The sequence below is a fragment of the Pararhodobacter sp. genome (assembly GCF_034676545.1).
Taxonomy (GTDB): domain Bacteria; phylum Pseudomonadota; class Alphaproteobacteria; order Rhodobacterales; family Rhodobacteraceae; genus Pararhodobacter.
Map to the genome: position 1 here is coordinate 1,310,633 of NZ_JAUCBZ010000015.1, position 55,527 is coordinate 1,366,159.

Below are 55,527 nucleotides of genomic sequence, written 5' to 3' on the forward strand. Positions count from 1 at the left end.
CGGCCGTTGATTACCTTGTTCCCAAGGGCAAGCACATCCCCGTGCAAGAGGGTGATTTCGTCCAACGTGGCGATTACATCATGGACGGCAACCCGGCGCCGCATGACATCCTGCGCATCCTGGGTATCGAGGCTTTGGCCAATTACCTGATCGACGAAGTGCAGGACGTCTATCGCTTGCAGGGCGTGAAGATCAACGACAAGCATATCGAAGTGATCGTGCGTCAGATGCTGCAAAAGTGGGAGATCCTGGATTCAGGGGAAACCACGCTGCTCAAGGGTGAGAACGTCGACAAGTTCGAGTTCGACGAGACCAACGAGAAAGCGATGGCGATGGGTCTGCGCCCTGCCAAAGGCGAGCCGATCCTGTTGGGCATCACCAAGGCGTCGCTGCAAACCCGCAGCTTCATCTCGGCGGCGTCGTTCCAGGAAACCACGCGCGTGCTGACCGAGGCTTCGGTCATCGGCAAGCGCGACAAGCTGGTTGGCCTGAAAGAGAACGTCATCGTGGGTCGTCTGATCCCGGCGGGTACGGGTGGCGTTGCCACGGCGATCAAGAAAATCGCCGCTGACCGCGATCTGGTTGTTATCGAACAGCGCCGCGCCGAGGCCGAGGCCGCCCTGGCCACGCAGCTTGAAGCGCCGGCTGAATCGGCAGATCATGGCTTTACCGACGCCTCCGACGGTGACGAGCGTTAAGTCAACGCCGCAGCAAAAAAAAAGCCCTTGCCCCCCGCAGCCCAGCGCTGCGGGGGGTTTTTAATGTCTGCCCTTATGGCGGGTCATGCCTTGGGTCAGATGGCAAAACGCAGCCGAGGGTATCCAAAGCGGTGGCATTGATCGTCGGGCGGCAAAAGCCACTTGGCCTTTGCGCGAAAGACTGCTCGAATGCGCCGAAGATTCGGAAGGCAAGCGCCACACGTCCAACCCCTCAACCCCTGAAGCGTCCAATGCCGGTTTTTCACGCATTGATTGCCAACTTGATATGCAGGATTTCGCAATCCCGTTGAGCAGGAATGCCAGGACTGACCGGATTAGCCGTGAGGCCTATTTTGTCCAGAACAGATTTCTACGAACGGCTTTCTCAGAGCGTCCATGCCTTGGGAGGCTACCACAACGCGCACCTTCATCTTGATCGTTCGCATACTTTGTCGATGTTCTCGGACCGCACGTCATTTCGTGCCTCCCATTTGACCCTCAGCCAGAAACACGGGCTTATTTCCGAAATTCATCAGGGCGAATACTATTCCAACAGCAGCCTTGAAGGGCGCATTAACAAAAGCCTCGATACCATGATCGCGTGCAATACCCGCCGCGCCGACAGTGTCATCGACGTCACGGCCGATGGTTTGGGTTTGCGTGCTCTGGAAGTTGCACGCGAAATCTCACGGGCGCGCGCCCATGAAATCGACTTTCGTCCTGCCGTGTATTCGCCGCTCGGCTTTCGCGATACCGAGCCAGAACGCTGGGCGCTTATGGAAGCGGGCGCGCCGATTGCAAGCTTTGTCGGGTGCCTACCGGAACGCGACGACACGGCTGACTATCCGGATCATATCGGTTACGAGGCATGTTGTAGCCGTATGCTTGACCTCGCCCGACGACACAACAAGATGCTTCAGGTTCACACGGATCAGGTCAATCACCCAAATGAATGCGGGACGGAACGCCTGCTGAATGTGATTGAGGCAGACGGTATTTATCGGGGCGAGGGCGCGGATCCGATGGTCTGGGCCATCCATGTGATTTCGCCCTCGACGTATAGCGAGGGCCGCTGGAATGAGCTTGTCAGTCGACTGGTTGCCGCGAATGTCGGGGTGATTTGCTGTCCATCGGGCGCGCTTGGCATGCGGCAATTGCGTGGCATGAGCACCCCGACCGGGAACTCGATCGCCCGGGTTCTCGAGCTTCTCGCTGCAGGCGTTCAAGTTCGTCTTGGCAGCGACAACATTGCAGACATGTTATCCCCTTCAACAACGGCAGACCTGACCGACGAGGTATTCCTGCTGACGGCGGCCCTTCGATTCTATGATATCGAAATCCTGGCCAAACTGGCGTGTGGGATTCCCTTGAATGCCGACGACGTTCACACTGTCAAAGAGCATCTCGAGGCCAATACTGTTGAAGTGGACAAGGCCATTACGCGGTGGGACGCGCCTCCTGCGACGTGAAGATCCTGACGAGGCCATGTTTGCGGCAGGATCCGACGCAGCGGACGCCTCTGGGTCTATGGCCCGGCGCGCCGTTCTGCCTCTTTAATTGTCATGTGGCGAAAGGCCGCTTTTGGGGATGATTGCGCAATCTGGCGCATGGCGCATCCTTGTGATAATCACGGTTCTCAAGCCAAATGCCTCATGCTTGGGAGGATAAGCAGGCCCATCCGGAAAGGGCGGCATCAATGTTGCGTCAAAGCACGAGTCTTGAACACGCTGATGGGCAAGTTCACACCGCGCTGGTCGACGTGTTCATGCGCGCATGGCCGCGTCCTGTCATCGAATCGGCTGGCAAGGGAACGATCCTTGTCAATGAGGATGATTTCGCCGACCACTCGATGCTGTTGCTCGACGGTTGGGTGGCGTTTTCCAAAATGCTGCCTGAAGGCGAAACCCAGATTATCGACGTCATGTTGCCCGGGGATTTCGCCTTGATCGGGGCGGTCAATGCCGCCGTTGCGACGTGCTCGATTGAAGCCCTGAGCGACGTGCGGTTCATTCGCATTCGGCCGACGCAGGCCAACGGCCCCGAGCCCGAGATGGCCAGATTGCGCGATCTGATGTCCGCCGAGATTGTCCGCACGCAAGCGCGCACCTCGGAGCTTTTGTTGCGGCTGGGCAAGGGGCGCGCCGCAAGCCGCGTCGCCTATGCGCTGCTGGAATTCTATGTCCGTCTCGAGGCCGTCGGGCTGGTGACGGATAACGGCTTCGTTTTTCCGATGACGCAGCACAAGATTGGTGAATTCACCGGGCTGAGCAATGTCCATGTTTGCCGGACGATGCGACGGTTCGAGAGGGAAGGGATCATCTCATACCCGACGAGCGGCGATATTGTTCTGCGCGATATCGGCGCGCTTTGTGACGTGGCGGATATCGAGTTGAAAACCTTCAAGCAGTCTGTCCTTGCCCATCGCGGCCGGTAACCTTACCGCGTCTCGACGACCTCACCCAGTGTCTGACCTGCCAGTTCTTCGCTTGCGTCATTGGCAATATCGCCCAGCGTGATGATCCCGGCGATTATTCCGTCGCGGTCCACGACCACAAGCCGTCGGATCTGCATGTCTGACATGAGGTGCGCGGCGCATTCGATCGTCTGGTCGGCAAGGCATGTCACGATCTGCGGTGACATGATGCGCCCGATGTTGATGTCGCCAATCGCGTTGGGAACCCAGCGGATCACGATATCCCGGTCGGTGAGGATGCCGATGGGTCGGCCATTGTCGCAAACTGGCAAAGCGCCCAAGCCCAGTTCCGCCATCAGCGCGGCCGCGGCCCGAACCGAGGTGTCTGGTGTGATGGTTGTAACGGGTGTGCGCATCACGCGACGGATCAACATGCGGGACCTCCCTGTCGAAAACGCAAAGCGACCCAATCAGAAATCAAGTGGCTGGCGCGCCAGATACAGCCCGGGTCAAGATGGTCGGTATCGGGGCGTTCCGGTGTGATCGTGCCGCCCCCAAGGGCGGCACGGGGGGTCAAATCGCATAGCGCAGGATTGCGGCCAACGGCGCGCCACCGGGGATATCCTGCGCGCGCACCGCAAGAACGCGTGCGCCGGTGCGCAAGGCACGGCCAGCGATTTCATCGACCACACCATAGCTTGTGGCGCCGTCGCCTTCGGCAAACGTGACCGCGCCGCTGACGTCATCAACCGTGCCCGGTGTCACCGCGTCCATATCGACCAGCAACGTCTCGATGCCGCCAAACGTGGCCGCGCGTGCGGCGTCCGAGATATCGCTGGTCGCCCGGGCCTGTGCGAGATGCGACTCGAAATGCTCGGTGAATTCCGCCAGACGTTTCGCGTACCAGGCATCCAGAATGGGGCGCGCGGCCTTGGCCAGTTCGGCTTCGGTCATCTGGTCGGGCGACACTTCGATCATGTCGTCCAGCAGCTCGACACGGCTCAGCGCGCGGAACTGCGACGCAACAGGCAGTGTCGAGGCCAGGATCACCGGGATCTCGGACCCTTTCAACACCGGGCGCAGCGCCGCGTCGATCTTGCGGATATACTGCCCAAGGCGGATCTTCTGCCCCTCTTTGCCCTGAATGCGACGGCCAGTACCGCTGTCGTTGATCGTCGCTTTGCCCACCGCGCTGGCGGCGTCTTTGGGCATGTCCGGCACCCGGATTTCGGTCGCAGGCAGATCGCTGGACATCCGGACCAACCGCACGGCGTTTTCCGAGACCGCCAGAATATGGGCGGCATTCGGGAAGGTGTTGGCGCGCAGCAGCGGCTTCAAATGGAAGCGATCCGAGACCGCGACCATGTCGACCAACGCACTGGCCAGTTGAAACGTGACCAGCTTTTCCGGCGTCGCCAGAATGACCAGACCGTTGGCCTGATGTTCCCAGAAATCGTCATCCTCGAGGATCGTGTCGAACTGTTCCTGCAATGGCCAGATGCGGCGCTTTTCGAGGTTTGACGCCTCCAGCTGGTCGGTAGCATCCTTGACCAACTGGCGCAGGGTCGTGCGGCTTTTGCCGATTTTCTGGGTCAGGGGCGTGGTCGCCAGATAGATCGAGACACAGGCGTCCGAGCGCACCAGACCCAATTCACCAATTTCGCGGGACGTCGGCAGATCAACATAAAGCATGGAGGTTTTCTTTCTTGCACAACAGGGAATCCGTCTGGCCCGATGGCCGTCTGGACGTATTCCTTGCAGCATAGCCCCTCGCCGCAGCGCCGCATTGACCGGGGTTAACGAGGGTCAGAAATCCGGGGTCTGTTTGCGCTTGTCGCGGGCCTTGAGGGCCTCGAATCCGATGATGACATCCAGAAGTTCGGTGGTGATCTCGTCTTGACGGGCTGACCGCATTTCGGCGGTCAGGGCGTCTAGCTGGTCGTCGATGGATTGTTCGGCTTGCTGCATCCGGGCGAGCCGGGCGGCGTTCTCGGTGACCATGGCTTCGGCGGCCGAGCGGAACAGTCTGGCAAACAGATGGTTGCGGATCAAGGCGGCCAGCAGTTGCGGCGCCGGCATCCGGAACTGCGGCAGGCTGCGCGAGTCCCAAGGGGTTTGCGCAAGCTGCCCCGTCATCTTCGGGTCGAGCGGCAGAAGGCGCGTTGTGATCGGGTGTTGCTGCCCATGCGCGCCGCGCTGCATGTGTACCAGCGTCACCGTGACGCCCGCCGTCGCATCGGCGCTGTGCAGGGTGTCCAGTACGGTGATCAAACGACCCGAGAGCCGCCCCAATCCATCGGCGGTCGCGGGCGGCAAGAGGGTCATTTCCGGCGTGATCCCCTGTCCAATCAGGGCGTCCTCCATCTGGGCGCCAATGCACAGAACGCGCGTGTGGGCCAATGTCTGCATGACACGCAGGGCCTCTTCGGCGATGATCTCGTTGTAATTGCCGCAAAGCCCGTGGTCAGAGCCAAAGGCAATGACGATGGCCCTTGATCCCGGGTCGGTTGCAACCGGCAGCGGGCCATGGCAGCGCACGAATGCATGGAACCCCGTCAGAACCGTCTTGTGATAGGCCTCGATGGCCTGCGCGGCCTGCTCATAGGGCAGGGCGTTGATCGCCGACATGGTTTTCATCGTGCTGACGATGCCGCGAATGCTGCCCATCGTCTGAATGCGGTGATTGAGGCGTTCAAGCGTCTGGGCCATCGCCACCTGCAATCGCCGCTTTTGCGGTGTCGAGTATCTTTTGCCGCAGGTCGTCGGACAACTTTTCATTGTCGGCGATCAGTGCCGCCAGCCCGCTATCGTCGGCCTTGATCGCGCGGCGCATGGCCTGCATGGCGTTGCGGGCCTGGCCCTCGGTCATGCCGTCCAGCAGTCCCGCCATCGCCGCCACCAGCACCGCCAGTTGTTCATTGGCCGGGATCGGGTCTCGCTCGGCTTGGCGCAGGGCATTGCGCACGGCGGTGCCCCGCGCCAGACGGGCGCGGGTGGCGTCGTCGAGCCTTGTGCCGAAGCGCGCGAAATCCTCCAATTCCTCGAATTGCGACAGGGTGACGCGCAGGTTTCCGGCCACATCGCGGAAGGCGCGGGCCTGTGCCTTGCCACCGACTCGGCTGACCGACACGCCCAGATCAACGGCGGGAAACTGGTTGGTGCGCACCAGACGCGGCGACAGATAAATCTGCCCGTCGGTGATCGAGATCAGGTTGGTCGGGATATAGGCCGACAGGTTCTCGGCCTGCGTTTCCACCACCGGCAACACGGTGATCGAGCCCTTGCCCTCGCTGAACTGCCCGGCGCGTTCCAGCAGGCGGGCGTGGACGTAGAAGATATCGCCGGGAAAGGCCTCGCGCCCCGGTGGGCGGCGCAGCAGCAGCGACAGCTCGCGATAGGCTTGGGCGTGATGGGTCAGATCGTCCATGACCACCAGCACGTCACGGCCCTTGGCGGCGAAATCCTCGGCCATCGACATTGCCGCGTAGGGCGCGATATAGGCCAGCCCCGGCGTTTCCTCGTCGCCGACCGAGACGATCACCGATTGATCCATCATGCCCCCGTCGGTGATCGCGCCGATCACTTGCGCCACGGCATCGCCGCGCTGGCCGATGGCGCAATAAATGCAGATCACGCCGGTGGTCTTCTGGTTCAGAATCGTATCGACGGCAATCGAGGTTTTCCCGGTCTGCCGGTCGCCAATGATCAGCTCGCGCTGGCCAAGGCCGACGGGCACGGCGGCATCCACGGCCTTGATGCCGGTGGCCAAAGGGCGCGAGACGGCGCGGCGGATCAGGATTTCGGGCGCTTCGGCCTCGATCGGGGTATGGGTGGGCGTGTCCACCGGCCCCAGCCCGTCACGCGGGCGGCCCAACCCGTCAACGACGCGGCCCAGCAGCGCAGGCCCGACCGGCACCGAGACGACGCGGCCGGTGCGCCGCACATCCTCGCCCATCCTGACACGTTCGGACGGCCCCAGCAGCACGACACCCAGCCGCCCCGGTTCAAGGTCGAACACGATGCCCTGCACACCGCTGGCGAAATCGAGCATTTCATCCGACAAGGCGCGCGCCAGTCCGGTGACGATGGCGATGCCGTCGCCGACCTCGGCGACGCGGCCAACCTCGCTGACCTCGGGCGCAGGGGGTGGCGCGTCGAGCAGGGCATTGAGCAGGTCCTGCGTGGTTTTCAGGTCAAAGGCCATCGCTCAGACCCTTTGGCGCGCGGCGTCCGGCGTGGCTTTGCAACTGCGCCTCCAGACCGTTCAGATAGCTGTCGGTGGTCCAGCCCACCTGCGCCCCGCCCAACCGCAGGGTCAAACCCGGCGAGAGCGTGGCGTCGGTCTCGAACCGCAGCGCAAAGCCCGGCAGCACCGCCGCCAGATCGTCGCGCAGGGTGGTTTGCACCTCTTCGGGCAGGGGATCGCGGGTCAGGGCGACGGCCTCGCGGCTGTCGCCCGCCGCGTCGCGCAGGTCCTCGGTCATGCCGCGAAGCTGCGTCGCGGCGTGCAGCGCGATGCGCTGTTCCAGCGACTCATCGGCCAGATCGGCCAGCGCCTTGCGGGTCAGCGCCAGCAGCGCCTTGGCCCCGGTCAAATGCAGATCGGCGGAGTATTGACGGACCTCCTCGGCGCGCAGCGCCTCGCGCTCGGATTGCTCGGCCAGCAGGGTCTCACGGGTCTGCGCCAGCAGGGCATCACGCTCGGCCTCGGCGGCGCGGCGGGCTTTATCCAACATTTCGGCGCGACTGGCCGACAGGTCCGCGATCTGCGCCTTGAAATCCGCCGCCTTGGCATCGGCCTGCGCCCGAATGGCGGCGGCCTCGCCCATGCGGGCGGCGATTTCGGCCTCGCGCGCGTCGATCCCGTCCAGGATCGGCCGGTACAGAAACCGCTTGAGCAGCCAGACCAGCACCAGAAAATTGGCGATCTGCGCGCCGACCGTGATCCAGTCAATCGACATTTGTTCAGCCCCCGGCAGCTTGCGCCGCACTCAGGGCGGCATCCCAGAACGGGTTGGCAAACAGCAGGATCATCGCCACGACGAAGCAATAAATCGCGGTGGATTCGATCATCGCGAGGCTGACGAACAGGGTGCGCGACAGGGTTGCGGCGGCATCGGGTTGCTGCGCGATGGCGCTGAGTGCCGTCGAGGCGGCCTTCCCCTCGCCCAGGGCGGGGCCGATGGCGCCGAGGGATACGGTGAACCCGGCGGTAAAGATCGAGATCGCGGCGATGATGGCAAGGTCGGTCATGGGGTGGTGTCCTTTGCAGGTTCTGGGGCGTCAGCGGTGGCCGACGAGATGTAAACCGTGGCGAGGATGGCGAAGATATACGCCTGAATGACGCCGGTCAGCAGGCCAAGCATGTTCATCACCACGGGAAAGAAAAACGGTGCTACGGTCAGCAGGATCGCGGCAATCACCGCGCCGCTCATGACGTTGCCATACAGGCGGATCGCCAGCGAAATCCCGCGTGAAAACTCGCCGATGATGTTGAACGGCAGCATCACGACCGAGGGCTGGATATAGGTTTTCAGATAGCCGCCAACCCCGCGACTGCCGATGCCGAACAGCGGCACCGCGATCAGCACCGACAACGCCAGTGCCGCCGTCGTCGAAAGCGAGGCGGTGGGCGTATCAAAGCCGGGGATCACGGTCAGCACATTGGCGGTGACGATGAACAAGAACAGCGTGCCGACGAAATACAGGATGCGCGGGTCGCGGCGGTCGGTGACCTCGGCGATCTGGGTGACGATGCCGCCGACGATCACCTCGAGCATGGTGCGCCAGCGGTTCGGCGGCACATCGGGGCGCAGGTTGCGTGTCACCAGCATGGATACGCCAACCAGTGCGGCCATGATCAGCCAGGTGTTGAAAATCGTCGCGTTGATGGCGACAGGGCCGAGGGTAAAGACGATGGTGGCGTCGGGGGTCAGCTCCATCAGCGGGCCTCATTGGTCGTGGGGCGGCGAAAGATTGCGAGAATGGCAAAGCGCGCCGCCAGAAAGGCAAGGGCAAAGCCGGCCAGCGCCCACGGTCCTTGCGCGGCGATCAGCCAGCCAGCGCCCAGCAGCAGCGCGATGCGGATCGCGGCGCTCAACAGCAACACGGGCGTTGGCCGCGCCGTGCGCAGCGCCAGCCGCATCCCCCAGGCCAGCCCGGCAAAGAACAGCACACTGGCGACAGCCCCCGCCAGGGCGCCCAAGCCCAGCCATGTCCAGTCCAACGTGCTCATTTGCGGCCCCTTTCGCGGTCGATCCAGCGCCAGGCGATCATCGCGCCCAGCACCACGCCGCCCAGCAGCAAGGCGATGGTCCATGAGAAATTCTGCGGCGCGATGCGGTCCAGCCACAGGCCCAGAAACACGCCGCCAACGCTGGGCACGGCAATCGACCAGCCGATCACGCCGAACGCACCGACACCGCGCAGCGGGCTGGGGCCGGGGTTGTCGCGGGCGTCCTTGATGCGCTGTGCGCGTTGGCCGATGGAGTCGGCGGATTTGTCGTCTTGCCGTGTCATGGGTTGACCTCGCGCAGGCTGGCAAAGCGGCGTACCATGTCGGCCTCGAGCCGGGACAGGGCGGCGCGGGCCACACGTTCTTCGTCGTCGAGACTGGCGAACTGGCTACCGACCGTGTCGTGCAACCCATCGAGGCTGTCACTTTCGACGCCGCGCCGTACGGTGATTTCGACCTGTGCGCCTTTCTTGACCAACAGCCCCTCGTCGATGCCGAAAATGCGTTCCGCCCCGTCGGCTTGCGCGATCAACAGGACCGAGGGGACCAGAGCCGTGACGAAGTCGATATGATTGGGCAGGATGCCAAAGCCGCCATCCACCGCCTCGCCGCGCAGACGGGTGGCGGGGCCGTCGAACAGGATCCGGGACGGCAGACGCAGGCAGATGTGCATGTCTGTGTTCATGCCGCCGCCTTTTCCAACTCGTTCAGAGCGCCGATCATGTAATAGGCGCTTTCCGGGTGCTCGAAGGTGGTTTGCGACAGGATCGTCTCGCAACCGTCCAGCGTATCGGCAATCGGCACCGAACGCCCGACGGTGCCCGCCGCCGCGCCGACGGTGAAAAACGGTTGCGTCAGGAAGCGTTCGAGGCGGCGGGCGCGGGCGACCACGGCGCGGTCATGGGCCGAGAGTTCCTCGATGCCCAGCATAGCGATGATGTCGCGCAGCCCTTCGTATTCCGCCAGCGTGCGGCGCACGCCGCGGGCGATGTCATAGTGACGCTGGCCCACGACCGATGGCGTCAGCATCACCGAGGTCGAGGCCAGTGGATCGACCGCCGGATAGAGCCCCTCGCTGGCGCGTTTGCGCGACAAGACCACCGAGGCCGAGAGGTGCGAGAAGATATGCGCGGCCGCCGGGTCGGTGAAATCGTCGGCGGGGACATAGACCGCCTGTATCGACGTGATTGAGCCTTTGCGCGTCGAGGCAATGCGTTCTTCCAGCGTCGCCAGTTCGGTGGCCAGCGTCGGCTGGTAGCCCACCCGCGACGGCATCCGACCCAGCAGGCCCGAGACCTCGGACCCCGCCTGCACGAAGCGGAAGATATTGTCGATCAACAGCAGAACATCCTGCCCCCGGTCGTCGCGGAAATATTCGGCCATCGTCAGCGCGGATTTACCAACCAGAAACCGCACGCCGGGGGCTTCGTTCATCTGGCCAAACACCATCACCATCTTGTCGCGCACACCCGCGTCGCCCATCTCGCGCCACAGCTCCTCGGCCTCGCGTGAGCGTTCGCCGATGCCGCAAAACAGGCTGACGCCGTGGTAGTGTTCAACGGTGTTGTGGATGAGTTCACTGAGCAGCACGGTCTTGCCAACGCCTGCGCCGCCGAACAGGCCGGTTTTGCCACCGCGCTCGATGGGCGATAACAGGTCGATCGCCTTGATCCCGGTTTCCAGCACCTCGGCGCGCAGCACGCGGTCAGACAGTTTCGGCGGAGGCTGATGGATCGCCCGGCGCAAAGCGGCTTTTGGCGGCGGTAATCCGTCAAGCGGTTCGCCAAAGACGTTCAGCATCCGGCCCAGCACCGCGTCGCCCACTGGCACCATGATTCCGCCGCCGCTATCGGTCACGGCAGCCCCCAGACCGAGGCCGCGCACCGAGCCAAGCGCAATGCAGCGCACCACGCCGTCACCGACCAGCGATGCAACCTCCAGCACAACGCCGCCGACCTCAAGCTGCGTGTGAATGCGCGGCACATGGTCCTTGAACGCCACATCCACGACACCGCCACGAATGGCGACCACGGTGCCGTCTTGTTGGGTGGCTTCGGTCATGGGCTGCTCGCTCGTCCTGGCCTTGCGACCCATTGTTGGAAATGCGCCATCCTCAAAACCCTTCGCATTTCGTCAAAATCATCATGCCCTTGTACCGACATTCCCGACGGTGGTGCATTGATCTGGATTAACTGGCCGCCATCCTGTCGGACGTCAGAAGACAATGCGGCCAGCGGCGGATTCCGCAACCATAAGATGTGCGGCCTTCGCGGGTGTTGACCTGCGTTAATGCAGGCTCTGGCGACAGGGGCCATCATGTCTGCGACAGCAGGTTTCACACGAGAGGACAGCACCATGGCAACCCGCGAAAACACCACCTCGGAGCATCAGCAGGCCCTGAATGCGTCGCAAGTGCTCTTTACCGCAAACCCGGCCTTCCTTGCGCCTCAGGCAAAGCATGCCTTGCAAACGCAGGAGCGCTTTTTTGACGAGGCCGAGAAATTCGCAGCGGCTTGGTTCGAGCGCCGTCGGGAAGCGACCCAATCCCTGATCGACGCGGCGCGCCGGATTGCGTCTGCGGGTCAGGGGGATCCGTCGAACGCCCTGACGGAGATCATTGAATGGCGCACAAAATCAATGGAGCGCCTCGCGGAAGACATGAAGGATTACACCACCATGCTTGGCCGCTGCGCCGGAACGGTTGTCAAAGAAGAGGCCGAGGTGGTGGAGGAGTTGTCCGAAACCATGACGCGGGCGACCACAACCAGCAAATCCAAGCCGCTGTAAGCGAATCTTTTGGGAGGGAGTGCGATGGATCGCAAAGACGCCTATCAGGACAAGTTGCAGGCCCAGCTCGATGTCTGGAAAGCCGAAATTGCCAAGCTTCGGGCAAAGGCCGACTTGGCGCAGGCCGATGCAAGGCTGAAATATATGGAAGAAATCGACGGGCTTCGTGCGTATCAGAAAAAAGCCGAGGCGCGGCTGAAAGAGCTGCAAGACGCGCAGGGCGAGGCCTGGAAAGACGTGAAATCCGGTGTCGAGGCGGCGTGGGACGAGATGAGCGATGCCATGAAAAGCGCCTGGAAGCGACTTTCCTGATCACCACCTTTCGAAGGCGACACAAATGAAAAGGCTGCGATCGTATTGACCGCAGCCTGTTTTGTTGGGTCGGTGTGCTACGCCCCAGCACCCGGGCCCCGATGTCACCCCTCAGCGCTGGAACACATAGCTGCCGGGGGCATCCTCCATTGGCACGGCGCGAGTCTTGGCGCCACCCATGTGCGGCGGTGCCTGGGTTCCGGTGGATTGCGCGCGCAGCCAGGGCGCGAACGCCAACCACCATGAGCCATCCGTCACCGGCGTTTGCGCGCGCCAATCCTCTGGCGGGACGTAGTTATGCGCGTCCGGCGTTGTCTTGATCTGGTAGCTGCGCCGTGCCCGCCCCGGTTCGCTGACGATCCCGGCATTATGCCCGCCCGAGGTCAGGACAAAGGTGACGTCGGTGTCGGACAGGATGTGCAGTTTATAGACCGACTGCCACGGCGCCACATGGTCGCCCGTGGTCGAGACACAGAACACCGGCACCGAAATATCGGTGATCGCGATCGGCTTGCCGTTGACCTTGAACTGCCCCTTGGACATCTGGTTGTCCAGATACAACTGGCGCAGGTATTCGCTGTGCATCCGATAGGGCATCCGCGTCGGATCGGCGTTCCAGGCCATCAGATCGAACATGTCCTGCCGTTCGCCCATCAGATACTCGCGCACCAGACGCGACCAGACCAGATCGTTCGACCGCAGCATCTGGAATGCGCCCGCCATCTGTTTGGTGTCCAGATAGCCCTGATCCTTCATCATGTGCTCAAGGAACGACACTTGGCTTTCACTGGTGAACAGTTGCAATTCGCCGGGGTCCTCGAAATCGACCTGCGTGGCCAGCAGCGTCAAGGACTTCAGCCGATCATCGCCGTCGCGCGCCATTTGAGCCGCCTTGGCCGACATCAGCGTGCCACCCAGACAATAGCCGACGCCATGCACTTTGGTATCCGGCACAATCCCGCCAACCGCGTCCAACGCCTCGCTGACGGCGTTGATATAGTCATCCATGCCGATGTCGCGATCCTCGGCAGTGGGGTTGCGCCACGAGACCATGAACACGGTAAAACCCTGTTCGACCAGGAAATTCACCAGCGAGTTATGTGGCGACAGATCAAGGATGTAGTATTTCATGATCCACGCCGGCACGATCAGTATCGGCTCGGCGGTGACGGTTTCGGTTTGCGGCGCATACTGGATCAGTTCCATCAGGTGCGACCGGAAAACCACCTTGCCCGGCGTCACCGCCACATCGCGGCCCGGCAGATAGTTTTCGGTTCCGGCAGGGGGCCGTCCTGAGATCGTGCGCTCCCAGTCCTCGAACAGGTTCTGCGCCCCGCGCACAAGGTTGGCACCGCCTTCTTGCGTGGTCTTGGCCAGGACTTCGGGGTTGGTCCACAACCCGTTCGACGGCGACATCATGTCGAGCATCTGCCGCACGGCAAAGGACACCGCCTGTTCATCGCGGCGCGACATGCCGTCGATATCGTTGGTGGCATTGTACCACCATTGCTGATTCAACAGGAAACTCTGATAAGCCAGATTGAACGGCCATTTCTGCCATTCGGGCGCGGCAAAGCGCTTGTCATGGGGCAGGGGCAGGATGCAGGGATCAACCTGCTTGTTCTGCATCTGCTGGCCCGTGGTGGCGGCGAGGCGCAACGCCTTGCGCGCTGCCTTTTCAAGCAGTTGTGTCCGCTTTCCGGGTGAGCCCGCCAGATGGACCCCCCAGTTGAAAAACGTCGAGGATATCCCGAAGGGCGTCAGGCCCAAGGTCAGGCGGGCCAGATTGGCCTTGAACACATGATCCAGGCTTTCGGAGCGATGCGTGTCCGGCGTGATCTCGGCGCAGCGTAGGCCCAACTCGGGCGGGACCGGGTCTCGTGCCGGGGCTTTGACGGGTGCTGCCACATCCGGCGCAACGGTCGCGGGATTCGTGGCAAGTTGGGGCTGGATCGGCACAACCGTGCTGGATTTGGCGCTGTGCTTGTTTTTCGACCGTGACATGGCTTTCCAATCAAATTTCAAAAGCGGGTTGCCGCCCGCCTGGATTTGGCACGCGGCACAAGACGAATGATGCATCGGGACGTGACCGAGGGCTTCCGCGAGGAGCGTCCCTCGGTCGTCTGCTCAGTGTGGTGTCGCGGGCTCATTGGGGGATGCGCCCGCGATCAGGTCACAGCTTGCAGGTCTTGATGCCAAAAATCCGATACATCGGGCAGTTGCCGACGGCCGCCGTGCCCAGCATCACCAGCCCGATCACGACGCTGGCATAGACAACCCATGTCGTTGAAAACAGCGCCCAACTGGTCACAAAGGGCAACACGATCAACAGCAGCCCGACCACGGCGCGGATGCCGCGATCCACAGTTCCCATATTGATGCTCATGGCGTTCTCCTTTTCTGGGTGATCCCTGCGCGAAACGCATTGGGGTTTCGCATCAAGACGACGATAGCAAACAATCAGACCTGCGGCGTTAACGCCCGTTAACGGTCAGGCCTCTCTCTCAGTCTTGTCCTGACGCCCCGGCACGATAGGCGGCGGCAATTGCCTTGCGGATCTCGCTGGGTTGCGTGTCCACGGCCTGCGCCAAGCCGCGCAATTCGCGGCGCAACCCGTGGATCTGATCCAGCAGCGACAACACCACCGGCACCGCGTCGGTCGGCAAGGACATATCCTTGCGCAGATCGCAGACCAGCCGGATCCGGGCCACATCAAGGTCATCAAAAGCCGGGCCGTTGTCGCTGATCGCCGGTTTGATCCAGCCTTCGCGCACCCAAAGCCTGAGTTCCTTCAGTTGCACACGGCGCACCATCGCCACAACATCGCGTTCATCCAGCATCACACATCCCTCCAGAGTTTGGCACGGGGGTCGTCGGTCACATGGGCGCGCCAGCGCTGGGCAATGGCCTCCATCTCGGCATCGGGTTTGGCCGGGGTGACGACTTTCAGGCGCACATACTGATCGCCCGCAGCGCCTTTGGCCGGCGCAACGCCCTTGCCCTTGAGCCGCAACCGCTGGCCGGTCGTCGCGCCCTTGGGAATGCCCATCGAGACCTTGCCCGACAGGGTCGGCACCTCGATCTTGGCCCCCAGGATGGCCTCGTCAAAGCGGATCGGCACCTCGACCTCGATGTCGTTGCCGTCGCGGGTAAAGACCGGATGCGTGCCGACACTCAGTTCGACATAGGCATCCCCCGCCCGACCGCCGCCGAGCCCCGGCTGGCCCTTGCCCTTGAGCCGCAGCGTCTGGCCGTCGCGCACCCCCGCCGGGATCGTCAGGTCAATCGCAGTCCCATCGGGCAAGGGAACCGCCCGTTTCGCGCCTTGTACGGCATCCAGGAAATCCACCGCCAGATTATAGCGCACATCCGCGCCGCGCGCCGCGAAGCCCTGCGCGCGACCACCACGCGCCTGTGCGCGGCGCCCGAACAGATCCGAGAACACGCCGGACAGATCCTCGAAATCGCCATACCCCGCGCCGGAATCGTAGCGTCCGCGCGGGTCGGCGTTGGCGTGATCGCGGTAATATTGCCGCTGCGGGCGTTCCTGTCCGCTGGCGTCAATCTCGCCCGCGTCAAAGCGTTTGCGCTTGTCGGCGTCGCCCAGAATATCATTGGCGGCCGAGATCGCCTGAAACCGGGCGGCCTTGTCGGCGTCACCCGGATGCAAGTCTGGATGCAAGGCTTTGGCCAGCTTGCGATAAGCCTTCTTGATTTCGGCCTGCGACGCATCCCTGGCCACTCCCAGAGTCTTGTACGGGTCATCAGTCATCACGTTCGACCTCTTGGTTGCGCGGCGTTTCAACACGCAACCCCTGAGCCAAGTCGCGCAGCGCCTCTTCGTCCAGCGTTTCGACCTCCAGCAAGCGGCCGGCGGCGTTTTCCAAGATATCGCGATTGCGGGTCAGAATTTCCAGAGCCTGTGCGGATACGTCGCGCAGAATCTCGCGTACCGCGGCATCCAGCGCCTTGGCGGTTGCCTCGCTGTAACTGCGTTCAAAATAGGCCGGTGCGCTGCCGTCGCCCAGAAAGCTGTTTCTGTCGCGCTCGTAGCTGACATTGCCCAGTTCGGCATCCATCCCGTAGCGCGCCACCATCGAGCGGGCGATATCGGTGGCGCGGGCCAGATCATCCGAGGCACCGGTGGACAGATGCCCGAACACCAGCTGTTCCGCCGCGCGCCCGCCCATCAGCACCGCGATCTTGTCGCGCAACTCGGATTCGGTCATCAGGAACCGGTCCTCGGTCGGGCGTTGGATCGTATAGCCCAAAGCGCCAATGCCGCGCGGAATGATCGACACCTTGTGCACCGCATCCATGCCCGGCAGCGCTAACGAGACCAGCGCATGACCCATTTCGTGATAGGCGACAATCTCGCGCTCACGCGGGTTGATCAGACGATTGCGCTTTTCAAGGCCCGCCACGATACGCTCGATTGCATGGGTGAAATCCTCTCTGGTCACATGGTTTGCGCGCCGTCTGGTGGCCAGCAAGGCGGCCTCGTTCACCAGATTGGCCAGATCGGCACCGGAAAACCCAGTGGTCAGGGCGGCAATGTCGTCCAGCGCCATTTCCGGGGCCAGTTTGATCTTTTTCATGTGTACTTGCAGGATCTGCACCCGCCCGGCGCGGTCCGGGCGATCCACCAGAACCTGCCGGTCAAACCGACCCGCGCGCAGCAATGCCGGATCCAGGATCTCTGGGCGGTTGGTCGCTGACAAAAGCACCACGCCGACACTGGGGTCGAACCCGTCCAACTCGGACAGGAGCTGGTTCAAGGTTTGCTCGCGCTCGTCATTGCCGCCCTGAATGGTCCCGGCACCCCGTGCGCGGCCAAGCGCGTCGAGTTCGTCGATAAAGATGATGGCCGGGGCGGCCTTGCGGGCTTGTTCAAAAAGGTCGCGCACGCGGGCGGCGCCCACGCCGACGAACATCTCGACAAATTCCGAGCCCGAAATGGAGTAGAACGGCACCCCCGCCTCGCCGGCCACCGCGCGCGCCAGCAACGTCTTGCCGGTGCCCGGCGGACCGACCAGCAGGATGCCCTTCGGCATCCGCGCGCCAAGAACGCCGTATTCCTTGGGGTTTTTGAGGAAGTCGATCACCTCCTGCAATTCGGCCTTGGCCTCGTCGACGCCCGCGACGTCCGCGAAGGTAACCTTCGTGTCGCTTTCAACATAGACCTTGGCCTTGCTTTTGCCGATTGCCATCATGCCGCCGACACCGCCGCCGCCGCCCATCCGCCGCAGCGCGAACATCCAGATGCCGACGAAGAACAGCGCCGGAAGTACCCAGGACAGAAGCGTGGTGAACCAAGTGTTTTCGACCGCTCCCGAATAGGTTACGCCGGTGCCCTGTAGCCGGTCGGCAAGCTCGGGCGTCACCGGGGTTGTCACGAACCCGGTCTTGCCCGCTTGCGGCGAGGCGAAAGTTCCGCTGATCGTATTGCTGCCGATCACGACATTCTCGATCACCCCTTGGTCGAGGTATGTTTCAAACTGACTATAGGGAATCGCCTCGATCGTCTGGCTCTGGACCCAGAGATCCCGAATGAAAACAACCCCCATGACGGCGATCAGAATGTACCAGATATTGATTTGCGTCTTGCCGTTCATTGCGGGTCTCCAGGGTGTGCGCGCCGTGGCTTGGCCGTGCCTTTTGAGTGTATCGTGTGGAGTCGGCAGAGCAAATTCGCCCGCCAAAGCGTGTTGATCTTAAGCTGGTCTGGGTGTGGCGGCGTTGATGCCCGTCAATGTCGCGCGGCGATTTCTGCGGAATCCGGGTTCGTTCTGTTGATCTGTGCGCCGAAAGCTGGTTGCAAGAATGGCAGGTATGTCGGACATTGTGAAATGGCGACTGGGGTGCCAAACCCAGCAAGATCGCACCATAAGGGCTCGATTCGCGAGAATTTGCTTGCATCTGCGGGATAATTTGCTTTTATGTCGGTCATAAGTCTTGTCTTGACCGACAAAGCTTGTCTTCAGCCAGCGCGCAGTAGGAGAGGCAATGACCGACCTCAAGGGACAAATCGCAATCGTGACCGGTGCGTCGGGTGGCCTGGGCGCGCGGTTTGCGGAGGTTTTGGGTCGCCATGGCGCAACTGTCGCCCTGGCCGCGCGACGGCACGACCGGTTGGAGGCCCTCGCCACGACACTGACGCAAGAGGACATCCGCTGTGCCTCGTTTTCCTTTGATGCCGAGGATCCCGCGGCCGCCGAGCGTTTGATCGACGACGTGACCCAGCGGTTGGGCCAGCCAACCCTCTTGATCAACAACGCCGGTATCAGCCTGCCCGGGCGCGCCCATGAGAGTTCGTTGGACGACTATGAACGGACAATGGCGGTGAACCTGCGCGCGCCGTGGCGATTGTCGCAACTGTGCGCCTCGCGCTGGATTGCGGCCAAAAGTGGCGGTGCGATTGTCAATGTGGCGTCCATGCTGGCAGAGCGGGTTGGTCCCGGCGTTTCGCTGTATTGCATGTCCAAGGCGGCTCTGGCGCATATGACCGCTTGTCATGCCGTCGAATGGGCGCGTCACGGGATAAGGGTGAATGCGATTTGTCCTGGCTACGTTCGCACCGAAATCAATGATGAGTTTTGGGACACCAATCGCGGCCGCGCCGAGTTGAACCGATTGCCGCGCCGCAGGGTTGGCGCCCCGCAGGATCTGGATTCTGCCCTGTTGTTCCTGTGCGATCCGGCCAGCGGCTTTGTGAATGGTGCATCCATCACGGTGGACGATGCGCAAAGCTGGGTGCTATGAGATGACCGCATCGGACCTGCCTCCTGTCGATCCAACGCTGCTGCGCGATCCTGCGGCGGCGGTTCCTTTTGATCACGCGGCCTTGTCGACATTCCTGGCGTCCAAGGGGCATCGGCTGCGCGCGGGGCCGGTTCGGCAGTTCGCGGGCGGCTATGGCAACCTCAATTATCTGATCAAAGTGGATGAAACCTGGGCGGTCTTGCGGCGGCCACCGCTGGGCGAAATTCCCAAGGGTGCCAATGACATGGCGCGCGAGTATCGCTCGCTTTCCGTGCTGGCGCCGGTCTGGCCGCTTGCGCCGCGGCCGCTGGCGTTTTGCGAAGATGTCAGCGTGCTGGGCGCGCCCTTTCTTATTTCGGAGTTTCGCGAAGGATTGCCCCTGCACGGAACCCAGCCACTGGGCACAGCGATGACCGCGGCACAGGCCCGCGATCTGTCCCTGTTGCAAATCGAGATCCTGACCCAGTTGCATGGCTTCGATATTGCCGCGATTGGCGCGCAGGGCCTGGGCCGGGCCGAAGGCTTTGCCGCGCGGACCTTGCGGGGATGGAGCGCGCGGTTGCATGGCAGCGGGTCCGTGCCGCCGCCCGAGGCCTTGTCGTTGTTCAAACGACTGACCGAGGCCCCTCCCGCCGATCAGCGCGTCAGCGTCATTCACAACGATTTCAAGCTGGATAACGTGGTGGTCGATCCTGTCACGCTGGTGCCGACGGCGGTGCTGGATTGGGACATGTCGACGCTGGGTGCGCCGATGTTCGATCTGTCGACGATGCTCACCTATTGGTGCGAGCCGGCGGATCCGGCGGGGCTGCGGGCCACGAACCTGACCCATTCCGACGCACAAGGTGCCCTGACCCGACGCGAGTTGGCCGAAGCCTATGTCCGCGCCTCAGGGTTCGACAGCGCCCAGGACGAGGCCGATCTGCGCGTCTTTCTGGCGCTGGCCTTTGCCAAGCTGGGCGTCGTCTATTTGCAACTTTACGATCGGTTCCTGACCGAGCCCGAGGGCTACGCCAGAAACCGGAAATTCGGAGCCGCAGCGCCGGGTGCCTTTGCACTGGGTAACGACGTGCTCGATGGCAACGTGATCTAAGGAGAGCCAGATGGCCAAGCACTATAGTGACGTGACGATCCGCGCAAAGGCCGACGCCGTTGACGATCTGGCCGAACAGGTCCGCGAGTTCGTGATCCGCGACTGCATCCCGCTTGAAGATGCATGGCGCGCCACCGGCAAATCGGTCAGCGAAGAACTGCGCCGCGACTTGATGGCCAGCGCGCGTGCCGCTGGCGTCTACGGCCTGCATTTGCCGGCGGAATTCGGCGGTGCCGGGACAGATCATCGCGGCAAGGCCAAGATCCTTGAGGCGGCGGGTTATTCCATGCTTGGGCCGTTGGCGCTGCATTGCGCCGCCCCGGATGAGGGCAACCAGCACATGCTTGATGTTGTGGCCGAAGGCGCGCATCGCGAGGAATACCTGCGCCCCCTTTGCGAGGGCGAGCGGTCGTGCTTCTTGATGACCGAGCCGGGTGGCGCGGGCTCCGATCCGGCACGGTTGAAAACCGTCGCGATCAAGGACGGCGATGACTATGTGATCAACGGCCGCAAATGGTTCATTACGGGCGCGATCGGGTCGCAGTTTGCCATCATCATGGCCCGCGATGGCGAGGCCGCCAATGCGCCGCCCACCATGTTTCTGGCGCCGATGTCCACACCCGGTATCAACATCGTGCAGCCGCTGGATGTGATCGCCCATGACAGCACCGGCGGGCATTGCATCGTCGATCTGGACAATGTGCGGGTGCACAAGTCGCAGATTCTGGGCGAGCCGGGTCTGGCGTTCCGGTATGCGCAGGTGCGGCTTGCCCCGGCGCGGCTGACGCATTGCATGCGCTGGCTGGGTGCGGCGGAACGCTGCCACGATATCGCCCGCTCGCATGCGGCGCAGCGTGAGTTGTTCGGCAACAAGCTGGGCAATCATCAGGGCGCCAGCTTCATGCTGGCCGACAATGAGATCGACATCTACGCCTCGCGGCAGGTGATTGCCCATGCTTGTGCGGTGCTCGACAGTGGCTCGCAGGGGCGGCATGAAAGCAGCATGGCCAAGGTATTCGTCTCCGAAGCGACAAGCCGGGTCGTTGACCGGTCGGTGCAGTTGTTGGGCGGCATCGGCGTGACCGGGTTGACGCAGGTTGAGCATATCTACCGCTCGATCCGCTCGTTCCGCATCTACGATGGCCCGTCCGAGGCGCACCGCATGGCCATTGGCCGCCGGGTCTTGCCGCGCGGCAATGATCTTCAACCCAGCCTGACCGACTTCTGAACCCCGGTTCCTGAACCCAAAGGGATACGCCCGATGCTTCTGCCGCCGCTCACTGATTATGTCCGCGATAACGCGGCCTATACGCGCCCTGCGGCCCCCGCGACGTTCAATTTTTGCGACGTCATCGACGGGTATGCCGAGGACCCGACGCGGGAGGCCCTGATCTGGCTGAACGCGGCGGGCGACGAGCGGCGGCTGAGTTTCGCCGACATCCGCGACGGGTCAAAACGCATCGCGGCGGTGTTGCGGGCGCAGGGCATCGGGCGCGGCGACCGGGTTCTGATCATGCTGCCGCGGATCCCGGAATGGCAATTGGTGATGATGGCAGCGTTTCGTCTGGGCGCGATTGCAATTCCCTGCATCACCATGCTGACCGCCAAGGATCTCAAGTATCGGATGGAGGCGACGCGACCCAAGGCGATTGTCACAATCCCCTCGGAAGTGTCCAAATTCGACGGGCTGACCGAGGGCGTGGCAACATTGATCGTGCCCTACGGCGCTGACAAGGCACCGGGCTGGGATGATCTGTTGACGCTGGCTGCGGGGCAGGGGCTGGAGATCGCCACCGAGCGCATGACCGCCGATGAAGGCGCGCTGTTGTATTTCACCTCGGGCTCGACGGGGCAGCCAAAGGGCGTGCTGCTATCGGCTTACTTCCCGCGCGCCTATTATGAATGCTCGGCCTATTGGTTCGATCTGAATGCCCAGAGCCGTGATGATACGATGTGGGGCACCTCGGATACCGGCTGGTCGTTTTCGCTGACCGCGACGATGGTCGGGCCTTGGCTGGCGGGTGTGCGGGCGCTGACCTACGACGGGCCGTTCGAACCCGCCAAGCGGTTGGAGATCATCCAGCGCTACGGGGTCACCGTGTTCGCGGCGGCGGCCAGCGAATTCCGGCACATGCTGGGGCAGGATATCGAATCTTATGACTTGTCGCGTTTGCGCCTGTCGGCCACGGCGGGCGAGTCGCTGGATGGGCCGACCGCAAGCAACTGGATGCGCCGCGCCGGGTGTCGCATCCACGAGGCCTATGGCCAGACCGAGGCGCTGATGGTGATCGCCAATTATCCGGTGACAGCAATCAAGCCCGGCGCGATGGGCCTGCCGCTGCCCGGCCTGCCGATCGACGTGATTTCCGAGGAGACGCTGACGGTTCTGCCCGCTGGCAAGGTCGGCCATGTGGCGATCCGCATGCCGATGGAAGGCATGATGCTGGGGTATTGGCAGGCCCCGGAAAAGACCGAAGAGTGCTTTGTGACCAATGACTTGGGAGAGCGTTGGTATATCACCGGCGACCTGGCCCGCAAGGATGCCGACGGGTATTTCTGGTACGAGGGGCGCTCGGACGATGTGATCAACACCGCGGGTTACCGGGTGGGCCCGGCCGAGGTTGAAGGCGCCCTCATGGCGCACCCGGCGGTCAAGGAATGCGCCGCGGTCGCCAGCCCCGATGACGAGCGCGGCGAGGTGATCAAGGCGTTCATCGTGTTGCATGATGGACATGTGCCCAGCCCCGAACTGGCCAAGGACATTCAGAACTTTGCCAAACGCGAAACCGCCCCCTACAAGTATCCGCGCCGCATCGCGTTTCTCGATGAGTTGCCAAAAACCGTGACGGGCAAGATCCGTCGCAAGGAATTGCGCGACCAAGAGGCTGCGAATGCCGGGCGAGATTAGCAACAAGGGATTTGGCATGAACACTCACGACACCTTGGATCCGGTGCCCGCATATCGGCAATTGGCAGATCAGATTGCAGATCAAATTCTGGCGGGTGAAATCCTGCCCGGCAATCAGCTGCCCTCCGAGACCGTTTTGGCACAGACGTTTGGTGTCCACCGCTCGACGGTACGCGAGGGGATACGGCTGCTCGAGGAAACCGGGATGCTGCGGCGCAAGTCGCAAAAGCGTCTGGTGGTCAGCGTGCCCGATGGCACCCACCTGGCCGGGCGCACCGCGCAAGCCTTGGTCATGCAGCAAATCACCGTGCGCGATCTCTATCAGGCCAATGTCGCCTTTGATCCGGTACTGGCCGGTTTGGCCGCTGCCAATGCCAGCGGAACCCAGATCACCCGGCTGCACCGCAATCTGCGCGAGACGCGGCTTGCGGCCAAAGATCTGGAGCAACTGGCGGTGTTGGATGCAGAATTTCATCTGCTGGTCTGTGAGGCCACCAACAACCCCATTTTTCAGACCATGCGCCAACCATTGCACGATCTGTTCCTGCCGATGGTCTCGGATCTGGTGCACCAGATCGACACCTCGGGCCGCATGATCACCGCCCACGAGAAAATCGTGGCCGCAATCGAGGTGCGTGATGAAATCGAGGCCGCCGCCTGGGCGCGGCGTCATATCGAGGATTTCAAGCGCGGCTATCTGAAGGCGGCGCTCGATTTCGACAAGCCCGTGAAAATGGCACGGATGAGGCATTTATGACTGCAAATACCGCGCTGGCCGGCCTCAGGATCGTCTCGATGGCCGAGCAATTTCCCGGCCCCTTGGCCACCATGATCCTGTCGGACATGGGGGCGGACGTGATTCAGGTGGAGCGCCCCGGAACCGGCGATCCGTCGCGCTTCCTGACCGGGTTTTTCGAGGCGATGAACCGCGGCAAGCGCAGTGTCGCGCTGGATATCCGCAAGCCCGAGGACAAGGCGGAATTGCTGGCGTTGCTGCAAGGCGCGGATGTGTTTCTGGAAGGGTTCCGGCCCGGTAAACTGGCCCGGCAGGGGTTGGGGTATGACGATTTGTCCGCGCTGTTCCCGCAGCTTGTTTATTGCTCGATCACCGGCTACGGGCAAACCGGCCCCTATCGCGACCGCCCTGGCCATGACCTGACCCTGCAAGGCATCGGCGGCGCGCTGGAAGAACGGCTCAAGGGCGACGTGCAGGGTCTGCCGCCGTCGCTGCTGTTGGGCGACAATGCCTCGGGCCTGTTCGCGGTGATCGGCATCCTGTCGGCGCTGCGGGCGCGCGATCGTACCGGGCAGGGCACGTTCGTAGATATTTCCATGTCGGATTCGGTGACCACGCTGCTGGCCTCGGCCGTCGGCATGGAGGGCCAGGACGGCGATCCGCCGCCTCAGGCCGAACCCGCCTATGATATCTTCACCTGCGCCGATGGTGCCTGGATCACCCTGTCGATTGCGCATGAGAACGCGTATTGGGACCGTCTGTGCGCCGACCTCGGGCTGGAGGATCTGATCGGGATGCAACGGCCCGCGCGGGTCTCGCAACGCAGCCCGTTGCGCGACCGGATCGCTGCGGTGATCGCCACGCGCACACGCCGCGCGTGGGAGCCGATCATGGAAGCTGCGGGCCAGATGTGGGGCCCGGTGAACCACCTGGCCGACCTGCCGCAAGACCCGCATATCCGGCACCGCGCGTTGCTCCAAGAAATCACCCGCGCGGATGGTGGCACGCAATGGGTGGTGCGCCAGCCGATCCAGTTTTCGGCCTATGCCAACGCGCCCCTGCGGCGTGCTCCGGCGCTCGATGAGCATCGCGGAGCACGCTTTGCGGATGACATGCCGCCCGAGTCTTGAACGCTTGGCGTGGCAGACGGCGCGGATGACACCGGGTGGCGGGCAAACACGAACCTGACCAGGGCTGCCATGGGAGAATGCGGCTTTGAGACCCATCGCAAGGAGGAAATGGTGGATAAATTTCTGGTGGAACCGCAATGGCTTGAGGGGCAACTCGGGCAAGGCGACCTCGTGTGCCTCGATTGTTCGTGGTATATCCCCGAGGCTGGCAAATCGGCGCGTGCCGAGTTCGAGCAAGGCCATATCCCCGGCGCACAGTTCTTTGATCTGGACGCGGCATCCGATCCGACATCCGCCTATGTGAACATGCTGCCGAGCGCCGCGCAATTTGCCGCGGTCGCATCATCGCTGGGCATTTCCGCCAACACCCGCGTCGTGATCTACGATTCCAGCTATGTCTCGGCGCGGGTCTGGTGGATGTTCCGGCACTTTGGGCATGACACTGTGGCGGTGCTCAATGGCGGCTGGAAACGCTGGCACGCCGAGGCGCGCCCCATCGAGACCGGCCCGGCGACCAAGGTGCAGCCGGTGGTCTTTGACGCCCGACCCAAGGCACACGGCGTTGCCGACTGGGTGGCGGTGCAGGCGGCCCTGGGCAATGGCGGGGCCAGCGTCGTGGATGCCCGCACGCGCGAGCGTTTCACCGGCGAATTGCCCTCGGGCTATCCGGGTGTTGCGGGGGGGCATATGCCGGGCGCGGTGAATGTGCCGTGGTCGGGCCTGTTGCCGCAATCCGGGGCATTCACCTTTGCCGACCCGGAAGCCGCGCGTGCCGTCCTGACAGATGCCGGTGTCGATCTGGAGAAACCGGTCATCGCCACCTGCGGCTCGGGCGTCACGGCGGCGATCGTGCTGTTTCAGATGGCACGGATCGGCAAGACCGATGTCACGCTATACGACGGATCCTGGCACGAATGGGGCCAGCGCGACGATTTACCCAAGGAGTCCCTGTCATGAGCACACATATCGGCAGCACATTGGTGCGCACCGGGCGGCCGCATGGCGCCGGCGTGACCTCGGTCAACCCGCCGCTGGTGCGGGCCTCGACCTTTGTGTTCGAGACCCTCGCGCAGTTTGAAACCGCCAGCAAAACCCCGTTTGACGTGCCGTTTTATGGCCGTGTCGGCACCCCCACGACCTTTGCCTTTGAAGAGGCGATGGCCGAACTTGAAGGGGCGCACCGCGCGATTGCCACGTCGTCGGGGGTGTCGGCAATTTCTGCCGTGTTGCTGGCGTTTCTCCAGCAGGGCGATCATTTGCTGGTCGTCGATACCGTCTATGAACCGGTGCGCCGCTTTTGCAGCCGGATGTTGACCCGGATGGGCGTGGAGACGACGTTTTACGACCCCGAGATCGGCGCGGGGATTGCCGATCTGATCCGCCCGGAAACGAAACTCGTGTATCTGGAATCGCCGGGGTCAGGCACGTTTGATGTGCAGGATGTGCCCGCAATCGTTGCCGCGGCCAAGGCCGCGGGCATTCACACGGCGATTGACAACACTTGGGCGACGCCCTTGTTCTATCGACCGCTGGAGCACGGCGTCGATGTCTCGATCCATGCGGCGACCAAGTATATCGTTGGCCATTCCGACGCGATGCTGGGGGTGATCAGCACCAATGCCGAGGTCTATGACGCGGTGCGCCGCGCGAGTCAGGATCTGGGGGCCTGCGCGGGGATCGAGGAGTGCAATCTGGGCCTGCGCGGCCTGCGCACCTTGCAGGTACGGTTGCAGCGCCACGAATCCACCGCGCTGATGCTGGCGGAATGGCTGGCGGAGCAACCTCAGATCGCCCGTGTCTTGCATCCGGCGCTGCCGTCCTGCCCCGGCCATGCCGTGTGGAGTCGCGATTTCGATGGTGCGGCAGGGCTGTTTTCGGTCGAGCTGACCGCCCGCGATCCCGAGGCCAAGCGCGCCTTTATCGACGCGCTGGATATGTTCAAGATCGGCTTCAGTTGGGGCGGGTATGAGAGCCTCGTGCTGCCGATGAACCCGGCGGCGCGAAGCCTGCCGCGCTGGTCCGCACTTGGCCCTGTGGTGCGGTTGCAGATCGGCCTTGAGGACCCGCAGGACTTGCGCGCTGATCTGGCGCAGGCGCTGGCGGCGATTCCCGCCTGAGTCCTCCCTTTACCTTTGCGACAACGAAAAAAGGGGGCGTCACCGCCCCCTTCCAGATCTCGGCACACGTCGGCACCGGATGATTACTTGCGGTCATCATCCTCGTGTTCGTCGTCATCCTCGTCCTCGGCCTCGGTGCCCGACGGCAGCGAGAAGAAGCTCTCTGCGTCAGAATAGTCGCGGCGCTCCGCGGCGTCTTCGGCCTTTTCGGCCTCATCCATACCGCCCAGGGTGAAACCCTCCAGCCCGGCAATCGAGCGCGGTAAACGTGGCTCGGCGGGCATGTCCAGCGATTGCTCGGTCGACACCAGTTTGCGACGCTCATCATCGCTCATCACGCCACCCTCGGACGCCTTTTTCTTGGCGGCCTTTTGCACCTCAGCGTCCAGTTCCGACTGACGGCACAGGCCAAGCGCAACCGGGTCGATCGGCAGGATGTTCTGGATGTTCCAATGCGTGCGCTCGCGGATCGCCTGAATCGACGGATTCGTCGTGCCGACCAGCTTGCGGATCTGTGCATCGGCCAGTTCCGGGTGGAATTTCACCAGCCACAGGATCGACGCGGGCCGGTCCTGACGTTTGCTCAACGGTGTATACCGCGGGCCCCGGCGCTTTTCTTCGCCGACGGCGGCCGGGTTGTGCTTGAGCTTGAGAACATAGGCGGGGCTGACCTCGGCCTTTTTGATCTCGGCTTCGTCCAACTGGTTGTGGGCAATCGGATCAAAGCCCTTCACGCCGGTTGCAACGTCGCCGTCAGCGATGCCTTGAACCTCAAGTTCGTGAAGGCCGCAGAAATCGGCGATCTGCTTGAAGCTCAGGGTCGTGTTGTCCACCAGCCAGACGGCGGTGGCTTTTGCCATCAGGGGTTTTGACATCATGTCGGTCCTTCATCGTGCGAGGCGCGCGCACACCGGCGCACCTGCCGGAGAACCGGCCACGACCGCCGGGCCGTGCATCCTCGATTTCGGGGAATAGGGCGTATATAAGCGCCTTGCCGTTCCGAGGAAAGAGAAAATGCGCCCACACACCCGACTGTCCATCGCCATTGTGCTGTTTATTGCTGCCCTGACGCACACTGCCACCGCGCAAAACCGTGCTGGTGAGTTTGATCACTATCTTTTGGCCCTCAGCTGGATCCCAGCCTATTGCGCCGGCGACGGCGATGAGCGCCGCGATCCGCGCTGCGACGGTGGGTCGGCGATCGGCTGGGCCGTGCACGGGTTGTGGCCGCAGTATGACGGCGGCGATTGGCCGGAGTATTGCAACACCGTGCAATCCGCACCCTCGCGCCGGGAAACCGCAGAGCAATCCGATCTGTTCGGAACCTCCGGCTCGGCGTGGCATCAGTGGAACAAGCACGGCCGCTGCACCGGCCTGTCGGCGCGCAATTATTACCGATTGGTGCAAGAGGCCGTGGATCGCATAGAGCTGCCGGAAATTTTCGACGGAATCACCCGCGAACTCAACGTGGACCCCGATGTCGTCGAGGCCGCCTTCATCGAGGCCAACCCGGCGCTGACCCATGACATGCTGGTGACCACCTGCGCTCACGGTGATCTGGTCGAGCTGCGCGTCTGCCTGACCCGTGATCTGGAGCCGCGCGTCTGCGATCCGGCCACCCTGCGGCGCGAATGCCGGTTGAACGCGGCAACCTTGCTGCCGTTGCGCTGAGGGCTGACTGTCGGCTTTTCTTGGCAGCGCCAATGAGCTAACAGAGCGCCAAACCCGTGATGTAGCGATAGGTCTGGCGATGAAATTCACCCTGTCTTGGCTCAAAGAGCACCTCGAAACCGACGCAACCCTCGATGATATTGTCGAGGCGTTGACCGATCTGGGCCTTGAGGTCGAAGACGTCATGGACCCGGCGGCAAGCCTTGGCGGGTTCCGCATCGCGCGGATTCTTGAATCGTCACCGCACCCCGACGCGGATCGCCTGCGTCTGTGTCGGGTTGAAACCTTCCCGGACGGGCCGGGCGGCAAGGCCGAGGAGGTGCAGGTCGTTTGCGGCGCGCCCAATGCGCGCACCGGGCTGGTCGGCGTGTTCGCCCCCGTCGGCACCTTCATTCCCGGCACCGGCGTCGATCTGAAACCGGGTGTGATCCGCGGGCAAGCCTCGAACGGGATGATGTGTTCCGAGCGCGAGTTGGAGATTTCCGACGAGCATGACGGCATCATCGACCTGCCAGCCGAGGCGCCTTTGGGCGTGCGCTATATCGACTATGCCAACCTCAACGACCCGATGATCTACATCAAGATCACCCCCAACCGCCCCGATGCGCTGGGCATTCACGGCATTGCCCGCGATCTGGCGGCGCGCGGTCTGGGCACGCTGAAGCCCATCGACGTCACGCCGGTCGTCGGCACCTTCCCCAGTCCGCTGCGCCCGGAAATTGATCCGGCGCTCGCGGCAAAGGGCTGCCCGATCTTCGCGGGCCGGGTGATCCGGGGGGTGAAAAATGGACCTTCGCCGAAATGGCTGCAACAACGGCTGCGCGCGATTGGCCTGCGTCCGATCTCAAAGCTGGTGGATATCACCAATTTCTTCACCTTCGCCTATAACCGCCCCCTGCACGTCTTTGACGTGGCCAAGGTCGCCGGTGATGCGCTGCGGATCCATCCGGCGCAGGGCGGCGAAGAGATCCTGGCGCTGGACGGCAAGACCTATGCGCTGCACGCCGGGATGATGGCGATTTCCGACGCAAACGGCGTCGAAAGCATCGCCGGGATCATGGGCGGCGAGGCCACCGGCTGCACCGACGACACCACCGAGGTGTTCGTGGAATCCGCTTATTGGGACCCGATCACCGTGGCCACCGCCGGGCGCGCGCTGAAAATCAACTCGGATGCGCGCTATCGCTTTGAGCGTGGCGTGGACCCTGAGTTCACCATCCCGGGCCTTGAATTGGCGACCCGCATGATCCTCGATCTGTGCGGCGGTGAGGCCAGTGCGCTGGCGGTTGACGGCACCGTGCCCGACACCACCCGCGCCTATAGGTTCGACGCGGCAAAGGTTGCCAGCCTTGTCGGCATGGACATTCCCGAGGCCACGCAACGCGCCACCCTGACCGCGCTGGGCTTTGTGCTGAACGGCGACATGGCGACCGCACCGAGCTGGCGCCCAGACGTGCTGGGCGAGGCCGATCTGGTCGAGGAGGTCGCGCGCATTGCGTCCCTGAGCAAGCTTGAGGGCAAGCCCATGACGCGCGTCACGGCGGGGGTGCCCGCGCCAATCCTGACGCCGTTCCAGATGCGCGAACGTCTGGCGCGGCGCACGATGGCCTCGTTGGGTTATCACGAATGCGTGCATTACAGCTTTATCGACAAGCCGTCCGCGGTGATGTTCGGCGGCGGCGACGATGCCTTGTCGCTGCAAAACCCGATCTCCAGCGAGTTGTCGCATATGCGTCCTGATCTGCTGCCGGGTCTGTTGCAGGCCGCGGCCCGCAATCAGGCGCGCGGCTATATGGATGTGGCGCTGTTCGAACTGGGGCCGGTGTTTCACGGCGGTGAGCCGGGCGAGCAGGCGATTCACGCGACCGGGCTGTTGGTCGGGGCCAACGCCGCGCGCGATTCGCATGGCAGCCGCCGCGCCGTGGACCTGTTCGACGCCAAAGCCGATGCCGAGGCCGTTCTGGCCGCCATCGGTGCGCCCGCCCGGATGCAGTCGGATCGCACGATCCCCGGCTGGTTTCACCCGGGCCGCGCGGGCCGTCTGACGCTGGGGCCGAAATTGGCGCTGGCGGTCTTTGGCGAGGTTCACCCGCGCGTCCTGAAAGCCTATGGCCTCAAGGGGACCGCCGTCGCCTTTACCGTGTTCCCCGAGGCCGTGCCTCTGCCGCGGAAAGCGACCAGCACACGTCCGGCCCTGGCGCTGAATGATCTGCAAGCCGCCGAGCGTGACTTTGCCTTTGTGCTGGACGCGCAGACCGAGGCGATGAGCGTGGTCAACGCCGCTCAGGGCGCCGACAAGGCCCTGATCGAGTCGGTCACCGTGTTCGACGAATTCACCGGCGACCGGGCCGAGGCGCAGATGGGGGCGGGCAAGAAATCGTTGGCCATCACCGTGCGTCTGCAACCCCAGGACCGGACCCTGACCGAGAAAGACATCGAGGCGGTCAGCGCCAAGATCGTCGACAAGGTCAACAAGGCGACAGGCGGCACTCTGCGCGGCTAGGTCAGGTGCGCGGGTAATCAATCAACGGCGACGGTTTGGCAAAAGCGGTCAGATCGTCGCTGTCGGTGATCGTCACCGCCGAGCCGTCGAACACCACGCCATATTGCCGCAAGGTCTTGATCGCCCGCGACAAGTTCTCGGCGGTCATGCCCAGATACGACGCCAGTTTCCGCTTTTCGATGCGCAGCGAGAATTCATGGCTGCCCCCCTGCGCCCGCTGTTGGCGCAGCAGATAATTTGCCAGACGCTCGACCGAGGTGCGCAGCTTGAGGTCCTTGGAGGATTTCACCACCGAGCGATAACATTGCGCCAGTTCCACGACGATGTGGCGCGCAAATTCGGCGTCTTTCTCGAAGACCGCCCGCACATCGACCGAGGGCAGCAGCACCACGCGCGCCTTGTCCAGTGTCCGAGCCGACATCAGATACGGGCCATCCTTGATGGTTGCCGCCAGAATGAAGGTCGATACCGGCATCATGGTGGCCAAGGTCGTCTCGCGACCGTTCCACGTCGCATAGAGCTCGACGCTTCCCTCGATCACGACATGCAGGAAATCCGCCGGATCTCCTTCGCGGATCAAGTCGATTTGCGGCGGGAAATTCTGCACATAGGCGCCGCGAATGAGCGTCTGGTAATGCTCGTCCGCCATCCCGGCGAACAGATCAAGCGCGCGAATTTCCGGGTACTGATGGGGAATCATTGGCAAGGTCTCGATTCAGAGGACGGGTCAGATCACCACTAAGATTGACTAAAGTCAATTGATCATTTGACTTATCTGATGTCTCCGACTGCGATTTTGTGACCTGTCCATAACAAAGGTTGACCGCGGAAATATTTTGGCAAAACTCTACCCGTGACTTGATCTCGATCATGCGAAAGACCGGCGAGACGCGCTTTATCCGCTGTCAAAACGAGGCGTCACAATGACGCCCATTTTGCGAAAGGACATGTGATGACGACAATGAGCGGCATACCGCGTGCGGATCAGACCCGCGCGCTTAGCCTCAGCACAATTGCCTTTACGCTCAACTTTGCGGTCTGGACGATCTTCGCGATCATCGGTGTTCAGATCAAGACTCAGTTGGGCCTCAATGAAACCCAATTCGGCATTCTGGTGGCCACGCCGGTCCTGACCGGCTCGCTGACACGTTTGATGCTGGGTATCTGGACCGAACAATATGGCGGCCGGATCGTGTTCCCGATCCAGATGCTGCTGGCGGCGACGGCCACCTGGTTGCTGACCTTTGCCGAATCCTATCCGGTGTTCTTGCTGGCGGCCTTGGGCGTCGGCCTAGCCGGTGGCTCGTTCGCGGTTGGTGTGGCCTATGTCTCGCACTGGTATCCACGCGAAAAGCAGGGCACGGCTCTGGGCATCTTTGGCGCCGGGAACGTGGGGGCTGCGGTCACCAAATTCGGTGCTCCGTTCATCATGGTGGCCTTTGGCTGGGAAGCGGTCGCCAATATCTGGGCGCTGGGCCTGGCGGCGATCGCGGTCATCTTCTTCGTTTTTGCCAAGGATGACCCGGTCTTTGCCGCACGCCGCAAATCGGGTGCCAAACCGGCAACCGTCAGATCGCAACTCGAGCCGCTGAAGAACCTTCAGGTCTGGCGCTTCTCGCTGTATTATTTCTTCGTGTTCGGGGCCTTCGTGGCGCTGGCACTGTGGCTGCCGCACTATCTGGTGGACATGTATGACGTCGATATCCGCACGGCCGGTATGGCGGCGGCGGCGTTTTCGCTCTCGGCCAGTGTTTTCCGCGCCTATGGCGGCCACCTGAGCGACCGGTTCGGCGCACGGGCGGTCATGTACTGGACCTTCGGCTTCTCCTTGCTGCTGCTGTTCATGCTGTCTTACCCGCCGACCAGCTACACCATCCATGCCGTGCACGGGGACATCTCGTTTTCGACCAGCATGAGCTTTGGCCCCTTCGTGCTGATGATCTTTGCGCTCGGCTTTTTCATGAGCCTCGGCAAGGCGGCGGTCTACAAGCACATTCCGGTCTATTACCCCGATAACGTCGGCTCGGTCGGCGGCCTGGTGGGCATGATCGGTGGTCTGGGCGGCTTCGTGTTGCCCATCCTCTTCGGCGCTTTGCTGGATCTGACGGGGGTGTACACGACCTGTTTCGTGCTCTTGTTCGGTCTGGTCGCCGTTGCGTTGACCTGGATGCACATGGCGATTCGCAACATGGAACGCGCCCACCCCGAGGTGGCCCGCGATCAACTGCCGCAACTGCCTGAATTCGAGGGTATGACGATCCCGGCAGGGCCGTCTGCGGCGGTTCTGACCGAGTGGGAGCCCGAGAACCCGGAATTCTGGGAGAGAAAAGGCAAACGGATCGCCACACGCAATCTGTGGATCTCGATCCCCGCCTTGCTGCTCGCCTTCTCGGTGTGGATGGTCTGGTCCGTGGTTGTGGCGAAATTGCCTGCTATCGGCTTCGACTTCAACCAAGGGCAGTTGTTCTGGCTGGCCGCGCTGCCCGGTCTCTCGGGTGCGACGTTGCGGATCTTCTACAGCTTCATGGTGCCGATCTTTGGCGGCCGGTTGTGGACCACGCTGTCAACCGCCTCGTTGCTGGTGCCCGCCATGGGCATTGGTTACGCGGTGCAAGACCCTGAGACCCCGTACCTGATCTTCCTCGTGCTGGCGCTGCTGTGTGGTCTGGGCGGCGGTAACTTCGCCTCGTCGATGGCCAATATCAGCTTCTTCTATCCGAAGGCTGAAAAGGGTCACGCGCTGGCGCTGAATGCCGGTCTGGGTAACCTCGGCGTGTCGGTGATGCAGTTCCTGGTTCCGCTGGCGATCACCATGGGCGTCTTTGGCCTGATGGGCGGCGATCCGCAGCCTTTGGCTGACGGTGGCGAGCTGTGGCTGCAGAACGCGGGCTTTGTCTGGGTTCCGTTCATCATCCTCGCCACGATTGCCGCGTTCTTCGGCATGAACGACATCGCCTCGGCCAAGTCGTCCTTTGCCGATCAAGCGGTGATCTTCTCGCGGTACCACAACTGGATCATGTGCATCCTCTATACGGGCACCTTCGGCAGCTTCATCGGCTATTCCGCAGGCTTCCCGCTGCTGATGCGCACCCAGTTCCCGGATGTGAACGCACTGCAATTCGCGTTCCTCGGGCCGCTTGTGGGCGCACTCAGCCGCGCCGGCACGGGTTGGGTCTCGGATCGCTTCGGCGGTGGGCGGGTGACGCTCTGGGTCTTCGTCGGGATGATCCTGGCGGTGTTCGGTGTGCTGCAATTCCTGCCACTGAACGGCTCGGGCGGTAACTTCTGGATGTTCTTTGCCTGCTTCATGGCGCTGTTCTTCCTGACCGGCGTTGGCAATGCCTCGACTTTCCAGATGATCCCGGTCATCATGCGTCGCGAAGTGCCGCGCTTGATGCCCAAGCTTGATGCGGCAGCGGCGCAAAAGCAGGTCGAGCGTGAAAGCGCCGCGATCATCGCCTTTACCTCGGCGATTGCAGCCTACGGCGCATTCTTCATCCCGAAATCCTACGGCACATCCATCGCGATGACCGGAGGACCAGAAGCCGCACTTTGGGGGTTCGGGATTTTCTACGCGGTCTGTGTGGCGCTGACTTGGTACTACTACGCCCGTCGCAACGCACCGGTTCCTTGCTGAACCCATAAGGCACGCCGCTGGGCCACGGCCCGGCGGCCACCCATTCTGACAGGAGACTGACATGAGCCATCTGCTCGATCGCCTAAATTTCTTTCAGTCCAAGGAATTGGACACGTTTTCCAACGGGCATGGCCAGACCACCCGCGAGAACCGCGACTGGGAGGACACCTATCGCAAACGCTGGCAGCACGACAAAATCGTCCGCTCGACCCATGGTGTGAACTGCACCGGATCCTGCAGCTGGAAGATCTACGTCAAATCCGGCATCGTGACCTGGGAGACCCAGCAGACCGACTACCCGCGCACGCGCCCCGACCTGCCGAACCACGAGCCCCGTGGCTGCGCGCGCGGTGCGTCGTATAGCTGGTATCTGTATTCCGCGAACCGGGTGAAGAACCCGCTGGTCCGGGGCCGGTTGATGAAAGTCTGGCGCCGCATGCGCGAGACGATGTCGCCGATTGCCGCCTGGACGGCGATCCAGAATGACCCGATCCTGCGCGAATCTTATGTCAAGACGCGTGGCAAGGGCGGCTTCGTGCGCGCCACCTGGGACGAGGCGACCGAAATCACCGCCGCCGCCAACGCCTATACCGTCAAGACCTACGGCCCTGACCGCGTGTTCGGCTTCTCGCCGATCCCGGCGATGTCGATGATTTCCTACGCGGCTGGCTCGCGCTATCTGTCGCTGCTGGGCGGCGTCTGCATGTCGTTCTATGACTGGTATTGCGACTTGCCACCGGCCAGCCCGCAGACCTGGGGCGAGCAAACCGACGTGCCGGAATCGGCCGACTGGTATAACTCGGGCTACCTGCTGCTCTGGGGCTCGAACGTGCCGCAGACGCGCACGCCCGACGCGCATTTCTACACCGAAGCCCGCTACAAGGGCACCAAATCCGCCGTCATCTGCCCCGACTATTCCGAGGCCGCGAAATTCGGTGACGTCTGGCTGAACGCCAAGCAGGGCACCGACGCGGCACTGGGCATGGCCTTTGGCCACGTCATCCTGCGCGAGTTCCACCTGAACCGTCAGGTGCCGTATTTCGACGACTACACCCGCAAATACTCGGACTTCCCGATGCTGGTGAAGCTGGAGGAAAAGGACGGACGCTTGATTCCGGGCCGCTTCCTGCGGGCGGATGATCTGGACGGCAAACTGGGTGAAACCAACAACCCCGACTGGAAAACCGTCGCCTGGGATGAGACCTCGAACGGTCTGGTCGCGCCGAATGGCTCGATCGGCTATCGCTGGGGACAAGAGGGCGAATGGAACCTCGAGGAGCGCGCCGGCAAGGCTGACACGCGTCTGAAAATGTCGCTGGTCGACGACGCCGACCATGACGCGGTTGTCGAGGTTGATTTCCCGTATTTCGGCGGCCAGGCCGTTGGCCAATTCGCCACCGACGCGACACACCCCGACGTGTTGCCGCGCAACATCGCGGTCAAGAAGATCCAGACCGCCGAGGGTGAAATCCAGGTTGCCACCGTGTTCGACCTGTTCTGCGCCAACTATGGCCTCGATCAAGGGCTGGGCGGCGACTGGGTCAGCAATGACTTTGGCGATGATTTGCCCGGCACGCCGAAATGGGCGGAAAAGATCACCGGCGTCAAAGCCGACAAGATCATCCACGTTGCCCGCGAATTCGCCAGCAACGCCGAAAAGACCAACGGCAAGTCGATGGTCATCATCGGCGCGGGGATGAACCACTGGTTCAACATGGACATGAACTACCGTGCGGTCATCAACATGCTGGTGATGTGCGGTTGTGTGGGGCAATCCGGCGGCGGCTGGGCGCACTATGTGGGCCAGGAGAAACTGCGGCCACAAACCGGCTGGCAGCCTGTGGCCTTCGCGCTCGACTGGATCCGCCCACCCCGCCACATGAACTCGACCTCGGCGTGGTATGCGCACACCGACCAGTGGCGCTATGAGACGCTGACCTCGGGCGAAATCCTGTCACCGACCGCGCCAGAGGGCGATTGGGACGCCAGCCTGATCGACTACAACATCCGCGCCGAGCGGATGGGCTGGTTGCCGTCTGCACCGCAGTTGCAAACCAACCCGCTTGAAGTGGTCAAGGCCGCCAAAGCCGCGGGCAAAGAGGTTCCGGCCTATATCGCCGAGCAGCTGAAATCCGGCGCGCTGAAAATGTCGTGCGAAGACCCGGACAACCCGGCGAACTGGCCGCGCAACCTCTATGTGTGGCGCTCGAACCTGCTGGGCTCCAGCGGCAAGGGGCATGAGTATTTCCTCAAGCACCTGCTGGGCACCGATCACGGCGTGATGGGCAAGGATCTGGGCGAAGAAGGTGGGCAACTGCCCAAGGAAGCCGTCTGGCACGAAGAAGCGCCGCGCGGCAAGCTGGACCTGTTGGTCACCATCGACTTCCGCATGTCGACCACCTGCGTCTACTCGGACATCGTTCTGCCAACCGCGTCCTGGTACGAAAAGGACGATATGAACACGTCCGACATGCACCCGTTCATTCACCCGCTGCAAGCGGCCGTGGACCCGGCGTATGAGAGCAAGTCCGACTGGGAAATCTTCAAGGCGATTGCCAAGAAGGTGCAAGAGGTTGCGCCCGAGATTCTGGGCAAGGAGCAGGATGTCGTCGCACTCCCACTGCTGCACGACACACCCACCGAATTGGCGCAGGATCAGGTCAAGGACTGGAAAAAGGGCGAATGTGACCTGATTCCGGGCAAGACCGCGCCGAGCTTTGTCGTGGTCGAACGGGATTACACCGCGATCTACGATCACTTCGTCTCGGTTGGTCCGTTGCTGAACAAACTGGGCAACGGCGGCAAGGGCATCACCTGGAACACCGAGGTCGAGATCCAGAACCTCGCAGACCTCAACGGCGTTCACCTTGACGGTGCGGCAGCGGGCCGTCCAAAGATGGAAACCGCGATTGACGCCTGCGAAGTGGTGCTGATGCTGGCCCCTGAGACCAACGGCGAAGTGGCCGTGAAGGCCTGGCAGGCGCTGGAAAAAGCCACGGGGCGCGAGCATGCGCACCTGGCCGAAGGCGAGCATCACAACAAGATCCGCTTCCGGGATATCGCCGCGCAGCCGCGCAAGATCATCTCCAGCCCGACCTGGTCGGGGATCGAGAGCGAGAAGGTCAGCTATAACGCGGGCTATACCAACGTCCACGAGTTGATCCCATGGCGCACCCTGACGGGCCGTCAGCAGCTCTATCAGGATCACCTGTGGATGCGCGCCTTTGGCGAGGGCTTCATGTCGTACCGGCCTCCGGTCGATCTGAAGACGATCACCAAGGACGTGCTCGATGAGGGCGATAGCCTGGTCCTGAACTTCATCACGCCGCACCAGAAATGGGGCATTCACTCCACCTATTCCGACAACCTGTTGATGCTGACGCTCAACCGGGGCGGCCCGGTGGTCTGGCTGTCCGAGGTGGATGCGAAATCGGTCGGGATCGTCGATAACGACTGGATCGAGCTTTACAACGTGAACGGCGCGCTGACGGCGCGGGCGGTTGTCTCGCAGCGGATCAAGGAAGGCACGACCTTCATGTATCACGCCCAAGAGAAGATCGTGAACACGCCCGGCTCTGAAAAGACCGGCAATCGCGGCGGGATCCACAACTCGGTGACCCGCACGGTTCTGAAGCCAACCCATATGATCGGCGGCTATGCCCAACTGTCCTATGGCTTCAACTATTACGGAACCGTTGGCTCGAACCGTGACGAAATGGTCGTGGTTCGGAAAATGAAGAAGATCGACTGGCTCGATGATGAAGCGACCAACCTGGAGGCCGCAGAATGAAAGTCCGCGCACAAATCGGCATGGTGCTGAACCTCGACAAATGCATCGGGTGTCACACCTGCTCTGTCACCTGCAAGAACGTCTGGACCACCCGCGAAGGGGTCGAATACGCCTGGTTCAACAACGTTGAAACCAAGCCGGGCCTTGGCTATCCAACCGATTGGGAAAACCAGAAACGGTGGAATGGCGGCTGGCAGCGCACCAAATCCGGCAAGTTGCAGCCCAAGCAGGGCGGCAAATTCCGGATCCTGGCCAATATCTTCGGCAACCCGGATCTGCCCGAGATCGACGACTACTATGAGCCGTTCGATTTCGACCACGACCACCTGAAATCCGCGCCGGAAATGAAGGCCTTCCCGACCGCTCGCCCCTATTCCAAGATCACCGGCGATCGGATCGAGAAGATCGAGAAAGGCCCGAACTGGGAGGAAATCCTGGGCGGTGAATTCGCAAAGCGGTCGGAGGATTACAACTTCGAGGGCATTCAGAAACAGATGTATGGTGAATACGAAAACACCTTCATGATGTATCTGCCCCGCCTGTGCGAGCATTGCCTCAACCCGGCCTGCGCCGCGTCGTGCCCCTCGGGCGCGATCTACAAGCGCGAGGAGGACGGGATCGTCCTGATCGACCAGGAGAAATGCCGTGGCTGGCGGATGTGTGTGTCCGGCTGCCCCTACAAGAAGGTCTATTACAACTGGTCAACCGGCAAATCCGAGAAATGCACGCTGTGCTATCCGCGCATCGAATCGGGTCAGCCGACGGTCTGTTCCGAGACCTGCGTGGGTCGTATCCGCTATATCGGCGTCATCCTGTACGATGCCGACATGATCGAGGCCGCCGCCAATACGCCGGATGAAAAGGACCTCTATGACGCTCAGCTGAAGGTGTTCCTGGACCCCAAGGACCCCGAAGTGATCGCCGCCGCGCGTCGCGATGGCATCCCCGAGGACTGGATCAAGGCGGCGCGCGAAAGCCCGATCTGGAAGATGGCGATGGACTGGAAAGTGGCCTTCCCGCTGCACCCAGAGTATCGCACGCTGCCGATGGTCTGGTATATCCCGCCGCTCTCGCCGATCCAGAACGCCGCCGAGGCGGGTCAGATTGGCGTCAACGGCGACATGCCCGACGTTCGGTCGCTGCGCATTCCGGTGCGCTACCTCGCCAACCTGTTGACCGCCGGCAAGGAAGAGCCCGTCGTCACCGCGTTGGAGCGGATGCTGGCGATGCGGTCTTACATGCGGGCCAAAACCGTGGATGGCGTGATCGACGAGGGCCTCGCGACCCGCGTGGGCCTGACCGGGGTGATGATCGAAGATATGTACAAGATCATGGCCTTGGCAGATTACGAGGATCGCTTTGTCATCCCGACCACGCACCGCGAGCAGGTCGAAGACGCCTATGACATCAAGTCGGGCTGCGGCTTTACCGATGGCAATGGGTGTTCGACGGGCATCAGCAAAGGCAACCTGTTCGGCGGCAAGAAACGGCCGTTGAAAATGCCGCAGGGGGTGATGTGATGGCTCTGGAGTTTGACCGTACCCTCAAGGCCCTGTCACTGGTCCTCAGCTATCCCAGCACCGAGTTGCAAGGGGCAATGCCGGAAATCGGCGGGGTCCTGGCGGCGGATAACCGCTTGACCGCCGCTGCCCGGCGCGCCTTGCGGCCGTTGGTCGAAACGCTGCGCGATACGGATATCTTCGAGCTGCAAGAGACCTTCGTTGGCCTTTTCGACCGCTCGCGCACCTTGTCGCTCAACCTGTTCGAGCACGTTCACGGCGAAAGCCGTGATCGTGGCGGCGCGATGGTCAGCCTGCTGGAAAGCTATCGCGAGGCCGGGTTCGAACCGGCCACCAGCGAATTGCCGGATCACCTGCCGGTTCTGCTGGAGTTCCTCGCAACCCGTCCGCAGGCCGAAGCCACCGAAGTTCTGGCCGACGCGGCGCATATCTTCGAGGCCCTGGCGACCCGGTTGGAGCGCCGTGAAAGCGTCTATGGCGCGGTGTTTGCGGCGCTCTTGCAGCTGTCAGGTGCCAAGCCGGACGCAGAAATCGTGGCCGAGCTTCTGGAACAGCCCGAGGATGACCCCAATGACCTGGAGGCCCTGGATGCGGTCTGGCAGGAAAGCGAAGTCACCTTCGGTCCTGATCCGAACGCCGGCTGCCCGGTGGGCCGCGACATGCTGGCCCGGATGGATATGCCCGCCCCCAAAACCTCAGACTTAGCTGCGGAATGACAGGAGACAGAGATGCATAACTTCTTTTTTTGGTATCTACCCCTACATCGCCCTGACGGTCCTGTTGATTGGCAGCATTGCGCGCTATGAAACCGAACCGTTCACCTGGAAGTCCTCGTCCTCGCAAATGCTGCGACGCAAGCAGTTGATCATGGGATCGGTCCTGTTCCACGTCGGCGTGTTGGTGATCTTCTTCGGTCACCTTGTTGGTCTGCTGACCCCGATCTGGTTCTTTGACGTGCTGGGCATCAGCCACGGCGCCAAGCAGATTCTGGCAGTGGTTGCTGGCGGTATCGCGGGCGTCATGGCGCTGGTGGGCGGTGGAATGTTGTTCCATCGTCGCTGGGTTGATCCGCGGATCCGCAAGACCTCCAGCTTTGCCGATATCGCCATTCTGGCGCTGTTGTTGGTGCAGTTGATCCTGGGGCTGATGACGGTGTTCATCTCGCTTCAGCATCTGGACGGGCATGAAATGACCAAGTTCATGACCTGGGCGCAGATGATTTTCACCTTCCGGTCGGGTGCTGCTGCACAGATCGCGGATGTGTCGATCATCTTCAAACTGCACCTGTTCCTCGGGTTGACGATCTTCATCTTGTTCCCGTTCACGCGCCTTGTGCACATGATCTCGGGACTGGCAGCGCCGATCCGCTATATCTTGCGTCCAGGATATCAGCTTGTGCGCTCGCGTAAGCACCCGGCGGAGTAAGCAGCATGAACAAACCGCTGTTCCCTGAAGTGGTGGTGAATGGCACGCCGATATCGTCGCTTGCGATATCGGCGGAGGCCCAGAACCACCCCGCGCCCAAGGGGAAACCCGGCGTGGCGTGGAAATCGGCCGCCCGCGCTCTGGTCCTGCGCCAGCTCTTGCTGGACGAGGCCTCGCGCCAAGGCCTGACGCCCGATCCGGCCGAGGTTGCCCCCGGCAAGTTCGAAACCCCGGAAGAGGCGCTGATCCGTGCCGTGACCGAGAACGGCATTTCGGTCGCAGCCCCCACCGAGGCCGAGATCCGGGAGGTCTGGGCGCAAGACCCGGATCGCTATGTTTCGCCGCCCCTGTGGGAGGTGTCGCATATCCTGTGCGCGGGTGACGATGGTGAGTCCCGCGCGGCCTTGATCGCGGCGGATGTCGCGCGCAACCCCCGGGCATTCACCTCGCTCGCGCGCGAGGTCAGCGATTGCCCCTCGGGTGCGCAGGGTGGCACGTTGGGGCAATTGCGCCCCGGCGACACGGTGCCCGAGTTCGAGGTGGCGTTGCGTAACCTGGCCGAGGGTGAGGCCACGACAACCCCGGTCAAGACGCGCTTCGGCTGGCATGTGATCCGCATGGATGGCCTGGCACCGGGCAAGGTGTTGCCATTCGAGATCGTCGCGCCCAAATTGGCAGAGGCGATGGAAAAGGCGCGCTGGACAGTCGCGGCCAAGGAGTTCACCGCCCAATTGATCGCCGCGGCTGAAATCTCGGGCCTGGATCTGACAGAGCCCGCCGCCGCGTAAACCACGCATGGGCCGCCGCGCAAGGTGTTGCGGCCCATCCCCTTCTGCCATTTGGCAGACCGGACAAAAGGCAATCTTCATGCTCAACGACCTCCTGGATGGCAATCGGCTGTGGTCGGCCAAACGGAACGCCGACGAGCCGGGCTATTTCGAGCGCCTCGCAACACGGCAAACGCCCGAGTATTTCTGGATCGGCTGTTCCGACAGCCGCGTTCCGGCCAATGTGATTTCCGGGCTCGATCCGGGGGAAGTATTCGTGCACCGCAATGTCGCCAATGTCGTCCATTCCGCCGACATGAATTTCCTCAGTGCGTTGGAATTTGCCGTCGATACGCTGAATGTGCGCGCGATCATCGTTTGCGGGCATTACGGCTGTGGCGGGGTGCGCGCCGCAACCGAGGATTTGCCGCATGGGCTGGCCGATCATTGGCTGGCGCCGATCCGCCGTCTGGCGCGCGCCTATGCCCTGGATTTGGCTCAGGTCAGCAATGTCGAGGACAAACGCGACCGGTTGGCCGAGTTGAACGTGGTCGAAGGGGTACGCCGTGTCGCCGAAACGCCCATTGTGCAGCGCGCCTGGGGGCGGCAGAGTGAACTTTCGATTCATGGTTTGATCTATGGTCTCAAAGACGGATTGCTGCGCGACCTGGGCTGTACCGTGACCACGCCAACGAGCCAGACCGAACCGCTGAACACAACAGGGTCAAGCTTCAATCCCATGACTGGAGACGCAAGATGACAATCGGATTTGTAATGGCAGAGGGTCGTGGCGCCACGGATATCATCCTGTCGCAGCTCGCGGCGCGCCTGGCGATGCAAGGGGTCAGGTTGGCGGGGGTGGTGCAGACCAACACCGACCGCCCGCAGGATCATCACTGCGATATGGATGTGCAGGTTCTGCCCGCCGGCGAGGTGTTCCGCATCTCGCAGGCTCTGGGTGCGGGTTCGAGGGGGTGCCGGTTGAACCCCGATGCTCTGGAGCGCGCCGTGATCGGTGTCGAGGCGGTTCTGGACGCGCAGACCGACTTGTTGATCATCAACAAATTCGGCAAGCATGAAGCCGAGGGGCGCGGGTTTCGGGAAACGATTGCCCGCGCGCTGGAGTTGGACGTGCCGGTCCTGATGGGGGTGAATGGCCTAAATCTGGCGGCCTTTCAGGAATTCGCGGGCGATCTGCCGGTGCAGATCCCGGCGACCGTCGCCGATTTGGAGCGCTGGGTGTCTGAGTCCTGCAAGTTGGCGTTGGCGGGCTGATCGGAATTCTTGCCGCATGTCCCACCGTGGGACATGCGGCAATGTCTTTGATATCAAGGGCTTCGCTTGCAGCGTTAACCGCTTGGTAACCTGTCACACGCCGGGTCAGATGGCGGCTACTGCCTGTGACAAGGCGTCGCGCACTTTGCCTGCAACGGCGTGCAGATCGGCGTTTTCGATGGCGGACATTGATGCGACCGGGTCAACTGCCGAGACCTCGACGCCGCCATCAACCTCGCGCAGGATCACGTTGCAGGGCAACATCGCACCGACGCGGGGCTCGACGCCAATCGCGTCGAAGGCCATGCCGGGGTTGCACGCGCCAAGGATGCGATAGCCGGGCATATCCTTGTCGAGCTTTTTCTTCATCGTCGCCTTCACGTCGATTTCGGTCAAGACACCGAACCCCTTGGCCTGCAAGGCAGCGCGGGTGCGGGCGTCGGCGTCGTCAAAACTGAAGCCGGTGAGCAGACGGTCGATAGTGTAAGCCATGGTTTCCCCTCTTGGTTGCTTCCCCTCAAGATGGGGGTCAGGGATGCGCGGAACAAGGTGACATAGACAAACGCCGCGCAAAGGGATTGCGCGGCGTCCGGTCAATGCATGGCTGACGAGGGCGGAAAACTCAGCCCTCGCTGAAGGTGTAGCTCTGGATTTCGCAGATGTTCACGCTGTCGGTGATCTCATCACCGTCCGCGAAAACCGCCTTGATGTCATACTCGCAGCCGCGATCATCGCTGATCGTGACGGTTCCCGAGTCGCCCGCGGCGAGGACTTCGGCGCCGAGAATGTCATCTTCCCAGTCTTCGGACGAGGTTGGCGACGCGTAGAATTCGGTCAGGACGACGCTGGTTTCGTTGCTGAGAACGAACGAGATGTCAGCCGCCATCGCGGGCAGCGCGGCAAAAGCCAAGGCGGCAGCCAGAGTCGCGGAGCGAAGCGCAGTCAGTGTCATGATGGTGAACCTTTTCAGGAACAGGGGTTAAGAGAAAGCCGATTGCTATCGCGAATTCCCGGCGCTGGGAAGTGGCATTTTCGCGTCTTTCCCTTAGCCCATGTAGCGCCCGTGCCCGACGTCAAACGCACGCGCCACGGACGCCGGATAGTGCGCCTCAAGGAACTCGGCAAAGCGCATCAACCATGGCAGGGACGGGTGATGGGCTTTTTGCAGGTGCCACGGAAAATACAGCCCTTCGGCCAGCTGGTCGGCCAAGGGGGCAAGGGTTTCCGGGGTCATCACCGCGAAAATATTGTTGTCGATCGTGCGGGTTTTCAACGCCGGTTCGCGGTACTTGCCATAAAGACCATGAGGCGTCAGACGCTCGGCGGGCGATAACCGATCAAACAGCATTTTCGGACCAACGCCAAATTTGTTGCCCGGGTTGCGGTATAATTGCAGATCATGGTGGATGATTGGCGCGCCGGGTTTCAGGAAGGGCAACAACGCCAGCGTGTCAAAGATCGGCCACGGGTGCTGATGGCTGGCATCAATGAACGCCATATCAAACGGCGCGTCGCCCGCCAGCCTGCGCAAATCCAGCGCCGTGGCCCCGGTATGCAGCGACACACGATCTGCGTGGCCAAAGGCCTCGATCAGGTATCCGACTGGTTTTGACGGGTCGAAATAGACCGTTTCCGCGACATCGAGGCTGTGGATCTCGCCGCCGCCATTCGCCGCCAGAATCTGTGCCATGATCCCGGTGGAAAACCCGGTGCAGCAGCCGATTTCAACGATGCGCTTGGGCTGATGTTGGGTCATCAGGTGGTGAATGAACACCAGATCATGCCCATCAATGGCCCCCATTCTGGGGGCCCAGTGACGGTTGAAGGCCTCGGCCAAGGCATCAGGGATGGGCCGAGGGGGTGTCGAAAACAGGGTGCTCACCGCGTGAATTTCTTGTGTTTCACGCGCTTCGGGTTCACCGAATCCGGGCCAAGACGGCGGATCTTGTCCTCTTCATAGGCTTCGAAGTTGCCCTCGAACCATTCGACATGGGCGTCGCCCTCGAAGGCGAGAATATGCGTACACAGCCGGTCGAGGAAGAAGCGGTCGTGCGAGATGATCACCGCGCAACCGGCGTAATCGTCGAGTGCGGCCTCGAGCGCTTGCAGGGTTTCCACGTCGAGGTCGTTGGTCGGCTCGTCGAGGAGCAGCACGTTGCCACCCTCGCGCAGGACCTTGGCGAGGTGGACGCGGTTGCGCTCGCCGCCCGACAAGACGCCGACCTTTTTCTGCTGGTCGCCGCCCTTGAAGTTGAACGCGCCGCAATAGGCCCGGCTGTTCATCGTCAGATCGCCGATATCGAGGATTTCCAGCCCGTCCGAGATTTCCTCCCACACGGTTTTATTGGGGTCGAGCGCGTCGCGCGACTGGTCAACGAACGCCAGTTGCACCGTGTCGCCAAAGGTCACGCTGCCCTCATCAGGCTGCAATTCGCCGGTCAACATGCGGAACAGCGTGGATTTGCCCGCACCGTTGGGGCCGATCACGCCGACGATGCCGCCGGGTGGCAGGCTGAACGACAGATCCTCGATCAACAGCTTGTCGCCCATCGCCTTTTTCAGACCCTCGACCTCGATGACCTTGCTGCCAAGGCGCGGGCCGTTGGGGATGATGATCTGCGCGGTGGTGACCTTTTCGCGCTCGGATTTCGACGCCAATTCATCATAGGCGTTGATCCGGGCCTTTTGCTTGGCCTGACGCGCCTTGGCCCCGGCGCGGATCCACTCGAGTTCACGCTCAAGGGTTTTCTGGCGCGATTTATCCTCGCGCGATTCCTGCATCAGACGCTTGGCCTTTTGTTCCAGCCAGGCGGAATAGTTGCCCTCATAGGGGATGCCGCGGCCGCGATCGAGTTCCAGAATCCACGAGGTGATGTCATCGAGGAAATAGCGGTCGTGGGTGACGATCAGGATCGTGCCGGTGTATTCGATCAGGTGCTTTTGCAGCCAGGCGATGGTTTCGGCGTCGAGGTGGTTGGTCGGTTCGTCCAGCAGCAGCATGTCGGGCGCTTCCAACAGCAGCTTGCACAGCGCGACGCGGCGCTTTTCACCGCCCGAGAGGCTGGACACGGCGGCGTCATCAGGCGGACAGCGCAGGGCCTCCATCGCGACGTCAATCTGGCTGTCGAGGTCCCAGAGGTTCTCGGCGTCGATCTCGTCCTGCAAGGCGGCCATTTCTTCGGCGGTCTCGTCGGAATAGTTCATTGCCAGCTCGTTGTAACGGTCCAGCTTGGCCTGCTTGGCGGCGACACCCAGCATGACGTTGCCGCGCACATCGAGGCTGTCGTCAAGCTGTGGTTCCTGCGGCAGGTAGCCGACCTTGGCCCCCTTGGCGGCCCAGGCCTCGCCGGTGAAATCCTTGTCCATGCCGGCCATGATGCGCAAGAGGGTCGATTTCCCCGAGCCGTTCACGCCGACAACACCGATTTTCACACCGGGCAGAAAGTTCAGGCGGATGTTCTCGAAACATTTCTTGCCGCCGGGATAGGTCTTGGACACGCCATCCATGTGGTAGACATACTGATAGGACGCCATCGAACGCTCCAGAATAACGGGAATTTGCGCAATCCCTACAGGGACAGGGGCAAAGCTGCAAGTCACCCCTCTTTTCCTCGGGCGCGGCATCTCGCATACTGGCCCGATTGAATTGGTATCGGCCCTGACGTGAAACCTGACACGCCCCTCATACTGGAGTCCCCCATGTCGCAGAATTTTCTGACCGGCGGCGGCATTATCCTGCTGCTGATCGCTGTCTTCATCATTGTTTCGATCTTTCTGGGGGTGCGGATTGTGCCGCAATCGCAGAAATATGTTGTCGAGCGGTTTGGGCGGCTGCGCTCGGTGTTGGGGCCGGGCATCAACCTGATCGTGCCGTTCATTGATACGGTGGCGCATAAAGTGTCGATTCTGGAGCGCCAGTTGCCCAACCAGCGCCAAGACGCGATCACCACCGACAACGTGCTGTTGCAGGTTGAAACCAGCGTGTTCTACCGGATCATGGAGCCGGAAAAGACCGTCTACCGGATCCGCGACGTGGATGCGGCGATCCTGACGACGGTGGCCGGGATCGTGCGCTCGGAAATCGGCACGATGGAGCTGGACGAGGTGCAGTCGAACCGTGGCCGTCTGACGACGAAAATCCGCGAGGCGATTGCCGATGTGGTCGATGACTGGGGCATCGAGGTGACGCGGGCCGAATTGCTGGACGTGAACCTCGATGAAGCCACCCGTGCGGCGATGTTGCAACAATTGAACGCCGAGCGGGCGCGCCGGGCCACGGTGACGGAATCGGAAGGCGCGTTGCGCGCGGTGCAATTGGCCGCCGACGGTCAGCTTTACGCCGCCGAGCAGCAAGCCAAGGCCAAGCGCGTCAGCGCGGATGCCGAGGCCTATGCGACGGGTGTGATCGCGGAAGCCATCGCCAAGAACGGCTTGGAAGCGGCACAATATCAGATCGCGCTGGCGCAGGTTGACGCCCTGATGAAGGTCGCGGTGGGCACCGGCAAACAGACGATCCTGGTGCCGTCGCAGGCGCTGGATGCGTTTGGCGATGCGTTCAAGATGTTGAAAGGACGCGGATAATGCTGGAAACGTGGTGGGTCTGGGTTGCCGCCGGCCTGGTGCTGGCGATCCTTGAGGTGCTGGTATCGGGTTTCCTGTTCGCGGGGTTCGCGGTGGGGGCCGTGATCACCGGGGTCCTGATCGGGCTGGGCATCCCCGGCTCTGGCTGGATGATGGCGTCACCGTTCAACGCGCTGGTGGTATTCGCGGTGCTTTCGGCGGTTGCGTGGCTGGCGATGCGCATGTTGGTGGGCGTGCGCCACGGGCAGTTGAAAAAGATCGACCGGGATATCAACGAGAACTGAGACGCGCTTGCGCGGCGCAAGTCGCTAAGGCCTGGCGGTGTCGGTTTTGAACAACCGCTCCAGTACGGCCAGCCCCTCGTCCAGCCGGGCGCGATCCTGGGGTGAGAGAGGCGCGAGCAGAGCATTGGTCGCGGCCTCCATCTCGGGCTGGATTTTTGCCAGCGCGCGTTTGCCTTTGAGGGTCAGGGTCGTGTGGGCGATGCGGCGGTCTTTGGGGTCGGTGCTGCGTTTGATCCAGCCACGGGTTTCCAAAGCCGCCAAAGCGCGCGATACTTTGGTTTTATGCGCCGGAACCCGGGTGCAGAGATCGCTGGCGGTAAGCGAGGGGGCTTCCGCGAGGTTGACCAGAACCCGCCACTCGGACCGGGTCAGCCCATGCCGCTTGCGATAGATGTCGCGGGTGTTTCCCGAGGTCAATTCGGCGAGAAGGTTTAGGCGATATGGAAGATAGTTGTGCAAAAACATATAGGTAACACTATGCATTGATAGTTACATTTTCAACTAATAATCTGCGCCATATGATTCGAACAGTCCTTTGATGAAAAGAGAGACCCGCATGAGCAAGACCTTCGCCTCGGCCGGAGACATGGAAGAAAAAACCATCAGCTTCACGCAAGTCGGTGAGGGGCTCTATGCTTTCACCGCCGAGGGAGACCCCAACAGCGGCGTCATCATCGGCGACGAGTTGGTGATGGTGATCGAAGCGCAAGCCACACCGCGGCTGGCGCGCAAGGTCGTGGAATGCATCCGCACCGTGACCGACAAGCCGATCAGCCATCTGGTGCTGACGCATTATCATGCGGTGCGCGTGCTGGGCGCCAGCGCCTATGGCGCGCCGGAAATCATCATGTCCGACACCGCGCGCGCGATGGTGGTCGAGCGTGGGCAGGAAGACTGGGACAGCGAATTCGGCCGCTTCCCGCGCCTGTTCATGGGCCACGAGGAAATCCCCGGCCTGACCTGGCCGACCACCACGTTCAGTGACCGCATGACGGTCTATCTGGGCAAGCGCCGGGTGGATATCATGCATCTGGGCCGCGCCCACACCGCCGGCGACGCCGTGGTCTGGGTGCCCGATGCCGAGGTGATGTTCACCGGCGATATCGTGGAATATCACAGCGCCTGCTATTGCGGCGACGGGCATTTCGAGGATTGGGGCGACACGCTGGCCGAGATCGCCAACTTCAACCCGGTGGCCATTGCGCCGGGCCGCGGTGATGCGCTGATCGGCGAGGAGATGGTCGAGGCGGCGTTGGCCAGTACCTTTGATTTCGTCGACAGCACCTATCGTCCGGTGCAGCGCGTGGCCGCGCGCGGTGGGTCGTTGAAAGAGGCCTGGGACGCGGTGCGCGCGGAATGTGATCCGAAATTCAAGGACTTCGCCATCTACGAGCATTGCCTGCCGTTCAACGTGGCGCGCGCCTATGACGAAGCCCGCGGCATCGACACCCCCCGCATCTGGACCGCCGAGCGCGATCAGCAGATGTGGGCAGACCTGCAAGGATAAGCGCCATGACGATGCAGGAACGGTATCCGCTGGCGTATAAAAGCTACCCCTACGCCAAATCGCCGGATCAAGACGCGGCTGCGGCGGTTCGTCACCCGGTCGTGGTGGTCGGCGGTGGCCCGGTCGGCATGGCCGCGGCGCTGGATCTGGCGCTCAAGGGAACACGGGTTCTGGTGCTGGATGACCATGAGGGCATCGGCATGGGCTCGCGGGCGATTTGTTTTGCGAAACGTCCGCTGGAAATTCTGGATCGCCTCGGCTGCGGCGATCCGGTTGCGCAAAAGGGGGTCGTGTGGAACCTTGGCAAGGTGTTCCACGGCGAAAAACAGGTGTTTGAATTCAACCTGTTGCCGGAAAAAGGCCACAAATACCCGGCCTTCGTGAACCTGCAACAGCCGTATTTCGAGAAATTCATCCTCGACCATGTGCGGGCCTTGCAGGCGCAGGGGTTGCCGCTGGAAATTCGCGGCAAGAACCGCGTGGATGCGGTCACGCAGGACGCCGATGGCGTGACGCTGACGGTGATGACCCCGGACGGCCCCTATGAGGTCGCGGCGGATTGGGTGATCGCCTGCGACGGGGCCTCGTCGCCGATGCGCGAGATGCTGGGCCTGGGGTTCGAGGGCGAGGTGTTCAAGGACAGTTTCCTGATCGCCGATGTACGCATGAAGGCCGATTTCCCGACCGAGCGCTGGTTCTGGTTCGATCCGCCCTCGGGTGCGGGGGCGTCGCAATTGCTGCACAAACAACCCGATGACGTCTGGCGGATCGACTTCCAGATCGGCTGGGACGTGGACCGCAAGGAAGAGATGAAAGAGGCCAACGTCCGCCGCCGCGTGGCGCAGATGATCGGCGCGGATGTGGAATTCGATCTGGTGTGGTCGTCGATCTATACGTTCCAGTGCCGCCGGATGGTCAAGTTCCATGAGGGCCGGGTGATCTTTGCCGGCGACGCGGCGCATCAGGTGTCGCCGTTTGGCGCACGAGGGGCAAACTCGGGGTTGCAGGACACCGACAATCTGGCGTGGAAGCTGAAACTGGTGATGGATGGCATCGCGCCCGTCGCCTTGCTGGATACCTATGACGAAGAACGGATCTATGGTGCCAAGGAGAATATCCTGAACTCTACCCGGGCGACGGATTTCATCACGCCGAAATCCGAAATCAGCCATATTTTCCGCAACGCAGTGCTGGATCTGGCCGAAACCCACGCCTTTGCGCGGCCTTTCGTAAACTCGGGCCGTCTGTCGGTGCCGTGCACCTATGACGGCTCAAAGCTGAACTCTGCCGATGCGCTGCCTGACGGCCCGGCGCGCACGCGGCCCGGCTCGGCGTGCCCGGATGCACCCTTGGGTGACGGGTATCTGCTGAATGCCCTGGGCTCGGCGCAGGACACCGGGTTCCAGCTTCTGGCGATTGATGTCGAAACCCCCGCCGACTTTTCGGCGCATGGCGTCGCGTGCCGCGTGGTGACGGTGACGGCGGCGGACAACCCGATGCTGCGCGATCGCTATCTGGGTGCGGCCAAAGGGGCGGTGTATCTGATCCGCCCGGATCAACATGTCGCCGCCCGCTGGAGCGCATGGGACGAGGCGGCGACCAAGGCCGCGCTTGGCCGGGCTATCGGAAAGGAGCTGTGATCATGGCAAAGCTGAACACCACGCCCAACGTGGCCCGCGCCGATGACGTCTATGAGATGCTGATCGACGCGCATGAAGGCAAGACCAAGCCCGAATCCGATGCGTTCAACGCACGGCTGATCATCACCTTGATCAACCATATCGGGGATGCCGACATCATCGCCGAGGCTCTGGCCGTCGCCGAGGGATGAGGCGCGGGGCGCGCGGTGCGCCCCCCCCATTTCCCGGCTGTTGCGATTGCGCGCACCCTTTCATACCCGCGCGCCCGGCAAAGGGCGCGAGGGTAGCCTCGCCGAATGCGTTCACCGACGTCTCGAACCCCGCGCGATGGGCATCACCCGCATGGTCCGGCTGAGGGTGGGTCGCCGGGGTCGATACCCCACCTGCACGGTGCGTCACGTCGCATTTGCGCTGCGACGTCGTGTCCATGGACTAACCATCGGACTCGTGGTTGAAGCCCATCAGAAGCCGCCGAGTCCGATCATGTCTACACGCAAGCATCTCCCTTTGGTCTATTCCTGCTCCGGCTGCTCCAGCGCGGCGCAAATGGCAAACCATCTCGCGATCGGGCTGGATCGGCGCGGATTGGCCGAAATGTCCTGTATCGCGGGCGTGGGCGGCGATGTGCCAAAGCTGGTGCGTCTCGCCAAGTCCGGCCGCCGCATCATCGGGATCGACGGTTGCGCGCTCGCGTGCGTTCGTAGCTGCCTCGCCCGCCACGGCGTCGAGCCGTCGGAATACCACCTTTTGTCCGATCATGGTGTGCGAAAGCGCTATCAGACCGATTTTGACACCGACGAGGCCGAACGGGTGCTGGCGAAAATGGCCGCCGCTCTGGAGTCAGAGGCCACGGTACACGGGTGACCTGCCGGGCAGGTGCGCTCTGATGCGGCAAGCGTTTCACGCCTGACTGCGTTTGGAAGGGCCGCCAAGGGCCAGCTGAGGTTGTGCGCGACTGGCCGTTCTACCGCCGTCCGCCGATCGGGACTCAGCCAACACAGGACTGGCAAACAGGTTGACTGGGTCTGAAGTCGGGGATTCCCCCCGCCGGTGATGTCCACAGGCCGGATGCCATCCCGCGTTTCCGCGCCTGACGACCAGACCAAAGATGATTCCCGGCAGCGTGTCGAAACAGCCCGCGGCGCGCCGGACCGCGACTACAGTCACGTCATGCGACGGCGACAACGGCTTTCGCGACAGTGACCAGATTTCACGATGAAATATGGTGCTGTGAGAGAGGATTGAACTCTCGACCTCACCCTTACCAAGGGTGTGCTCTACCACTGAGCTACCACAGCACTGCTACGGGCGGCTGATTAGCCTCTAAGTGAGCGGGGCGCAAGCCCTCACTGGACGCTTTTTTCGCCCTGCGGTAAGACCGTCGGCATGACACAGGACAAACCGACGACCAGACCGACTTCCGAATCGCCAGAGACCACCGCACGGCGGGTGCAATCGGTGACCGGCACCAAGGGTGACAGCACGCGCGAGGCGCGGATCAAATCCGCACTCAAGGCCAATATTGCAAAGCGAAAAGCGCAAGCCAAGGCGCGTGAAACGGATGAGGGACACAATGACTGATGCACGGTTTGAAGATGGCGCCGAGCGCCCATTGCGGCTGATTGCGCGCGATGCCGACGATCTCAGGGTCCTGTCGGCGCTGGTGCAGGATTCGGTGCTGACTGGGGCTGATTTTCAGTATCAGCGGGCGCGGCGGCGGTTTTCGGTGCTGCTCAACCGGTTTCGTTGGGAAGATCAGGCGCAGGCCAAGGCTGCCGGGCGGCGAGTCGAGCGGGTGCGGAGTGTGCTGGATTTCTCGGACGTGACGGCCGTTGCGCATCAGGGGCTGGAGCGGGATGGCGAGACGATTCTGTCGCTGTTGTCCATCGCGTATGTCCCGCAGGTCGAGGTGGGTGCGGATGAGCCGGCGGGGCCTGGCCGGGTTGTCCTGACCTTTGCCGGGGATGGGGCCTTGGCGCTGAGCGTCGAGTGTCTCGAGGTCGAATTGAGCGATGTCACGCGGCCCTACGCCGCGCCTTCGGGCAAGACCCCGTCGCATGGCGACTGACCGGGCGCCGCGTTGACCCGGCGGCGCCGAGGCTCTATCTGACAGCGCGACAAGGAGCCCAAGATGCCGCATTTTCTCGACGCTGCCGACGCTGATTTCTCGACCCGATTCGACGCCCTTTTGGGGCTCAAGCGCGAAGACAGCCCCGATGTGGATGCCACCGTTGCCGCGATCATCGCGGACGTGCGCACGCGCGGCGATGCGGCGGTGATCGAGCTGACCTCGAAATTCGACGGGTTGGACCTGACGCCGGAGACTCTGGCGTTTTCCGAGGCCGAGATTGACGCCGCCTGCGCGCAGGTTCCCGAGGCCGAGCGGGCGGCGTTGGCGCTGGCGGCCGATCGCATCAGGGCCTATCACGAGCGTCAGCGACCCGAGGATGCGCGCTGGACCGATGCCACGGGCGCGTCGCTGGGGTGGCGCTGGACGCCCGTGTCGGCAGCGGGGTTGTATGTGCCCGGCGGGTTGGCGAGTTACCCGTCCTCGGTGCTGATGAATGCCATTCCGGCGCAGGTGGCGGGTGTTGAACGCCTGGTGATCTGCGCGCCGACGCCGGGCGGCACGGTGAACCCGCTGGTGCTGCTGGCCGCGCGGCTGTCGGGGGTGGAAACCGTCTACCGGATCGGCGGCGCGCAGGCGATTGCGGCGATGGCCTATGGCACGCAAACCCTTGCGCCGGTGGACAAGGTGACCGGGCCGGGCAACGCCTATGTTGCGGCGGCCAAGCGGCGGGTGTTTGGCAAGGTCGGCATCGACATGATCGCCGGACCCAGCGAGATTCTGGTGATCGGCGATGGCACGGGCGACCCGGATTGGATTGCCCTCGACCTGCTGTCACAGGCCGAGCATGACCACAGCGCGCAGTCGATCCTGATCACCACCTCGCAGGCCGAGGCGGATGCGGTAAGCGCCGCGGTGGATCGGCAATTGTCGGTGTTGGAGCGTCGCGAGATTGCCGGGGCAAGTTGGCGCGACAATGGGATCGTGATTGTCGCCCGCGATCTGGATCAGGCGGCGGCCCTGTCGGACCGTTTCGCGCCGGAGCACCTGGAACTTTGTGTCGATGACCCCGAGGCCCTACTGGCGAAAGTGACCCACGCGGGTGCGATCTTTTTGGGGCATTGGACGCCCGAGGCAATCGGCGATTACGTCGGCGGGCCGAATCATGTGTTGCCGACGGCGCGCTCGGCGCGGTTTTCCTCGGGGCTGAATGTGCTCGATTTCATGAAGCGCACGACGCTTGCGCGCATGACGCCCGAATCGCTGCGCGCGATTGGCCCGGCGGCGGAAACCCTGGCGATGTCGGAAAGCTTGCAGGCCCACGGGTTGAGCGTGCGGGCGCGGTTGGACCGATTGAACGATTGACGGGTTTCGACCGACACAGGGAAACGGGGTCATTGCCCTGCATGTGTTGTGTCAAGCACCCAGAGGTTGCTCATGCGAACCCTGACGTCCGCCCTTGCCCTGACCGGCGCGCTGCTGGCGCCGGCCCTTGTGTCGAACCCCGCAAACGCGCTGCTGCCCGAACCCCAATGCGAGGTGGTTCTGGATACCGGCGCACTGGTCTCGTTTCCCTGGCCCAACGGCAACAGCGTGATCGTCTGGCCCAACCTCTATGTCGGGTCGCTGGTGACCTATGACTGGCTGGGTGATGACGGAACCTTGCAC

At 62.5% G+C, this 55,527-nt stretch carries 55 protein-coding genes, 1 tRNA gene and 1 pseudogene (2 of these 57 only partly in view); 33 read left to right on the top strand and 24 right to left on the bottom strand.

What is annotated here, in order from left to right; genetic code table 11:
- The 3 genes and pseudogenes from rpoC to VDQ28_RS09830 form a co-directional block, all read left to right on the top strand.
- Positions 1-698: pseudogene (gene rpoC, locus VDQ28_RS09820) on the top strand (DNA-directed RNA polymerase subunit beta') (it extends 3,537 nt beyond the left edge of the window).
- Between the two features lie 317 nt (positions 699-1,015).
- Entirely contained in the window at positions 1,016-2,167 is a 1,152-nt protein-coding gene (locus VDQ28_RS09825; RefSeq protein WP_323035771.1) for a hypothetical protein, read from the top strand.
- A 227-nt stretch (positions 2,168-2,394) separates the two neighbouring features.
- Positions 2,395-3,132: a Crp/Fnr family transcriptional regulator gene (locus tag VDQ28_RS09830; RefSeq protein WP_323035772.1), complete on the top strand. Its 738-nt coding sequence runs from the start codon at positions 2,395-2,397 to the stop codon at positions 3,130-3,132.
- 2 nt (positions 3,133-3,134) lie between these two features.
- On the opposite strand, the gene VDQ28_RS09835 is transcribed toward VDQ28_RS09830, so the two are convergent.
- The 11 genes from VDQ28_RS09835 to atpD form a co-directional block, all read right to left on the bottom strand.
- Positions 3,135-3,545 carry a CBS domain-containing protein gene (locus tag VDQ28_RS09835; protein WP_323035773.1) on the bottom strand — a complete coding sequence of 137 codons (411 nt, stop codon included), beginning with the start codon at positions 3,543-3,545 and terminating at the stop codon, positions 3,135-3,137.
- A 139-nt stretch (positions 3,546-3,684) separates the two neighbouring features.
- Positions 3,685-4,803 (bottom strand): hypothetical protein, encoded by a 1,119-nt coding sequence (locus VDQ28_RS09840; RefSeq protein ID WP_323035774.1) that lies wholly within the window; start codon positions 4,801-4,803, stop codon positions 3,685-3,687.
- Positions 4,804-4,917: 114 nt separating this feature from the next.
- Positions 4,918-5,820 carry a FoF1 ATP synthase subunit gamma gene (locus VDQ28_RS09845; protein WP_323035775.1) on the bottom strand — a complete coding sequence of 301 codons (903 nt, stop codon included), beginning with the start codon at positions 5,818-5,820 and terminating at the stop codon, positions 4,918-4,920.
- Positions 5,804-7,315 (bottom strand): F0F1 ATP synthase subunit alpha, encoded by a 1,512-nt coding sequence (locus VDQ28_RS09850; protein WP_323035776.1) that lies wholly within the window; start codon positions 7,313-7,315, stop codon positions 5,804-5,806. Before VDQ28_RS09850 ends, VDQ28_RS09845 begins: the two co-directional genes overlap by 17 nt.
- Positions 7,305-8,072, bottom strand: a complete 768-nt coding sequence (locus VDQ28_RS09855) for a F0F1 ATP synthase subunit B (RefSeq protein WP_323035777.1) — start codon at positions 8,070-8,072, stop codon at positions 7,305-7,307. Before VDQ28_RS09855 ends, VDQ28_RS09850 begins: the two co-directional genes overlap by 11 nt.
- Before the next feature lie 4 nt (positions 8,073-8,076).
- On the bottom strand, positions 8,077-8,364 hold the full coding sequence (locus VDQ28_RS09860; protein ID WP_323035778.1) for a F0F1 ATP synthase subunit C: 288 nt from the start codon (positions 8,362-8,364) through the stop codon (positions 8,077-8,079).
- Complete coding sequence (locus tag VDQ28_RS09865) at positions 8,361-9,053, bottom strand: F0F1 ATP synthase subunit A (protein WP_323035779.1); 693 nt, start codon at positions 9,051-9,053, stop codon at positions 8,361-8,363. The genes VDQ28_RS09860 and VDQ28_RS09865 overlap by 4 nt, the downstream gene beginning before the upstream one ends.
- Positions 9,053-9,346, bottom strand: coding sequence for an ATP synthase subunit I (locus VDQ28_RS09870; RefSeq protein WP_323035780.1), 294 nt, complete (start codon positions 9,344-9,346; stop codon positions 9,053-9,055). Before VDQ28_RS09870 ends, VDQ28_RS09865 begins: the two co-directional genes overlap by 1 nt.
- Complete coding sequence (locus VDQ28_RS09875; protein WP_323035781.1) at positions 9,343-9,630, bottom strand: AtpZ/AtpI family protein; 288 nt, start codon at positions 9,628-9,630, stop codon at positions 9,343-9,345. The genes VDQ28_RS09870 and VDQ28_RS09875 overlap by 4 nt, the downstream gene beginning before the upstream one ends.
- The gene (locus VDQ28_RS09880; RefSeq protein ID WP_323035782.1) at positions 9,627-10,031 is read right to left on the bottom strand and encodes an ATPase; all 405 of its coding nucleotides are present in this window, start codon (positions 10,029-10,031) and stop codon (positions 9,627-9,629) included. Before VDQ28_RS09880 ends, VDQ28_RS09875 begins: the two co-directional genes overlap by 4 nt.
- Positions 10,028-11,407 carry a F0F1 ATP synthase subunit beta gene (gene atpD / locus VDQ28_RS09885; protein WP_323035783.1) on the bottom strand — a complete coding sequence of 460 codons (1,380 nt, stop codon included), beginning with the start codon at positions 11,405-11,407 and terminating at the stop codon, positions 10,028-10,030. Before atpD ends, VDQ28_RS09880 begins: the two co-directional genes overlap by 4 nt.
- A gap of 294 nt (positions 11,408-11,701) precedes the next feature.
- On the opposite strand from atpD, the gene VDQ28_RS09890 reads away from it, so the two are divergent.
- Together VDQ28_RS09890 and VDQ28_RS09895 are read left to right on the top strand one after the other, a co-directional pair.
- The gene (locus VDQ28_RS09890; protein ID WP_323035784.1) at positions 11,702-12,133 is read left to right on the top strand and encodes a hypothetical protein; all 432 of its coding nucleotides are present in this window, start codon (positions 11,702-11,704) and stop codon (positions 12,131-12,133) included.
- A 24-nt stretch (positions 12,134-12,157) separates the two neighbouring features.
- Complete coding sequence (locus tag VDQ28_RS09895; RefSeq protein WP_323035785.1) at positions 12,158-12,445, top strand: coiled coil domain-containing protein; 288 nt, start codon at positions 12,158-12,160, stop codon at positions 12,443-12,445.
- A gap of 111 nt (positions 12,446-12,556) precedes the next feature.
- Here VDQ28_RS09895 and VDQ28_RS09900 read toward each other — a convergent pair whose 3' ends face one another.
- The 5 genes from VDQ28_RS09900 to ftsH form a co-directional block, all read right to left on the bottom strand.
- The gene (locus tag VDQ28_RS09900) at positions 12,557-14,449 is read right to left on the bottom strand and encodes a PHA/PHB synthase family protein (protein ID WP_323035786.1); all 1,893 of its coding nucleotides are present in this window, start codon (positions 14,447-14,449) and stop codon (positions 12,557-12,559) included.
- A gap of 169 nt (positions 14,450-14,618) precedes the next feature.
- Positions 14,619-14,831 (bottom strand): DUF2892 domain-containing protein, encoded by a 213-nt coding sequence (locus VDQ28_RS09905; RefSeq protein WP_323035787.1) that lies wholly within the window; start codon positions 14,829-14,831, stop codon positions 14,619-14,621.
- A 118-nt stretch (positions 14,832-14,949) separates the two neighbouring features.
- On the bottom strand, positions 14,950-15,285 hold the full coding sequence (locus VDQ28_RS09910) for a chaperone modulator CbpM (RefSeq protein WP_323035788.1): 336 nt from the start codon (positions 15,283-15,285) through the stop codon (positions 14,950-14,952).
- Positions 15,285-16,217: a DnaJ C-terminal domain-containing protein gene (locus VDQ28_RS09915; RefSeq protein ID WP_323035789.1), complete on the bottom strand. Its 933-nt coding sequence runs from the start codon at positions 16,215-16,217 to the stop codon at positions 15,285-15,287. Before VDQ28_RS09915 ends, VDQ28_RS09910 begins: the two co-directional genes overlap by 1 nt.
- Positions 16,210-18,060, bottom strand: coding sequence for an ATP-dependent zinc metalloprotease FtsH (ftsH, locus tag VDQ28_RS09920; protein WP_323035790.1), 1,851 nt, complete (start codon positions 18,058-18,060; stop codon positions 16,210-16,212). The genes VDQ28_RS09915 and ftsH overlap by 8 nt, the downstream gene beginning before the upstream one ends.
- Before the next feature lie 391 nt (positions 18,061-18,451).
- On the opposite strand from ftsH, the gene VDQ28_RS09925 reads away from it, so the two are divergent.
- The 8 genes from VDQ28_RS09925 to metC all read left to right on the top strand — a co-directional run bounded on the left by VDQ28_RS09925 (position 18,452) and on the right by metC (position 27,191).
- Positions 18,452-19,207, top strand: a complete 756-nt coding sequence (locus VDQ28_RS09925) for an SDR family NAD(P)-dependent oxidoreductase (protein ID WP_323035791.1) — start codon at positions 18,452-18,454, stop codon at positions 19,205-19,207.
- A gap of 1 nt (position 19,208) precedes the next feature.
- Positions 19,209-20,300: a phosphotransferase family protein gene (locus tag VDQ28_RS09930; protein ID WP_323035792.1), complete on the top strand. Its 1,092-nt coding sequence runs from the start codon at positions 19,209-19,211 to the stop codon at positions 20,298-20,300.
- Positions 20,301-20,310: 10 nt separating this feature from the next.
- Positions 20,311-21,528 (top strand): acyl-CoA dehydrogenase family protein, encoded by a 1,218-nt coding sequence (locus VDQ28_RS09935; protein WP_323035793.1) that lies wholly within the window; start codon positions 20,311-20,313, stop codon positions 21,526-21,528.
- 33 nt (positions 21,529-21,561) lie between these two features.
- Positions 21,562-23,208, top strand: coding sequence for an acyl-CoA synthetase (locus VDQ28_RS09940; protein ID WP_323035794.1), 1,647 nt, complete (start codon positions 21,562-21,564; stop codon positions 23,206-23,208).
- 16 nt (positions 23,209-23,224) lie between these two features.
- On the top strand, positions 23,225-23,965 hold the full coding sequence (locus tag VDQ28_RS09945) for a FadR/GntR family transcriptional regulator (protein WP_323035795.1): 741 nt from the start codon (positions 23,225-23,227) through the stop codon (positions 23,963-23,965).
- Positions 23,962-25,074 carry a CaiB/BaiF CoA-transferase family protein gene (locus tag VDQ28_RS09950; RefSeq protein ID WP_323035796.1) on the top strand — a complete coding sequence of 371 codons (1,113 nt, stop codon included), beginning with the start codon at positions 23,962-23,964 and terminating at the stop codon, positions 25,072-25,074. The genes VDQ28_RS09945 and VDQ28_RS09950 overlap by 4 nt, the downstream gene beginning before the upstream one ends.
- 111 nt (positions 25,075-25,185) lie before the next feature.
- Positions 25,186-26,031: a sulfurtransferase gene (locus VDQ28_RS09955; protein WP_323035797.1), complete on the top strand. Its 846-nt coding sequence runs from the start codon at positions 25,186-25,188 to the stop codon at positions 26,029-26,031.
- Complete coding sequence (metC, locus tag VDQ28_RS09960; RefSeq protein WP_323035798.1) at positions 26,028-27,191, top strand: cystathionine beta-lyase; 1,164 nt, start codon at positions 26,028-26,030, stop codon at positions 27,189-27,191. The genes VDQ28_RS09955 and metC overlap by 4 nt, the downstream gene beginning before the upstream one ends.
- An 83-nt stretch (positions 27,192-27,274) precedes the next feature.
- Here metC and VDQ28_RS09965 read toward each other — a convergent pair whose 3' ends face one another.
- On the bottom strand, positions 27,275-28,066 hold the full coding sequence (locus VDQ28_RS09965) for a DUF1013 domain-containing protein (protein ID WP_323035799.1): 792 nt from the start codon (positions 28,064-28,066) through the stop codon (positions 27,275-27,277).
- A 139-nt stretch (positions 28,067-28,205) separates the two neighbouring features.
- Between VDQ28_RS09965 and VDQ28_RS09970 the strand changes: the two genes are divergently transcribed.
- Positions 28,206-28,862: a ribonuclease T2 gene (locus tag VDQ28_RS09970; RefSeq protein ID WP_323035800.1), complete on the top strand. Its 657-nt coding sequence runs from the start codon at positions 28,206-28,208 to the stop codon at positions 28,860-28,862.
- Positions 28,863-28,941: 79 nt separating this feature from the next.
- Entirely contained in the window at positions 28,942-31,365 is a 2,424-nt protein-coding gene (gene pheT / locus VDQ28_RS09975) for a phenylalanine--tRNA ligase subunit beta (protein WP_323035801.1), read from the top strand.
- A gap of 1 nt (position 31,366) precedes the next feature.
- Here the strand turns inward: pheT and VDQ28_RS09980 are convergent, their stop codons facing one another.
- The gene (locus tag VDQ28_RS09980; RefSeq protein ID WP_323035802.1) at positions 31,367-32,065 is read right to left on the bottom strand and encodes a cyclic nucleotide-binding domain-containing protein; all 699 of its coding nucleotides are present in this window, start codon (positions 32,063-32,065) and stop codon (positions 31,367-31,369) included.
- A gap of 252 nt (positions 32,066-32,317) precedes the next feature.
- Between VDQ28_RS09980 and VDQ28_RS09985 the strand changes: the two genes are divergently transcribed.
- The 8 genes from VDQ28_RS09985 to VDQ28_RS10020 all read left to right on the top strand — a co-directional run bounded on the left by VDQ28_RS09985 (position 32,318) and on the right by VDQ28_RS10020 (position 43,779).
- Entirely contained in the window at positions 32,318-35,002 is a 2,685-nt protein-coding gene (locus VDQ28_RS09985) for an MFS transporter (protein WP_323035803.1), read from the top strand.
- 61 nt (positions 35,003-35,063) lie between these two features.
- Positions 35,064-38,792 carry a nitrate reductase subunit alpha gene (locus tag VDQ28_RS09990; protein ID WP_323035804.1) on the top strand — a complete coding sequence of 1,243 codons (3,729 nt, stop codon included), beginning with the start codon at positions 35,064-35,066 and terminating at the stop codon, positions 38,790-38,792.
- Positions 38,789-40,312 (top strand): nitrate reductase subunit beta, encoded by a 1,524-nt coding sequence (narH, locus tag VDQ28_RS09995; protein ID WP_323035805.1) that lies wholly within the window; start codon positions 38,789-38,791, stop codon positions 40,310-40,312. The genes VDQ28_RS09990 and narH overlap by 4 nt, the downstream gene beginning before the upstream one ends.
- Positions 40,312-41,028: a nitrate reductase molybdenum cofactor assembly chaperone gene (gene narJ, locus VDQ28_RS10000; RefSeq protein ID WP_323035806.1), complete on the top strand. Its 717-nt coding sequence runs from the start codon at positions 40,312-40,314 to the stop codon at positions 41,026-41,028. Before narH ends, narJ begins: the two co-directional genes overlap by 1 nt.
- Before the next feature lie 64 nt (positions 41,029-41,092).
- Positions 41,093-41,737, top strand: coding sequence for a respiratory nitrate reductase subunit gamma (gene narI / locus VDQ28_RS10005; RefSeq protein WP_416349363.1), 645 nt, complete (start codon positions 41,093-41,095; stop codon positions 41,735-41,737).
- A gap of 5 nt (positions 41,738-41,742) precedes the next feature.
- Positions 41,743-42,525 carry a peptidylprolyl isomerase gene (locus tag VDQ28_RS10010; protein ID WP_323035807.1) on the top strand — a complete coding sequence of 261 codons (783 nt, stop codon included), beginning with the start codon at positions 41,743-41,745 and terminating at the stop codon, positions 42,523-42,525.
- A gap of 79 nt (positions 42,526-42,604) precedes the next feature.
- A complete protein-coding gene (locus VDQ28_RS10015; RefSeq protein WP_323035808.1) occupies positions 42,605-43,264 on the top strand; it encodes a carbonic anhydrase in 660 nt (219 codons plus the stop codon).
- On the top strand, positions 43,261-43,779 hold the full coding sequence (locus VDQ28_RS10020; protein WP_323035809.1) for a DUF2478 domain-containing protein: 519 nt from the start codon (positions 43,261-43,263) through the stop codon (positions 43,777-43,779). The genes VDQ28_RS10015 and VDQ28_RS10020 overlap by 4 nt, the downstream gene beginning before the upstream one ends.
- 105 nt (positions 43,780-43,884) lie before the next feature.
- Here VDQ28_RS10020 and VDQ28_RS10025 read toward each other — a convergent pair whose 3' ends face one another.
- The 4 genes from VDQ28_RS10025 to ettA all read right to left on the bottom strand — a co-directional run bounded on the left by VDQ28_RS10025 (position 43,885) and on the right by ettA (position 47,313).
- Positions 43,885-44,271, bottom strand: a complete 387-nt coding sequence (locus VDQ28_RS10025; protein ID WP_323035810.1) for a DUF302 domain-containing protein — start codon at positions 44,269-44,271, stop codon at positions 43,885-43,887.
- A 130-nt stretch (positions 44,272-44,401) separates the two neighbouring features.
- A complete protein-coding gene (locus VDQ28_RS10030) occupies positions 44,402-44,731 on the bottom strand; it encodes a hypothetical protein (RefSeq protein WP_323035811.1) in 330 nt (109 codons plus the stop codon).
- A gap of 93 nt (positions 44,732-44,824) precedes the next feature.
- Entirely contained in the window at positions 44,825-45,661 is an 837-nt protein-coding gene (locus tag VDQ28_RS10035; protein ID WP_323035812.1) for a class I SAM-dependent methyltransferase, read from the bottom strand.
- Positions 45,658-47,313: an energy-dependent translational throttle protein EttA gene (gene ettA / locus VDQ28_RS10040; RefSeq protein ID WP_323035813.1), complete on the bottom strand. Its 1,656-nt coding sequence runs from the start codon at positions 47,311-47,313 to the stop codon at positions 45,658-45,660. The genes VDQ28_RS10035 and ettA overlap by 4 nt, the downstream gene beginning before the upstream one ends.
- Before the next feature lie 165 nt (positions 47,314-47,478).
- Between ettA and VDQ28_RS10045 the strand changes: the two genes are divergently transcribed.
- Together VDQ28_RS10045 and VDQ28_RS10050 are read left to right on the top strand one after the other, a co-directional pair.
- A complete protein-coding gene (locus tag VDQ28_RS10045) occupies positions 47,479-48,360 on the top strand; it encodes an SPFH domain-containing protein (RefSeq protein WP_323035814.1) in 882 nt (293 codons plus the stop codon).
- Complete coding sequence (locus tag VDQ28_RS10050; RefSeq protein WP_323035815.1) at positions 48,360-48,644, top strand: hypothetical protein; 285 nt, start codon at positions 48,360-48,362, stop codon at positions 48,642-48,644. The genes VDQ28_RS10045 and VDQ28_RS10050 overlap by 1 nt, the downstream gene beginning before the upstream one ends.
- Positions 48,645-48,668: 24 nt before the next feature.
- Here the strand turns inward: VDQ28_RS10050 and VDQ28_RS10055 are convergent, their stop codons facing one another.
- The gene (locus tag VDQ28_RS10055) at positions 48,669-49,127 is read right to left on the bottom strand and encodes a MarR family transcriptional regulator (protein ID WP_323035816.1); all 459 of its coding nucleotides are present in this window, start codon (positions 49,125-49,127) and stop codon (positions 48,669-48,671) included.
- A gap of 73 nt (positions 49,128-49,200) precedes the next feature.
- Here VDQ28_RS10055 and VDQ28_RS10060 point away from each other — a divergent pair, with 73 nt between their 5' ends.
- The 4 genes from VDQ28_RS10060 (at position 49,201) to VDQ28_RS10075 (ending at position 52,655) form a co-directional block, all read left to right on the top strand.
- On the top strand, positions 49,201-50,151 hold the full coding sequence (locus VDQ28_RS10060; RefSeq protein ID WP_323035817.1) for an MBL fold metallo-hydrolase: 951 nt from the start codon (positions 49,201-49,203) through the stop codon (positions 50,149-50,151).
- A 5-nt stretch (positions 50,152-50,156) separates the two neighbouring features.
- Positions 50,157-51,791, top strand: coding sequence for an FAD-dependent oxidoreductase (locus tag VDQ28_RS10065; protein ID WP_323035818.1), 1,635 nt, complete (start codon positions 50,157-50,159; stop codon positions 51,789-51,791).
- Positions 51,792-51,793: 2 nt separating this feature from the next.
- Positions 51,794-51,982: a DUF2783 domain-containing protein gene (locus VDQ28_RS10070; RefSeq protein WP_323035819.1), complete on the top strand. Its 189-nt coding sequence runs from the start codon at positions 51,794-51,796 to the stop codon at positions 51,980-51,982.
- Positions 51,983-52,274: 292 nt separating this feature from the next.
- A complete protein-coding gene (locus VDQ28_RS10075; protein WP_323035820.1) occupies positions 52,275-52,655 on the top strand; it encodes a putative zinc-binding protein in 381 nt (126 codons plus the stop codon).
- Between the two features lie 359 nt (positions 52,656-53,014).
- On the opposite strand, the gene VDQ28_RS10080 is transcribed toward VDQ28_RS10075, so the two are convergent.
- Positions 53,015-53,089: transfer RNA gene (locus tag VDQ28_RS10080), tRNA-Thr, on the bottom strand.
- Positions 53,090-53,177: 88 nt separating this feature from the next.
- On the opposite strand from VDQ28_RS10080, the gene VDQ28_RS10085 reads away from it, so the two are divergent.
- From VDQ28_RS10085 to VDQ28_RS10100, 4 genes are all read left to right on the top strand, one after another.
- A complete protein-coding gene (locus VDQ28_RS10085; RefSeq protein ID WP_323038189.1) occupies positions 53,178-53,372 on the top strand; it encodes a hypothetical protein in 195 nt (64 codons plus the stop codon).
- The gene (locus tag VDQ28_RS10090; RefSeq protein WP_323035821.1) at positions 53,365-53,859 is read left to right on the top strand and encodes a DUF2948 family protein; all 495 of its coding nucleotides are present in this window, start codon (positions 53,365-53,367) and stop codon (positions 53,857-53,859) included. Before VDQ28_RS10085 ends, VDQ28_RS10090 begins: the two co-directional genes overlap by 8 nt.
- Before the next feature lie 63 nt (positions 53,860-53,922).
- Positions 53,923-55,224, top strand: coding sequence for a histidinol dehydrogenase (gene hisD / locus VDQ28_RS10095; RefSeq protein ID WP_323035822.1), 1,302 nt, complete (start codon positions 53,923-53,925; stop codon positions 55,222-55,224).
- Between the two features lie 72 nt (positions 55,225-55,296).
- On the top strand, positions 55,297-55,527 hold the 5' portion of the coding sequence (locus VDQ28_RS10100; protein WP_323035823.1) for a hypothetical protein. 216 nt of this gene lie beyond the right edge of the window; the window shows 231 of its 447 coding nt (coding positions 1-231); its start codon is at positions 55,297-55,299; its stop codon lies beyond the right edge, outside the window.

What these genes read in the sequence shown, in the direction of transcription:
- VDQ28_RS09835 (WP_323035773.1), bottom strand. Translation starts at nt 3,545, where the DNA reads ATGTTGATCCGTCGCGTGATGCGCACACCCGTTACAACCATCACACCA.
- VDQ28_RS09890 (WP_323035784.1), top strand. Translation starts at nt 11,702, where the DNA reads ATGGCAACCCGCGAAAACACCACCTCGGAGCATCAGCAGGCCCTGAAT.
- VDQ28_RS09870 (WP_323035780.1), bottom strand. Translation starts at nt 9,346, where the DNA reads ATGAGCACGTTGGACTGGACATGGCTGGGCTTGGGCGCCCTGGCGGGG.
- VDQ28_RS10050 (WP_323035815.1), top strand. Translation starts at nt 48,360, where the DNA reads ATGCTGGAAACGTGGTGGGTCTGGGTTGCCGCCGGCCTGGTGCTGGCG.
- VDQ28_RS10010 (WP_323035807.1), top strand. Translation starts at nt 41,743, where the DNA reads ATGAACAAACCGCTGTTCCCTGAAGTGGTGGTGAATGGCACGCCGATA.
- VDQ28_RS09825 (WP_323035771.1), top strand. Translation starts at nt 1,016, where the DNA reads ATGCCAGGACTGACCGGATTAGCCGTGAGGCCTATTTTGTCCAGAACA.
- VDQ28_RS09850 (WP_323035776.1), bottom strand. Translation starts at nt 7,315, where the DNA reads ATGGCCTTTGACCTGAAAACCACGCAGGACCTGCTCAATGCCCTGCTC.
- VDQ28_RS10020 (WP_323035809.1), top strand. Translation starts at nt 43,261, where the DNA reads ATGACAATCGGATTTGTAATGGCAGAGGGTCGTGGCGCCACGGATATC.
- VDQ28_RS09990 (WP_323035804.1), top strand. Translation starts at nt 35,064, where the DNA reads ATGAGCCATCTGCTCGATCGCCTAAATTTCTTTCAGTCCAAGGAATTG.
- ftsH (WP_323035790.1), bottom strand. Translation starts at nt 18,060, where the DNA reads ATGAACGGCAAGACGCAAATCAATATCTGGTACATTCTGATCGCCGTC.
- VDQ28_RS09910 (WP_323035788.1), bottom strand. Translation starts at nt 15,285, where the DNA reads ATGCTGGATGAACGCGATGTTGTGGCGATGGTGCGCCGTGTGCAACTG.
- VDQ28_RS09900 (WP_323035786.1), bottom strand. Translation starts at nt 14,449, where the DNA reads ATGTCACGGTCGAAAAACAAGCACAGCGCCAAATCCAGCACGGTTGTG.
- VDQ28_RS10025 (WP_323035810.1), bottom strand. Translation starts at nt 44,271, where the DNA reads ATGGCTTACACTATCGACCGTCTGCTCACCGGCTTCAGTTTTGACGAC.
- metC (WP_323035798.1), top strand. Translation starts at nt 26,028, where the DNA reads ATGAGCACACATATCGGCAGCACATTGGTGCGCACCGGGCGGCCGCAT.
- VDQ28_RS10060 (WP_323035817.1), top strand. Translation starts at nt 49,201, where the DNA reads ATGAGCAAGACCTTCGCCTCGGCCGGAGACATGGAAGAAAAAACCATC.
- atpD (WP_323035783.1), bottom strand. Translation starts at nt 11,407, where the DNA reads ATGACCGAAGCCACCCAACAAGACGGCACCGTGGTCGCCATTCGTGGC.
- narH (WP_323035805.1), top strand. Translation starts at nt 38,789, where the DNA reads ATGAAAGTCCGCGCACAAATCGGCATGGTGCTGAACCTCGACAAATGC.
- VDQ28_RS09930 (WP_323035792.1), top strand. Translation starts at nt 19,209, where the DNA reads ATGACCGCATCGGACCTGCCTCCTGTCGATCCAACGCTGCTGCGCGAT.
- VDQ28_RS10085 (WP_323038189.1), top strand. Translation starts at nt 53,178, where the DNA reads ATGACACAGGACAAACCGACGACCAGACCGACTTCCGAATCGCCAGAG.
- VDQ28_RS10015 (WP_323035808.1), top strand. Translation starts at nt 42,605, where the DNA reads ATGCTCAACGACCTCCTGGATGGCAATCGGCTGTGGTCGGCCAAACGG.
- VDQ28_RS09840 (WP_323035774.1), bottom strand. Translation starts at nt 4,803, where the DNA reads ATGCTTTATGTTGATCTGCCGACGTCCCGCGAAATTGGTGAATTGGGT.
- VDQ28_RS09970 (WP_323035800.1), top strand. Translation starts at nt 28,206, where the DNA reads ATGCGCCCACACACCCGACTGTCCATCGCCATTGTGCTGTTTATTGCT.
- VDQ28_RS09965 (WP_323035799.1), bottom strand. Translation starts at nt 28,066, where the DNA reads ATGTCAAAACCCCTGATGGCAAAAGCCACCGCCGTCTGGCTGGTGGAC.
- VDQ28_RS10065 (WP_323035818.1), top strand. Translation starts at nt 50,157, where the DNA reads ATGACGATGCAGGAACGGTATCCGCTGGCGTATAAAAGCTACCCCTAC.
- VDQ28_RS10075 (WP_323035820.1), top strand. Translation starts at nt 52,275, where the DNA reads ATGTCTACACGCAAGCATCTCCCTTTGGTCTATTCCTGCTCCGGCTGC.
- VDQ28_RS10090 (WP_323035821.1), top strand. Translation starts at nt 53,365, where the DNA reads ATGACTGATGCACGGTTTGAAGATGGCGCCGAGCGCCCATTGCGGCTG.
- VDQ28_RS09860 (WP_323035778.1), bottom strand. Translation starts at nt 8,364, where the DNA reads ATGACCGACCTTGCCATCATCGCCGCGATCTCGATCTTTACCGCCGGG.
- VDQ28_RS09985 (WP_323035803.1), top strand. Translation starts at nt 32,318, where the DNA reads ATGACGACAATGAGCGGCATACCGCGTGCGGATCAGACCCGCGCGCTT.
- pheT (WP_323035801.1), top strand. Translation starts at nt 28,942, where the DNA reads ATGAAATTCACCCTGTCTTGGCTCAAAGAGCACCTCGAAACCGACGCA.
- VDQ28_RS10045 (WP_323035814.1), top strand. Translation starts at nt 47,479, where the DNA reads ATGTCGCAGAATTTTCTGACCGGCGGCGGCATTATCCTGCTGCTGATC.
- VDQ28_RS09935 (WP_323035793.1), top strand. Translation starts at nt 20,311, where the DNA reads ATGGCCAAGCACTATAGTGACGTGACGATCCGCGCAAAGGCCGACGCC.
- VDQ28_RS09980 (WP_323035802.1), bottom strand. Translation starts at nt 32,065, where the DNA reads ATGATTCCCCATCAGTACCCGGAAATTCGCGCGCTTGATCTGTTCGCC.
- VDQ28_RS09830 (WP_323035772.1), top strand. Translation starts at nt 2,395, where the DNA reads ATGTTGCGTCAAAGCACGAGTCTTGAACACGCTGATGGGCAAGTTCAC.
- hisD (WP_323035822.1), top strand. Translation starts at nt 53,923, where the DNA reads ATGCCGCATTTTCTCGACGCTGCCGACGCTGATTTCTCGACCCGATTC.
- ettA (WP_323035813.1), bottom strand. Translation starts at nt 47,313, where the DNA reads ATGGCGTCCTATCAGTATGTCTACCACATGGATGGCGTGTCCAAGACC.
- VDQ28_RS09945 (WP_323035795.1), top strand. Translation starts at nt 23,225, where the DNA reads ATGAACACTCACGACACCTTGGATCCGGTGCCCGCATATCGGCAATTG.
- VDQ28_RS09855 (WP_323035777.1), bottom strand. Translation starts at nt 8,072, where the DNA reads ATGTCGATTGACTGGATCACGGTCGGCGCGCAGATCGCCAATTTTCTG.
- VDQ28_RS09940 (WP_323035794.1), top strand. Translation starts at nt 21,562, where the DNA reads ATGCTTCTGCCGCCGCTCACTGATTATGTCCGCGATAACGCGGCCTAT.
- VDQ28_RS09925 (WP_323035791.1), top strand. Translation starts at nt 18,452, where the DNA reads ATGACCGACCTCAAGGGACAAATCGCAATCGTGACCGGTGCGTCGGGT.
- VDQ28_RS10030 (WP_323035811.1), bottom strand. Translation starts at nt 44,731, where the DNA reads ATGACACTGACTGCGCTTCGCTCCGCGACTCTGGCTGCCGCCTTGGCT.
- VDQ28_RS09950 (WP_323035796.1), top strand. Translation starts at nt 23,962, where the DNA reads ATGACTGCAAATACCGCGCTGGCCGGCCTCAGGATCGTCTCGATGGCC.
- narJ (WP_323035806.1), top strand. Translation starts at nt 40,312, where the DNA reads ATGGCTCTGGAGTTTGACCGTACCCTCAAGGCCCTGTCACTGGTCCTC.
- VDQ28_RS09880 (WP_323035782.1), bottom strand. Translation starts at nt 10,031, where the DNA reads ATGAACACAGACATGCACATCTGCCTGCGTCTGCCGTCCCGGATCCTG.
- VDQ28_RS09905 (WP_323035787.1), bottom strand. Translation starts at nt 14,831, where the DNA reads ATGAGCATCAATATGGGAACTGTGGATCGCGGCATCCGCGCCGTGGTC.
- VDQ28_RS09845 (WP_323035775.1), bottom strand. Translation starts at nt 5,820, where the DNA reads ATGGCCCAGACGCTTGAACGCCTCAATCACCGCATTCAGACGATGGGC.
- VDQ28_RS09915 (WP_323035789.1), bottom strand. Translation starts at nt 16,217, where the DNA reads ATGACTGATGACCCGTACAAGACTCTGGGAGTGGCCAGGGATGCGTCG.
- VDQ28_RS09875 (WP_323035781.1), bottom strand. Translation starts at nt 9,630, where the DNA reads ATGACACGGCAAGACGACAAATCCGCCGACTCCATCGGCCAACGCGCA.
- VDQ28_RS09895 (WP_323035785.1), top strand. Translation starts at nt 12,158, where the DNA reads ATGGATCGCAAAGACGCCTATCAGGACAAGTTGCAGGCCCAGCTCGAT.
- VDQ28_RS09865 (WP_323035779.1), bottom strand. Translation starts at nt 9,053, where the DNA reads ATGGAGCTGACCCCCGACGCCACCATCGTCTTTACCCTCGGCCCTGTC.
- VDQ28_RS10070 (WP_323035819.1), top strand. Translation starts at nt 51,794, where the DNA reads ATGGCAAAGCTGAACACCACGCCCAACGTGGCCCGCGCCGATGACGTC.
- VDQ28_RS10055 (WP_323035816.1), bottom strand. Translation starts at nt 49,127, where the DNA reads ATGCATAGTGTTACCTATATGTTTTTGCACAACTATCTTCCATATCGC.